Here is a 55934-nt window from a genome sequence, read left to right on the forward strand (position 1 = left end):
CGCGCGATACCCGCTTTCAGCGTTACGTCATCACCCAGCGCCTGCTGCACGTTAAGGCTCGGACTCCAGTTGCTGCCGAAACGATCGCTATAGTCGAAACGCACACCGGGGATCAGCGTCGTGCCGTCGAAGGCATCAATGGTGTCTTCCAGATAAATTGCACTCAGCTCCTGGGTGTTCTTCCCGCTGCGTTGTGAAGGATCGCCCGATACGCCATCGATGCTGGCGCCGCTGGCATCGGTGTCCTGCATCGAGGCCGGGTCGTTCAGTTCTTCACGATTCCACTCTGCGCCAAGCGTTAAGGTGTTATCCACCAGCAGGGTAAACGGGATGGTGAGTTCGTTGCTGACGCGCCAGGCGTAATAACGGCTGGTAGTGTAGGTATCATCATCGATCATCCCTTCCACTTTGCCGGTTGAACCTTCCGCCAGACGGGTATTATTGGTCTTCTCGTAATTCAGGCTGAGTTTTGACTGGCCCCAATCCCAGATGCCGTTATGGGTAATATTCCACGTCTGACGATACATACGGTTGGTTTCATCGCCATATAATCCCGGCACCAGCGAACTGATATTGCTGTTGCTGTATTGGGTATCACCGGCGTAAATATTCCCCTGGCGGCTATAGCCATAACTGAAATCCAGATACTGCTGGGGATTAATTTTCCACTCCATCATGGCATTAATATCGCGGTTGCGAACGCCTTCACGCCCGGCGGCATAAGATCCATTTTCATCGGTATTGATGGAATAAGCATCGGCATCGGTTTTATTGATATTGCCGTACAGCCGCATAGTTAACACATCATCGATCAACGGCCCGCTCAGACTGAAGTTCATGCGTTTGGTCGCGCCTTCCTGCTTATCTTCCGGCTGGTTGGTATAGAAAGTCAGCGAACCGTGCCAGTCGTTGGTCGGGCGTTTGGTCACAATGTTAACCACGCCGCCCATGGCACCAGAACCGTAGTGGGCCGCGGCCGGGCCGCGCAGCACGTCGATGTGATCGACCATCTCCGGCGGCACCCAGTTGGTATCGCCGCGCGTATCACGTTCGCCGGTACGGCTATAGCGCACGGCGTCACGCGAGGTCACGGGATTTCCATCAATCAGAATTAAGGTATTCTCCGGCCCCATGCCGCGAATATCGATCTGGCGGTTATTACCACGGCTACCGGTCGCGCTGTTGCCGGTTAAATTCACTCCCGGCATTTTACGGATAATGTCAGAAAGATCGTTAACCGGTGGATCCTTTTCAATATCTTCTTTGGTGATTAAAGATGCCCCCGGCTGCTGTTTAAGCATCTCTTCCGCTTTCGCGTTTACCACCATCTCCTCTTCATTGGTGGCCTTTTTTTTATTTCCCTCCGGTATCGCGTGGTTATTTTCTCCATCCTGAAGACTCACCACATTATTATCGGCCAATGCAGCGCCGCTCATCACTAAACCAATAACAACCGCCAGGGTAGTTTTCCTGCTACAGACAAATTGAGACATATGATTACACCAGTTTATTATTATCCACACCCAGAAACATGAGTGTTAATAATTATCATAATGATTCTCATTTGTATTAATTTGGAATTAATTTGTAGCAGCTGAACGTAATTGGTTACATCTGGTGTGAAAAATCAGACGGAAAGCAGGGGAGAGTGAAGATTATGGAGGAATTGTGAGGGGAGAGGGGACCTGAGTTAACGGAAGCTTGCGCTTCCGTATGTCAATTCAGACGATTATTTACGTCCCAGCAGGAAACCGATCACCACGCCTACGCTGGCTGCCAGCGCCAGGCCGGTCACCGGATTGTCGCGCACGCTTTTCACGAGGCAATCTGCGGCATCCTGGGCGGCATAGCTGGCTTTCGCTGGATACCGACGCGCCGCGCCCTTCAACTGATGACGACGTGAGCCAGTCACTTCACCCACTTTCTCTTCTACTGCGCCCGCTGCTTCATCGAGTTTTGCTTCCGCTTTTGCAGTCATAATGACTCCCTGATGGTTGTTAATGTCCATTTCAGCGTAGTCAGTGATGGCGCAGCCAGCAACCGTAATACCGGATGGGATGTAACAGGGGTTTGCAGGATGGCGGAATCCTGTCCAGGCTTGGTACTGGCAATGCTGGCAGTAAACCGTTGGAGGAAGCATGAAACGCGACATTTTAAATGAAGACGATTACGACGAAGTTTGCCGCGTCATCGGAGATGCGGTGATTGTGCTGGCGGAGTGCGGTCACGAGACCAAAAGGGAAGAGATCGCCAGCCTGCTGAAACGTACCCGTCAGCATCGCGCTCATGATGAACGCGATGAGCAGCGTATGCTGGAACACGCGATACGACTGGTGAAACCGTAAAAACAGACCGGGCGTCGCCGCGCTCGCCCGGCAGATATTTACTGGAGCAATACGCCCTGAATCAGGCTGGCTTTCACCACCGTGACATCGTTAATTCCCAGCGCACGCATATAGCCTTCCACCAGCAATAAATTGCTGACGTCAGTGGCGCGGTAGTCCCCTTGCAGTTCGCTGTCGCCTTTCCATACCTGCTGTTTTGATGCCTGCTCCAGCGCCGCCAGATCATACTGGCTACCTTGCATTTTCAGCTGATTCTTAAGCGAAAAACCGTGCACGCCACCGATGCCAATCACCCGGCGCGTGGCGAGATCCTGTTTAATCTGCGGCGGCACATCGTTATGGGCGTAAAATTCCACAAAACGCAGCACCGAAGGGCGCCACGAACCAATCGGATTCGGCGAGGCTCCGGCCTCAGGCTGCTGATTTTTCAGCACCTCAAGGATGAAATTCTTCAGCGTCACCGATGCCAGTTTCCCCTGATAGACATCCGACACCGCTTTTCCCTGCTGGTCGCGCCAGGCGGTCATCTGCATCGATCCCCCGCCGATATCCCACACCAGCACATCCTCATCGCGCAGCTGTGGCTGATTGAGCGCCGCTTTAGCGGAACGGAAGCCCAGTTCGGCTTCCTGCTGCTGACTGATCAGGGTTAAGTGCACGCCCGCCTGCTGATTGAAACGATCGAGCACCGCCTGGCCGTTGCTGGCGGAGCGGAATACCGCAGTGGCGACGCCGCTGATACGCTGCGGATGATAGCGCTGCGCCTGAGTGACCAGCTGCTGCAACGCGGTTAATCCCTGCTGCTGAATAGCCTCATCCAGCTGGTTGTGCGGGGAACGCGCCAGCGCATCGTTGTAACCCACCGGCCGCTGATCCTCGAACAGGACTTTACCCAACTGATGCTGACAAACATTCACTTCCGCGACGGCGATTTTGGTGGTGCCCGAACCCATATCAATCCCGGCACGCGTCTGCCAGCAGTTGTCAGCAAAAGCCAGCGAGGGCAGCGAAACGGCAAAAAACAGCAATACAACACGCACAACAAGTCGCATAGCAGCTCCTGTCAGAGGAAAAAAGGGAAGAGGTTAACGTACGCCGCGCCAGGCCGGATACCAGCTCACGAGGAAGTGGCGCAGATGATCAAAGCACCATTCCGCGTCTTCGGCCTGCTGGCAGTAATAGCGGATAGTGACTTTTTCGTAGCGCAGATGGCGCTGATGCAGGGGGGACCAGCTCCAGTCGAGCACCGCGCGGGCGTAATTGACCAGCGCGCCGCTGGCCATGCTGTGCTGCTTCTCCTGGCGGGTCAGATAGAGTTCGAATACCTGATCGAGGCTTAGCGTCTCGTCTTTGCTGTTGGCGGAGAGCGCCGGCCGGAAGGCCACATCGATAAAGCCGCACACGCCGTCGTCGCGCTGCTGCCAGTCACAGGCCAGCGTCATAAACAGCCCTTCCTGGAGATTCACCTCCTCCAGCAGACGCCGCAGATTGGCGGAGTGCTGACACACGGTAATTTCTTCAATACGGCCGGTCTCCAGCGTGAGATCGAAACCGCACGGGTTTACCGAGCCATCCGCATTGCGGGTGGCCGGGAAGGGGAATTCGATATAGCCGTTGTTGTCGAGACTCTTTTCCATGACGCAGACTCGCAGCTTGACGATTCCTGACAATAAACCATCTTGCCGCGCGACGCACGGCTTACGGACATGTCCAGGTGATCATGGTGTTTTGGTAGGGATTGATCAGGCGAAACTGTTTATCGGACAGTCGTTGCGCGTAATAGCCTTCACGCGTCACCGCCGAGGGCACATATTGAAAACGGTCCGTGGAGTGCAATGGGCCGCTCTGGACGGTGACATCGTCTTTGGTGACGGTAAATGCGTTAACCAGGTCGAAAATATGTCCTTCGGTGTTGCCCATCGCCTGGCCATAAATGGTGGCGACTGCGCCGGGACAATCCACGCCTTTGGGGGCGGAACTGCAACCGGCCAGTAACAATAGGGTGAGTACTACGGTGATTCGCAACATGGTCCTGTTCCTGATTCGATCCCTGGTTTGCCGTGGCACGGAAAGTCTGCGCATGACCACGGATATGCTGATCATAGCAGGTCTGGCGCCGCTTCCCATTTGCCATTTGTTTAATCGTTAAGCGGTAAGAATGTAAAAGAGTGACTTTGGTAGCAGATAAACGTTATTCTTGCCAGCGTTGCGCATCAGGTAAGCAAAACAGGGGACGATGAATGAGAGAAGAACAAGCCAGTCTAATGATTCTTCAGCACGCGATTGATAAGCTCGAAGCCGACCAAAAAAAGCAGGTGATGAACTGCGTATCGGCGCTGCGCGAGGTGATGCAGCAGTTCAATGCGGAAGATGCCGGTCTGGCATTGATGTTAGTTGCGGCGGAAGTTGCCGCCGAAGAGTAGTTCGTTCCCGCGCCGTTTATTGTCGGACGGCGCGCGCCTCATCTCAGCGATTCATTTCCCCTACCAGCCAGCGGTGAATAATCCGCACCAGATAGTGCTGTTGCTCTGCCGATAACGGCTGATGCGCGGCGATGCCGTGCCATTTTGCCAGACACCCGCGGCAGCAGGTGGCGGTGGCGTGCTGGGCGATAAACACCGGATGACCCCGCATCGGCGTCTGTTTGCCATCATTGGCCGGTTCAGCATCCGCCAGGCGGCGCGCGATAAAATCCGCCGCGTGCTGGTCAATCACCTCCGGTCCCTTATCCAGGCAATATTGCCGCTCTTTAGGCCCAAGGTGAAAGCGGCGGCGGAAGGGGGATTGCGCCAGGCGCGCAAACAACGTATTTTCATCTCTCATCATATCCTCCTGGCGCGATCATACCGCATTAGGCTGGCGCGTCCCCTGACAATTGTCAGCAGAATATCTGGCTTAGATATTGAAAAAGAAGGTCTGTTTATTCGGCCACATCATGGCTTGTGTTATGTCTGACGCCTCTGCGCCTGCCACTTTTTTAGCTGTATCAGGCAGGGATATCCTGCCTGAACCCGTCATGGATGCCGCGAGGGGAAAGCATATTAATCCTTATCCTGGTCCTGTTTGCTGCCCGCTGTGCTAAACCTGACAGTGAGTCCAAAAGGAGGATGAGATGAAAAAGACACTGTTTCTGATTGGTACTTTTAGCCTGGGCCTGCTGCTGGCAGGTTGTGCATCCGACCACGTTATGCATACCACTGATGGGCAAACCATCGTCACCGAGGACAAACCGGTGGTGGATAAAGATACTGGCATGATTACTTACAAAGATATTTACGGTAAGGAACAGCAGATAAATCAAAACCAAATCAAAGACATGTCTTCTGTCGATAATTGATTTAACCCGCCAGTCACTCTCCGGCCCGCGCTGTGCGGGCCATTATGCGCCTGCCGCCAGAATTTTGTGATACCCTCTGCAAAACCTCAATAAAATCATCATTTAACCTCAGCGGAGAATCCAATGAAGGCGATAGCTATTGTCGTTGGCTTGCTGGCGTGTCAGGTCGCGCCTGCCTGGAGTGAAAGCGAGTTCCAGATCACCTGTCCCGGTCGCCCGACCATGACGGTGTCGCGCGCCGAATATGGCCTCAGCACCCTGATGTGGCCGACGCATCAGTTCCAGATTGCCGCCGGGCAGCAGCGCACCCATTTGCAGGGTGGCGATCAGGTGGCGATCACCCGTTTCCGCAATGGCGATCAGCTGATCGTGAATAAAAACAACGGCGACACCTTTTTCGTTTACGCTGACAGCGATAAGCTGTTGCCCTGCGAGCGCACCGATAAACGCGATATTGATATCCTCTCGCTGGAACGTTACGACGACAGCCAGCATCCGTCTTCATAATTGCCGCCACAAGGAGTCGACTATGCAACTCAGGGTTACGGACAGCGTCACGCATCAGGATCTGGACGACGTGCGCCTCGGACTGAATGCCTTTAACAGCCGCTTCATTAATATTGATGAGATGAAATCGATTGGGGTGTTTGTCACCGATGCTGACGGGAAAAAACTGGCGGGATTGACCGGCTCCACCAGCGGCAACTGGCTGCGTATCGACATGTTATGGGTCAGTGATGCGCTTCGCGGGCAGGGCGTGGGCAGCCAGCTGATGCGGGCGGCGGAAGAGGAAGCCCGCTCGCGAGGCTGCTGTTATGCCCAGGTGGATACCGCCAGCTTCCAGGCGCGGCCGTTTTACGAAAAGCTGGGTTACACGCTGCGCTTCAGCCTCGATAACTACCCGCGCCACCATCAGCGTCACTACCTGAGCAAAACCCTCTGATTACGGCAGGGGTCGCTGGCGTAAATCCAGCGGCGCCTGTTCCGCCTCATCAATCGCCGCCAGCCAGCTTTGCAGCGTCATCTTCTGCCAGGAGAGATGGCCGCGCGTGGTGCTCATCAGCACCACATCCGGGCGCAGCGAACGGTACAGGTCGAGTGACTGTGCCAGCTCTGCCGGATTGCTTTCCGGCACCAGCACGCTAATCCAGTGATTGTGTTCGCGCGTCAGCGTGTCACCCACAAACAGATAGGTCAGACCCAGCGGGGAATGGTAGAGGTAGCTGCTGCTGCCCGGCGTGTGGCCTGGCGTCGGCAGCAGGTGGAAATCGCCGAAATGCAGCTCCTGCTGGCTGAAGGTGTCATCCGGCTCAATCACCCGACTGACCGGCCCGAGCGCACGACTGTGGCAATACAACGCGCTGTTAAAGCGCTGCTGCATGGCCAGCGCGCCGGGCGCGGCCTCATGCCAGTGGGTGAGGTAATGGCGAATGATGCCGCCAGCGTCGGCCAGCACTTCGTGATCGAGCGGATTTTCTACCCGGCCAATCAGCAGGTTGCCGCGCGGATGGCGCAGCATAAACCCGTGCATCATCAAATCACTCTCCGCCTCTTCAGCGGGAAATTCAGGTGTGGAGATCCACAAATCGTCATACAGCGGCTTCAATGTCGGTCTCCTGCGGCAGTGCCGTTAACGCAATGTCGGGTGGCCGGTAAAGGCGAACTGGGCTTCTCCGTTACGAATCTGCAAACTGGCGCTGGCGCCGAGCGGTAAGGTTACGGTATCGGCGGCGTGACCAAAGGCCAGGCAGCTGATAACCGGCAGCTGATACTCGTCACGGATGCGCTGCCAGACGGTGGCAAAATCGAACCCATTGTCGTAATCCGACAGCGAGGTGCTGGTGAAGCTGCCGGTGACGATTGCCCGTTGCCGCGCCAGGATGCCGCTTTGTTGCAGCTGGATCAGCATACGTTCGATGCGGAACGGATGTTCGTTCACATCCTCGATCACCAGAATGCCGTCTTCAATCTGCGGCAGCCACGGCGTGCCAATCAGCGAGCAGATCATCGCCAGATTGCCGCCCCACAAAGTCCCCTGCCAGCGACCTTCATCCGGGCTGGCGCTGCGCCAGTTCAGATTGACTGTAGGCGATGTTAGCGCCTGCCAAAAGTGCGAGACGGTAAATTCAGACAATGTCTCTGCGCCGAAATTGCCTGCCAGCATCGGTCCGCTAAAGGTGATCAGCCCGGTCTGGGCCAGCAGCGCCAGCTGAATGGCGGTGAAATCGCTGTGGCCGCATAACGCCACGGGTTGATTCAGCAGCTGGCGCTGTAAGCCGACGTAATCGAGATGATCGAGCAACCGCGTCGCGCCATAGCCGCCACGAACCGCCAGCACGATATCCGGGAGTGTGCTGAGCGTCGCAAGTTGGTTGATATCATCCAGCCGTTGTTGATCCTCGCCAGCAAAACGCTGAAAACGACGTGCAATGACGGTCTGGTTTTCAATATGATGACCGGCAGCCTGAAAACGCGTCACTGCGCGCTGGGCGGCGTCCTGATTGTGGCAATATCCGGAAGGGGCGATCAGACGTATAGAACGGGGGGCAACCATAACTCGTATCCTGCTGTGGGTTGGCTTGCCGATGATGACGAAATGCGTAACGGAAGTCACGACCTGGCAAGGTTTTTTACGTAATTAGGATAAACGGTAATTTTGCTCTGCGCTGCGCCAGGTATGATAGCTTGCGCCAAACCTATTGCGGAAATAAAAATTCAGTGAAAATCCGACTACTTATGCTCTCTGCGCTGTTGCTGGCGGGTTGTGCCAGCGAACCCCAAAAAGAGGTCGTGCCGGAGAAGAATACGCCTTTAACCCAGGCGCCACCGTCGAAAATCAACGACGCCTGGTCACTGTTTACCGAAGATGCCGCCAGTCATTATGGCGTTGATGAGAAGCTCATTAGCGCCATTATTAGTGTCGAATCCGGGGGCAACCCCACCGTGATCAGCCGCTCCAATGCGGTTGGTCTGATGCAGATCAAGGCCGCCACCGCGGGGCGGGAAGTATATCGCGCCCGTGGACGCCATGGTCAGCCAAGCTCCTCTGAGCTGCGCGATCCGGCAAAGAATATTGATATCGGCACCGCCTATATCCGTATCCTGCAAGACTCCGCCTTAGCGGGCATCCGCGATCCCATTACTCTGCGCTACGCCACCATCGTTTCCTATGCCAATGGGGCCGGCGCCTTGCTGCGCACCTTCTCGCGTGACCGGGATCGCGCCATTGCGATGATCAACGCCATGACGCCGGAAGAATTTTATCAGCACGTTCAGAGCAAACATCCGGCTGCCCAGGCGCCACGTTATTTGTGGAAAGTCACCACCGCCTACCGCACCATTGGTTGATATTCGCACCCACCAATCCCTCTCCTGCCTGCGGGAGAGGGCCGGGATAAGGTCGTGACCGACGCTTACCCCTCCAGCAGCAGCCGTGCTGTGGGATAATCCACAATCAACACCTTCACATAACCGCCGCGTAACGCGCCGCGAATCGCCTGCGCTTTCTCCCTGCCGCCCGCCAGCGCCACCACCTGTGGACAACGCCTCACCTGTGCCAGCTCCATACCAATCACCGGATCTTCGGCGGCGCTCAGCACCGGCTGGCCTGCGGCGTCAAAATAATGCAGGCAGATATCGCCCACCGCGCCGCGCTGCGCCAGGGTACGCAGCATCTCTGCGTCGTAGTAGTTGCCGGAATTCCGCAGCAGCGCCGATGGTTCCAGATCGCCGATGCCGACGATCGCCAGATCCACCAGCTCAAATTTTTCCAGCACCTCAGCGACGTCAGGATTCACCGACAGCCGCTGGCGATCCTGTACCGAATGTTCAATTGACTGCGACGGCAGCAGCCACGCCGGGCAATTCAGCAGCGCCGCGAGGTTCTGCGTCAGAATGGTCGCCTGCACATTGCCGTTGGCGCCGACGCCACCCAGCAGCTGGATCACCCCTCGGCACGGCGCATTCAGCGGATGCAGCGCATCAACCATCGCGCGGATGGTGCCGCTCCACGAGGAGATGCCGATCAGTTCATCCGCGCGCAGACGGGTTTCCAGATAGTGCGCCGCGGCCGAGCCAATCGCCTGCTTAATCTGCAACGCTGACGCCTGCTCGGGCACATCCACCACAATCGCCTGCGGCAGCTGATAGGTCTGCTCGATGGCTTTTTCCAGTTCGGGAAACACGTTCGCAGGGGGTACCACGCTAATCTTCACTACGCCTTCTTTCACGCTGCGGTTCAGAATGCGTGAGACAAAGGATTGCGACAGTTTCAGCAGCTGCGCAATGTCCGACTGCTTCATCCCTTCAAGGTAATAAAGGGTGGCAATTTTCACCATCAGCCGCTGTTCATCCTGTTTTGCCATGGTTTTTTCCCTCTCCAAATCTGCCTGGTATTGTTAATCAGCCGGTCATAAATAACAACGCAGAACAATTTGTGATCGTTTTCGCTTTTTGAAGATCCGGCATTGGACGGCATCCCGTCACGGGCGCATAGTCATTATGCATATAAAATCGCATTTGAATATATATTCAAGCGGAGAAAAAACCAATGAACGCAACCCTCGTCAAAGTCACCCTACTGGCTTCACTCCTGACGTTGTCTGCTGCCTCACCGGCGGCGGATAAGGGCCTGCTGGCCATTATTACCCCGTCACACGATAACCCGTTTTTTAAAGCCGAAGCCGATGGCGCACAGCAAAAGGCCAAAGCCCTCGGATACACCACCCTGGTGGCGTCACACGATGATGACGTCAACAAGCAAAACCAGTTGATCGAAACCGCCATCGCGCGCAAAGCCAAAGCCATCATCCTCGATAACGCCGGGGCGGATGCGACCGTCGGACCGGTGCAGAAAGCCAAAGATGCCGGCATCCCGACCTTTCTGATCGACCGTGAAATCAACAAAACCGGTGTCGCGGTGGCGCAAATCGTCTCCAATAACTATCAGGGCGCCCAGCTCGGCGCGGAGAAGTTCGCCAAACTGCTGGGCAATAAAGGCGAGTACGTGGAGCTGCTGGGGAAAGAGTCCGACACCAACGCGGGCGTCCGTTCCCAGGGCTACCACGATGTGCTGGATGACGACACCGGCCTGAAGATGGTGGCACAGCAAAGCGCCAACTGGAGTCAGACCGAAGCCTTCAGCCGCATGGAAACCATTCTGCAGAAGAACCCGAATATTGTCGGCGTGCTCTCCGGTAACGACACCATGGCGCTGGGTGCCGAAGCGGCGCTGAAAGCGGCCGGGAAAACCAACGTTATCGTGGTCGGTTTTGACGGCAGCGATTACACCCGCGATTCGATCCTCAACAAAGGCAACATCAAAGCCACGGTGCTCCAGCCGGGTTGGGATCAGGCGCAGATGGCGGTGGAGCAGGCGGATTATTACCTGGCGCACGGCAAAGCGCAGAAGGAAGAGAAACAGCTGATGGATTGCGTGTTGATCGACGACAGCAACGCCGCGAAGCTGAAAAACTTCCGTCTGGCGCAGTAACGCGGAGGTCGGCATGAAGGGCAGAGCACTGATCGTTGCGGCACTGGCGCTGATGTTAGCGGCGTGCACCGTGGTGGATCTCGATGCAAACGGCAATCCCATCATGCCGAAAGATCCGTACGCCAAACCCGGTTATACCAACCAGACGCCGCAGCAAATCGCCGAGGAGAGCTGGCAGAGTCGGGTCGAGCAGCCTGCGGAAAAACAGGCGCTGAGCTGGGGCGATATGGAAACCAAAAGTCATACCGTCAAAGCGGGCGGCAGTGAAAGCGTGTTTGTCCGCGCAGGCGGCACGGTCACGGCGCTGGATAGCAGCAACGATCGCGAACGCAGCTTAACCGTCACTATCAACGGCAAACCGGTCAGCGTGCTGATTGGCCCGGTGCTGCGCAGCAATGCGATCCGCGATGCCGCCGGTTTCCGCTTTGAAGAGTTCACCAATCAGGTGCAGTACGCCCAGCTGACCAAAGCGCTCAATCGCCACGCGGTAAAACAGCTGCCGCCGGTGGATAACAACTGGGTGGGTAAACCGGTGCGGATGCTGCTGGCGGTCACCATCGGTGCGGGCACGGTGGACGAGGTGGTGGCGATCCAGCTGCAACAGGGGAATGGATAATGAACGACGAGATTATCTTGCAGGCGAATCATATGTCGATGCTGTTTCCCGGCACGCTGGCGCTGGATCGCGTGGATTATCGCGTGTGGCGCGGCAAGGTCAACGTCATCATCGGCGAGAACGGGGCCGGTAAATCGACGCTGATGAAAATCCTCGCCGGCGTCCAGCAGCCGACCACCGGCGAGATGTTCCTCAACGGTGAGAAAGTGGTCTTCAGCAGTACGCGCGATGCTGCGCGTCACGGTATCGGCATGGTGCATCAGGAGCTGAACCTGTTTGAGAACCTCAGCGTGGCCGAGAATATCTTCCTCGGTCGCGAGATCCAGCGTGGTCTGCGCCCGATTAACGAAGCGGAGCAGGCGCGGCGCACCGCCAGCCTGATGCAGCGCCTCGATCAACCGATCTCCCCTGAGGAGAAAGTCGGCAACCTGAAAGTCGGTCAGCAGCAGCTGGTGGAGATCGCCAAAGCGCTGGCGGAGGACGCCGACATCCTGATCCTCGATGAACCGACCTCGGCGCTGAGTAAAACCGAGGTGGAGATCCTGTTCCGGGTGATCCGCGAACTGACGCGTCAGGGCGTCTCCATCATCTATATCTCGCACCGGCTGGAGGAGCTGATGGCGATTGGCGATGTCATCACCATCCTGCGAGACGGACGTTTCCAGGCTGAAGCCCAGGTCAGCGATATCGACGTGCCCTGGATCGTGCGCGAGATGCTCGGCAGCGAACCGGTCAACACCTTTCTGCCGCCGGAACGCCAGTTCGGCGCGGCGGTGCTGGAAGCGGAACATATCACCTGCGTCAGCCCGAACGGCAACACGCTGGTGGATGACGTCAGCTTCCAGGTGCGCGCCGGGGAGATCGTCGGCATTTATGGCCTGATGGGGGCCGGGCGCACCGAGCTGTTCGAATGTCTGCTCGGCAGCCAGCGTAACTACCTCGGCAAACTGTGGCTCGACAGCAAACCGCTGCCGACCCGCCTGCCGACCGCAGAACGTATCCGCATGGGGATGAGCCTGGTGCCGGAAGATCGCAAACGCGCCGGGATTTTCCCCATCTCCTCGGTCGCCAGCAACCTGACCATCGCCAGCCTGTGGCGACGTCTGTCGCATCGCGTGGTGATCGCCCAGCAGGAGGAGCGCGCAGCGGTTAACAGCACGGTGGGGAATCTGGCGATCAAAGTCTCGTCGCCCGACGTCGCCATCAGCGCGCTGAGCGGCGGTAATCAGCAGAAAGTGGTCATTGGCCGCTCGCTGCTGACCAATCCGCGTCTGCTGCTGCTGGACGAACCCAGCCGCGGCATTGACGTCGGCGCCAAAGCGGAGGTGTTTCGCATGATGGTGCGTCTGTCGGAGCAGGGCATTGCGGTGCTGTTCTCCACCTCCGACCTGAAAGAGATCATGGCCGTCGCCGACCGCATTCTGGTGATGTCCGGCGGCAAACTCACGGCCGATATTCCGCGCGCCGACGCAGAAGAAGCGGCGCTGGTCAAAGCAAGCGCACAGGGGTTCTGAAGATGAAAAACAACGGTGCCGTGGCGCTCGTCGCCCAGCCAGCCAAAGCCTTTAACTCGCGTGAAGGGCTGATCCTGCTGCTGCTAAAACTGCGCACCTTTATCGCGCTGTTCCTGATTGTCGGGTTCTTCGCGGCCACGGTGCCGGATTTTCTCTCGCTCGGCAGCGTGGTGATTATGGTTAAACATATTGCCATCAACGCCTTCCTGGCGCTGGGTATCACCTTTGTCATCATCACCGCCGGGATCGATCTCTCCATCGGCGCCACGCTGGGCCTGTGCGGCATGATCGCGGGCTGGCTGATCACCAAAGGCATTGTGCTGCCGATGTTCGGCATCGCCATTTTCCCCAGCGTCTGGGTGATTGTGCCGCTGGTGCTGCTGGTCGGCGCGCTAATCGGCGCAGCCAATGGCTGGATCATTACGCGTTACAACGTTGCGCCTTTTATCTGCACCCTCGGCACCATGTACATCCTGCGCGGGGCGGCGATGCTCACCTCGGGGGGCGAAACCTTCCCCGGTTTGCAGGGCAATCCGCTGCTTGGTAACACCGGGTTCGACAAAATCGGCGCCGGGTATTTTCTCGGCCTGCCCTGGGCGATCTGGATGATGATCGTGCTGGCGCTGGTGATCGCCTACATCGCCCGGCGGCTGCCGTTTGGCCGCCAGGTGTATGCGATTGGCGATAACGAACGCGCCGCCGAACTCTCCGGGGTGAAGGTGAAACAGGTGAAAATCTGGGTCTATACCCTGTCGGGTTTCTGCGCCGCCATCGCCGGGATTGTGGTGTCGTCGCAGCTGGTTGCCAGCCATCCGGCTAACGGCACCTCATTTGAAATGAACGCCATTGCCGCAGTGGTGCTGGGCGGCACCTCGCTGGCGGGCGGGCGCGGCACCATTCTCGGTACGCTGGTGGGCGCGTTTGTTATCGGCTTTCTGGCCGACGGGTTAATCATGATGGGGGTCAGCGAGTTCTGGCAGATGGTGATCAAAGGCATCGTGATTATCGTGGCGGTGATTATCGACCAGATGCAAAGCCGGATGCAGCAGAAAGCCGCCGTGGTAGCGCAGAAAGCGCTGATCGAAGGGGGAGAGAATAACGCCAAAAGTTAATCGGTTGGGGCGCAGGCGGCCCTTGTCTGCCCCCCTTTTTTTGCTATGCATGAATATATATTCAGTATCGATTTAAAATTCAGAGGTAATCATGAATCCTTTCAAACTCTCTGTGGCCGAGCTGACAGCCAAAGCGCGAGCGGTGCGTCGTCGCATCATCCAGCTGAATGCGGGTAGTCCGGCGGGCGGGCACACCGGTGCCGATCTGTCGCAGGTGGAAATCCTGACGGCACTCTATTTCCGCATCCTGAACTGCGCCCCGGACCGGATCAGCGATCCGCAGCGCGATATTTATATCCAGTCCAAAGGCCATGCGGTGGGCGGTTACTACTGCGTACTGGCCGAGGCGGGCTATTTTCCCACCGACTGGCTGCCAACCTATCAGTATGCGGATTCGCACCTGCCGGGCCATCCGGTACGGCAGAAAACCCCCGGCGTGGAGCTGAACACCGGCGCGCTTGGCCACGGTTTGCCGGTGGCGGTGGGCATTGCGCTGGCGGCGAAAAAGGACGGCAGCAATCGTATGGTCTACGCGGTGACCGGCGACGGTGAACTGGCGGAAGGCAGCAACTGGGAGGCGGCGCTGGTGGCGGCGCATTACGGCCTCGATAACCTGGTGATCATCAACGATAAAAACAAGCTACAGCTGGCGGGCCATACGCGCGACATCATGAATACCGATCCGCTGCCGGAAAAATGGCGCGCCTTCGGCCTGGAGGTCACCGAATGCAATGGCAACGATATGGCGGCGGTGGTGGAGACGCTGGAAAAGCTGCCGCGGAACGGTAAACCGCAGGTGGTGGTGGCGCATACCGAGAAGGGCTTCGGCATCTCCTTTATTCAGAGCAAGGCCGAGTGGCATCACCGGGTGCCGAAGGGCGAAGAGATCGCACTGGCGCTGGAGGAGCTGAAAGATGAGTAACGCAAAACATCTGGCCAGTGTGATGGTCGAGGCTTTTATCGACGCGGTAAATCGCGGTATCGATCTGGTGCCGGTGGTAGCGGATTCGACCTCCACCGCCAAAATCGCGCCCTTTATTAAGGCGTTTCCGGACCGGTTAATCAACGTCGGCATCGCCGAGCAGACGCTGGTCGGCACTGCCGCCGGGCTGGCGATTGGCGGCAAAGTGGCGGCGACCTGCAACGCTGCCCCTTTTCTGATTTCACGCGCCAATGAGCAGGTGAAAGTCGATGTCTGCTACAACAACACCAACGTCAAACTGTTTGGTCTCAACGCCGGAGCCAGCTACGGCCCGCTCGCCAGCACCCATCACAGCATTGACGATATCGCCATTATGCGCGGCTTTGGCAACATCGAGATCTACGCGCCATCCTGCCCGCTGGAGTGCCGTCAGATTATTGATTACGCGCTGGATCACGTCGGCCCGGTCTATATCCGTCTCGACGGCAAAGATCTGCCGCAGTTGCACGATGAAAACTATCAGTTCCGGCCGGGCAAGATCGATGTCCTGACGGTCGGTAAAGACATCGCGCTGGTGGCGATGGGATCCACGGTGCACGAGATCGTCGATGCGGCCGTGCAACTGGCGGCGCAGGGTATCGACGCCGGTGTGATCGCCATTCCATCGATTCGCCCTTGTGATACCCAACAGCTGTGCGAACTGTTAAATCACTATCCAGCGGTGATCACCGTGGAAGAACATAACGTCAACGGCGGCGTCGGCAGCCTGGTGGCGGAAGTGCTGGCCGAAGGGGGCTGCGGCATTCCGCTGTTGCGGCTCGGTATCCCGGATGGGCAATACGCCATTGCTGGCGATCGCGCGTCAACCCGCGCCCATCACGGCATTGATGCCGCCAGCGTGGTGAAAAATGCAGTGCGCATCTGCGCGGGAGCGTGAACATGGCAGGTCCGTTGATACTGGCGATTGATGAAGGCACCACCAACGCCAAAGCGATTGCCGTGGACCGCGACGGGCAGGTGGTGGCGCGCGGCAGCCAGCCGCTGACGCTGATCCATCCCCAACCCGGACTGGCGGAGCAGGACCCGCTGGCGATCTGGCAGGCGGTGAAACAGGCGGTGCGCGACTGCCTGGCGCAGTGCGCGGGCGCGCCGGTGGCGGCCGTGGCGATCAGCAATCAGCGCGAATCGGTGCTGATCTGGCAACGACGCGACGGGCAGCCGTTAACCCCGCTGGTGAGCTGGCAGGATCGGCGCTCCGAAGCCTTCTGCCGCGATCTGCGTCAGGCGGGCAAAGCGCCGCGCATCACCGGCCTGACCGGGCTGGCGGTCGACCCGATGTTTCCCGCCGCCAAACTGACCGGAATGCTGGCGATGCTGCCTGAGGGGCTGGCGCGGGCGCAGGCCGGTGAACTCTGTATCGGCACCGTCGACAGCTGGCTGAGCTGGCAGCTCACGGCGGGTGACTGTTTTGTCACCGACCACGCCAATGCGGCGCGCACCCAACTTTATAGCCTGCACAGTGGCGACTGGGATGATGAGCTGCTGGCGCTGTTCCATATTCCGCGCGCGGCGCTGCCGCAGATCGTGCCCTCGGCCAGTGCGCAGGGGAGAGTGGCGATCGACGATATTCCCGGATTAGCGCCCGGCACGCCGCTGCTGGCGCGCATTGGCGACTCTCATGCGGCGTTGCAGGCACAGCGCAGCGGCAGCGAAGAAGTGGTGAAAGCCACCTATGGCACCGGTTCCTCGCTGATGATGTCGATGGCGACGCCGTTGCTGACCGAAAACGGCCTCAGCACCACGGTGGCGTGGCATGACGGCAGCCTGCGTTTCGCTTTCGAAGGCAACATTACCCACACCGGTTCCGGCGCGGCCTGGCTCGGACGTATGCTCGGCATCAGCGATCCGCGCGTCCTGACGGAACTGGCGCAGGAGTGTCCGCACAACCAGGGCATCTATTTTGTGCCGGCGCTCTCCGGCCTCGGCGCACCCTGGTGGGATCTGAAGGCGCGCGGCATGGTGTGCGGCCTGACCGATGCGGCCACCCCCGCCGTGCTGGCGCGCGTGGCGCTGGAGTCGATCATCTTCCAGATCGCCGATGTGTTTTTTGCCATGGAGCAGGCGAGCGGGGTGCGGCTTCCGGCGCTGTGCGTGGATGGCAGCGCCACCGAAAACGGCTGGCTGATGCAACTTCAGGCGGATGTGCTGCAACGTCCGCTGCGACGCGCGCCAACGCCGGAAGTCTCGGCGCTGGGGGCGGCGCTGCTGGCCGGACGTACGCTGGGCTGGTGGCAGCAGGGCAGTGAAATGGCGGCGTTGCAGGGCGGCAGCGTGATTTATCCGCGCGAGGAGCAGGCGCAGCGTATGCACGAAAACTATAAAGGCTGGCTGGACGCAGTGTCACGCTGCCGTTATCAGCCCCACTAACAGGTTTGTGGAGCAGAGCAATGTCAAAACTTCCTCAGCAGTTAACCTTTGGCGTCATCATCGGCAACCGTGGTTTTTTCCCCAGCTATCTGGTGGGGGAAGCGCGGCAGCAGGCGGTGACACTGTTCAACCAACTCAATATCAATACCGTGATGCTGGATGAAACCCAGACCAACCTCGGCGGGGTGGAGACCCGTGCGGAGGCGAAGATTTGCGCCGACCTGTTTCGCCAGCAGCGCGATGCGATTCACGGCGTGGTGGTGCTGTTGCCCAACTTCGGCGATGAAAAAGCGGTGGCGGAAGCGATTCGTCTTTCCGGCCTGAATGTGCCGGTACTGGTGCAGGCGGAAGAGGACAACCTCGATAAAATGGGGCTGGCGACGCGGCGCGACAGCTTCTGCGGCAAGATCTCGCTGTGCAACAACCTGCGTCAATACGGTATCCCTTTCACCCTGACCACCCAGCACGTCTGCGCGCTCAGCAGCGATCTCTTTATGCAGGATCTGCAACGCTTCAGCCAGCTGTGCCGCGTGGTGCACGCCATGCGGCGGGTACGCGTTGGCGCGATTGGCGCGCGTCCGGCGGGCTTTAATACCGTGCGCTACAGCGAAAAATTGCTGGAGCGGATGGGGATTGCGGTGGAGACCCTCGACCTGTCGGAGATTTTCAGCCGCATCAAACTGCTGCGCGATGACGATCTGCGCGTGGCGGAAAAACGTCAGATTCTGGAAGCCAACGCCGATGCGCGCGGGATCCCGTCAGAGAAGCTCGACACCATGGCGAAGCTGTTTGTGGTGATCAGCGAGTGGGTCAACGCTAATGACATCGATACCACGGCGATTCAGTGCTGGACCTCGTTGCAGGAAAACCTCGGCATTAACGTCTGCTCGATCATGAGCGTGATGTCGGGCCAGCTGATGCCCAGCGCCTGTGAAGTGGATGTGATGGGGGCGCTGTCGATGTATGCGCTGGCGAGTTGTTCGCTCAATCCCGCGTCACTCGCCGACTGGAATAATAACTTCGGCGACGATCGCAACAAATGCGTGCTGTTTCACTGCGGTAACTTTGCCAGTGCCAGCCTCGACTCCCCGACCATGGGCACCGCCGATATTATCGGCACCACCGTGGGGAAAGAGAACACCTGCGGCGCGGTGCACGGTCGGATGAAAAGCGGGCCGTTAACCTATTTTCGCCTCTCCACCGACGATTTTACCGGTGAAATCAAAGCCTATGTCGGCGAGGGGCGATCGGTGGATGATCCGCTGGAGACCGTCGGCTGTCGTGCGGTAATCGAGGTGCCGCAGCTGGAGTCTCTGCTGGCGTGGATTTGCCGTAACGGCTTTGAACATCACGTCGCGATGAACCATTCGGCCACCGCTCGTGTGCTGGAAGAGGCGTTCAGCAACTATTTGCAGGTTAGCTGCTATCGGCATCAGGGTTAAGCGCCTGCACTGATGCAGGGTCGGCAGGGATGCCGACCGGGCTTACTGGAATCGATTGGCTTTATCGCGCGCCAGACGCTCAAGGGCAAAAATCACCTGTTGCAGCTGGCGTTCCTGAATTGGCTCAATGGCGGTGAAACGGAAGCTCAGGCGCGGCGTGACGCGGGTTTCATTTTTGCTGGTCACGGTGCTGCGTTCGCCGATATGCAGCAGCTGGGCGGTGACTTCAAACTGGCCATATTCGCCCAGTTCCACCCGCAATTTTTTAAAGGTATCACCACGGTTAAGACCTTCCGGCAACGCCTCATCTACCAGCACACCAATGCCGCCCAGCGACAGATCCTGCAAGCGGAAGCGCGCTTTGTTGCCGTCCGGCCATTCGCTGTGGCACCAGAACACCGGCTCCAGCGGGGCGCTGACGCGGAAAAATTCACGGCGCTGAATCTGCCACACCAGCTCAGGCAACGGCGCGGCGAAGGCGGGCAGGCCCTCATAATCCACTTTCTGCAAACCGTTCAGGCTGAATTCAACCTTGGCGCCTGCGGTTTCGGCGGCGATATTCAGCGCACCACTTTGCAGCGCCAGCTCGTTATCCTGCGTATTGCTGCCGAGATCGAAGATCACCTGATCCTCATCGGCCGCCAGCATCCGGCTGATAAACTGTCCGCGCGAGAAGCTCACCATTAGCGGGGTCTGAAAACGTAACAGGTCCTTCATCACATTCAGAACGGCCAACGTGCCTCGTTTGAGATACTGCTCTTTATCGGCTTCTTTCACGTCCTGCTCCACTCTCCGCTCGTTATCATCACGAATGCCATTGCTTCCCGTCCGTTATCGGCAGGAGGGGTAAAAGCTTTAGCGTGCTAACTAATTTTCCCCGCTACGTTTGTGCAGCAGATCAAAAAACTCAGACTATACTTATCGCGGTGAACACCTTGATTAATAAAGTAAGGAGCAACAAATGGGTATTCTTTCATGGATTATTTTTGGTCTGATTGCCGGGATTATTGCTAAATGGATCATGCCAGGCAGGGACGGTGGCGGCTTCATCATGACCGTGGTTCTCGGTGTGGTGGGTGCGGTCGTCGGCGGCTGGATCAGTACCCTGTTTGGATTCGGTAAGGTGGATGGATTTAACTTCGGCAGCTTCGTGGTGGCGGTGATTGGCGCCATCGTGGTGCTGTGGATTTATCGCAAAGTTCGCAGTTAACGCACCCAAAACAGTTTCTGACTGAAATCCGTGATCCCGCAAAGGATCACGGATTTTTTGTTTATGGCTTAGAAATCATAGCCAATGGTCGCCGTGACCGTACGCTCCGCACCGCGATAGCAGTAGCCGGTGCCGTAGCACGCTGCCAGATATTTACGATCCGTCAGGTTATTCGCCGCCACCTGCAACCATGCGCCTTTCAGCTGCGTGTCCCATGCGCCTAAATCCGCACGTACCGAAGCATCAAACAGCGTCACCGACGGTAAACGCGTGGTGTTCTCGTTATCCGCCCACTGCTTGCCAATGTAACGCACGCCCGCGCCCGCGCTCATACCGTAATCGAACTGATAATGACCCCAGAACGACGCCATGCTGTTCGGCGTGACATACGGCGTATGGCCGTCATTGCCATCCACGGAATCCTTAAAGCGCAGATGGTTGAGGGTGTAGTTGGCGATGGTGCTGAAGCGTGGCGTCAGCTGGTTGCGCGCTTCCAGTTCGATGCCCTGCGAGTGCACCTTGCCCGATGGCGTATAGGTGCCGGAAATCACGTCACGGTTGGCAACGTCGTTCTGCGTCAGATCATACACCGCGATGGAGTACATATCGCGCGTGCCCACCGGCTGGTATTTCACGCCGCCCTCATATTGTTGCGAGGTGGTCGGCTTGAGCTGGTTGCCTTCAGGATCGGTCAGCGAGGCCGGGGTGATCGCCTGGCTCCAGCTGACATACGGGGAGATGCCATTGTTGAAGGCATACAGCAGGGCGGCACGGCCGCTGACGTGGTCATCCTGACGACGGCTGGTGCCGTTATCCGACACGATGCGGTCGTAACGACCAGAAAGGTCCATATGCCAGCGATCCAGTTGCAGCTCATCCTGCAGGTAGAGGCCGGTCTGGTAGTAACTGCGCGTCTCCGCCGTCCAGTCGTAATCCGGCATGGTGCCCACCGCCTTGCCGCTCCACGCATTGAGCGAGCTGGCATAGCCGCTGGCTTCCTGGAGATCGTCGCGGTAGCGATGGTATTCGGCGCCCAGCGTCACGCGATGCTGCACCGCACCGGTGGCGAAATCCGCCTGCAGGCGGTTATCGTTGGCCCATGAGGTAAGGGAGGAACGCTCGCCGGAGTAATAACGCGTCAGCAGATCCGGGTTAGTGGCATCCCAGCCTATCTGGTAAACCTGATCGAGATCGACATTCGAATGGCTGTAGCTGCCGGTGGAATAGACCGACCACACATCATTGAAGCGATGGGAAAAGTCATAGCTGTAGATCTGCTCATGACGCTTGAACTGATCGAGCGCGCTGTCGCCGTCGTAGAAACCGTCGCTCAGCTTGCGGCCATTGTGGCTGTAGAGCGTCCCTTCGGCTGGCACCGAACCGTGATAACCACCCGACGGATCTTTTTGCAGATAGGCGCGCAGCACCAGATTGGTGTCTTCATTCGGCTGCCACATCAGCTGCGGCGAAATGGCGTACTTCTCCGCGCGGGTGTGATCGTACTGGGTGTCGCTATTACGGGTGATGCCGGTGAGGCGGAACGCCCACTGATCGTTAATCGCGTTGGTGTAGTCGAAGGCCGCGCTGTTGGTGGCATTGGTGCCGGTCGACAGGCGGAAATGCCCCTCTTCGGCGAACTGCGGTCGCTTGCTCACCATATTCACCAGGCCGCCGGGCACCGTCTGTCCATAGAGCGCAGAGGAGGGGCCTTTGATCACATCGATACGGTCAAGGAACCAGTTATCCACCTGCAAAATATTGTAGCTGCCGCCGTCGCTCATCACGCGCAGGCCGTCGAGGAAGGTGTTATCCACATCGCCGCCGTGGAAGCCGCGCAGTGAGATGGTGTCGTAACGGGTGGCGGCACCGCCAAAGTTGGTAAACACGCCGGAGGTGTAGTTCAGCGCCTGGTTAAGGTCGGTCGCCCCCTGGTCTTCCATCTGCTGACGCGTCACCACCGAGATGGATTGCGGCGTGGTAATCAGCGGCCGGTCGGTTTTGCTCGCGCCGCTGCTGCGGGTGGCGAGATAGCCCTGAGTGGGGGAGGTCGCGGTTTCCTGGGGTTGTGCGGTGACGACCAGGGATTCTTCGGCAAAGCTGGCACCAGGCAGAGCAAGCGCCAGCGCGCACAGCACGCGGCCACGGTTAAGGGTAAAAAGCGTGGGCATCACAGTTCCTTCGACTAAAAGCAGGTAAATGGCAGCAGCGCTGCGGTAATTTTTAGTAATACAAATAAAATTAAGACTGAGAATTATTATCTTTTAGATAAGGACGTATCAAGATGTAAATTAAATGGAGAGAGGCTGTGAGATAAACTAACAGCCGGATCGGGCGATCCGGCCAGGCTTGCGGTTACTGTTGCGTTGTGGTCAGTGCGGGCATGTTGGGGATATCGCGGGCGCTGTCGCAGGTTTTATCCTTCGGACAATATTTGTCGAGCAGCATCAGCGTCACGCCGTTGGTCCAGCCGAAGCCGTCCTGCAACGGATATTCGCCACCGCCGCCGCCGCCGAGCTGCGCGCCTTCCACCACGTACTTCTCAACCAGCTTGTGCTGTTTGTCGTAGGTCATCTGCACGTTTTGCAGGAAGCGCTGACCAATCTGCTGCGCCAGCTGCGGCTGCTTATAGTGCTCCAGACCGGTTACCGCCACCCATTGCAACGGCGCCCAGCCATTTGGCGCATCCCACTGCTGGCCGTTATTCACCGTGGTGGTGACCAGGCCGCCCGGTTTCAGCAGCTGTTTCTCCACCGCCGACGCGGTGCGTTGCGCCTGCTTATCGCTGGCGAGCTGCATATAGAGCGGGAACAGCGTGGCCGCCGTCAGCTGCGGATGAACCTGTTTTTTCTGCCAGTCGTAATCGGCGTACCAGCCCTGCTGATCATTCCACAGATAACGGTTGATCGCCGCCTGACGTTTTTCGGCATCAGCGGCGAACTGCTGCGCCTGCGCGTTGTTATTCGCCAGCTTCTCGGCTTTTGCCAGCGTCTGCTCCAGATGGAACAGCAAACTGTTGAGATCGACCGGCGCCAGCTGGGTGGTGCGGATCGAGGCCAGATTGTGCGCATCGCTAAACCAGCGCGAACTGAAATCCCAGCCTGATGCCGCCCCGGCACGCAGATCGCGGTACACCTGATGCTTATCACGCTGCGGCGCTTTTTTCGCCGTGTTGACGTCATCCAGCCAGGATTCGGTGCGGGGCGCATCGCGCTCATCCCAGTAGCGGTTGAGCAGGGTGCCGTCGCTGAGCTTGATCACCCGCTTGCTGGCCTGACCGGCGGGCACCTTGTCGCTGTCCGCCATCCAGTAGGCGTACTCTTTTTGCAGCTGCGGCAGGTATTTGGTGTAGACGCTGTCGCCATCGTGCGTCGCCAGCAGATCGATCATCAGGCTGAAGAACGGCGGCTGCGAACGGCTGAGATAGTAGCTGCGGTTGCCGTTAGGAATATGGCCGTAGTGATCCAGTTCCCAGGCGAAGTTATCCACCATGTCCTGCACCCGGTCCCAGTGGCCGCTTTCGGCCAGGCCGAGCAGGGTGAAATAGCTGTCCCAGTAATAAACCTCACGGAAACGGCCGCCCGGCACCACATAAGGTTTTGGCAGCGGCAGCAGTGAATCGTACTGACCGGCCTGCTGGGCGGTGCGCGTCAGCACCGGCCACAGGCCATCAATATGCGCGCGCAGGCTCTGACCGGCAGGCGGCACGTATTTGTCCTGATCGTTCGGCAGGGTAAAGTTGGCCGCCACGAAATGTTTCAGATCGAAGTTGCGCTGGCCTTTCTGCATCTGCCAGTCGGCGAGAATCGACGAGGGATTATATTTCGGCACCGCGTCGGCAAAGGTTTTCTGGTCCGGATAAAATTTGGCCTGCTGCACCGCATTAAATAATGGCCCCAGACGCACGTCCGGTGGCTGCGGCTGGCTGCTGAGCATACGATCGTTATCTGCGGCATAGGCGACAGCAGACCCCATCATCAGGGCGGCGCTGAGCAACAGGCTAAGACGCCCTGGTGTGAATACGACATTTTTTATCATCGGTTTTTCTCCTTGTCCGAAAAAGTGGCGCGCTAACACATTGACCACACAACCAACTTTAGTCGCTATCGCGGGGCTTATCCGCTTGCGGCAAAGGAAATGTGAAGCACCCTGAATTAATCACGGCAGAAATTGCATTAACGCTAAGGTTTTTACTTGCCCTGCGCGGCTATTTCCCTGAGGCTGAAAGAAAAAAAAGGAGAGAAGTATGGAGATCATCTGGTATCACCCGTCGATGGAGCCGTCCGGCTGGCTCAACGGCTTACGTCAGCGTCTGCCGCAGGCGACGGTGCGTCGCTGGCAGCCCGGCGATACTGCCCCGGCGGATTATGCGGTGGTACGTTCGCCGCCGGTGGAGATGCTGAGCGGCCGCGCGCTAAAAGGCGTTTTCGCGATGGGCGCGGGCGTTGACGAAATTCTCCGGCAGATGCAGCAAAACCCGCACATGCTGGCGGCGGAGGTGCCGCTGTTTCGGCTGGAAGACACCGGCATGGCGCGACAGATGCAGGAGTATGCCACCTGGTGCGTACTCGGCTGGTTCCGTCGCTTCGCCGATTATCAACGCCAGCAGCAACAGGCGCACTGGCAGCAGCTGAAAGCCAACACGCGGGAAAACTTTACCATCGGTATCCTCGGCGCTGGCGTGCTGGGCAGCAGTGTGGCGCAGAGCCTGAGCCAGTGGGGCTTCCCGATACGCTGCTGGAGCCGTTCGCCAAAACAGATCGCCGGTGTGCGTACCTTCCACGGCCGCGACCAGCTCTCCGCCTTCCTGGATGGCACCCAGGTGCTGATTGACCTGCTGCCCACCACGGCGGAAACCACCAATCTGATCGACAGCCAGCTGTTCAGCGGGCTGCCGCGCGGCGCCTGTTTCCTCAACATCGCGCGTGGGGCGCATGTGGTGGAAGCCGATCTGCTGGCGGCGCTCAATAGTGGACAGCTGGCCGCCGCCGCGCTGGATGTGTTCCAGACCGAGCCGTTACCGGCAGAGAATCCGCTGTGGTCTCATCCGCATGTCACAATCACGCCACATAATGCCGCCATTACCTTGCCGCATGAGGCGATGGATTACATTGCCGGTGCCATACTTGCTCTGGAACAGGGGCAACAGCCGCCGGGTCTGGTGGATCGTCAGCGCGGTTATTAACTCATTTTGCCGCTTCCGCGTGTGGGAGTGGCCTGTCAGGAGAACACGATGTATCCCGTTGATTTACATATGCATACCGTGGCCAGCACCCACGCCTACAGCACGCTGCATGATTATGTCGCCCAGGCGAAACAAAACGGCCTGAAGCTGTTTGCCATTACCGATCACGGCCCGGATATGGCCGATGCTCCGCACTACTGGCATTTCGTTAATATGCGCATCTGGCCGCGCGTGATTGACGGTGTCGGCGTGTTGCGCGGCATTGAAGCCAATATCAAAAATCAGCAGGGCGAGATTGATTGCAGCGGCCCGATGCTGGATGCGCTGGATTTGATCGTGGCGGGTTTCCATGAGCCGGTCTATGCGCCGCGCGACAAAGCCCATCACACCGAAGCGATGATCGCCACAATGGCGGGCGGGCTGGTGCATATCATCAGCCATCCGGGCAACCCGAAATTCCCGGTAGATATTCGCGCCATCGCCGAAGCCGCCGCGCACTACGACGTGGCGCTGGAGATTAACAACTCCTCCTTCACCCATTCACGTCCGGGCAGCGAGCCGAATTGCCGCGCCATCGCCGAAGCGGTGCGTGATGCCGGTGGCCGTCTGGCCTTTGGTTCCGATTCCCATACCGCCTTCACCCTTGGCAACTTCGAACATTGCCTGCGTATCACGCGGGAAGTGGATTTCCCCGAGGATCGCATATTAAATGTCACGCCGCGCCGCCTGCTCGATTTTCTCGAACAGCGCACCGGCAAGCACATTGCTGAACTGGCGGACTTTTAACTTTTTTGCCAGCGCTGCGGGAAAATACAGCGCTGGCAAAACGCCCTGCCCGGAACCATTGCTGCCTGCCGCTAGCGGATTACTAATTCTGGTAGTAGATAAAAATCCAGCTTAAGCGTATTAAATGGCTTTTTAGGGATAAAATAATGAAATCAAGATCAGGAATAATTTCTATTATTGCCTTTGGGTTATGCTGCCAGTTTGCACATGCATTATCTCTGAAAGAGTATTTTGAGGATATTTCCGGGCGTGCACAACCGGCGACCGAGCTGGGTGCAAAGGCTTATCTGAACGGCGCTGCTCAGGGGATGATTGCACTCAATGAAGTGACTTACGCTAAATTTGGCAAGCGGGTTTTTTGTCCGCCAAGGAATTTAGGGTTTGGCTATCAGGAATTAACCTCTGCAATTACCAGCCTGTTAAATGCAAATCCCAATTCAAAAGAAAAATATGCTGATTACCCCGTCGAAACCGTCGGATTATTCAGTTTACAGTACGTCTATCCCTGCAATGAGTGAAAAGGCCACGCCTCTCTGATTTGCCAGCCGTTTTCCCTATTGACGGCGCGGTCAATTACGCCGCGACCTTATCTGTCGGTGAACGGCTGCGGCAACGCGCGCGCTCCTCGCCGATTGGCTGAACCGACGCGCATGACATATGATTCTGGCAGTCTGGCATTGCCTGTCTGTCACGCGTGAAGTGGATTTCCCGGCAGATCGCGTGTTAAATGTCACGCCGCGCCGCCACACTGGCGGACTTTTAACTTTTTTGCCTCAAGGAATTCTGTTGCATGAATGAGTTTTCCATTCTCTGCCGCGTTATCGGCTCGCTGTTCAATCGTCAGCCGCAGGACCCGCTGCTGGTGCCGCTGTTCACCCTGTTGCGTGAAGGCAAATTACAGGCGCAGTGGCCGCTGGAGCAGGATGAGCTGCTGACCCGGTTGCAGCAGAACAGCGATCCGCAGGCGCTGGCCGCCGATTACAACGCGCTGTTTGTCGGCAGCGATTGCAGCGTACCGCCGTATGCGTCGCAGTGGCCGAATGGTGCGACGGAAGCTGCGGTGCGCGCGTTTCTCAGTTCGCGCGGGATGCCGCTGACCGACGCCCCGGCCGATCACTTCGGCGTGCTGCTGCTGGCGGCATCGTGGCTGGAAGATCAGTCGGCGGAAGATGAGTCTGCCGCGCAGATCGAACTGTTTGATGACTATCTGCTGCCGTGGTGCGGCGCGTTCCTCGGCAAAGTGGAAGCCCACGCCAGCACGGCGTTTTACCGTACGCTGGCGATGCTGAGCCGTGAAGCCATTCAGGCGATGCGCGACGAGCTGGCGGAAGGCGAGAGCGACGCGGAATAAGCTACCAGCGGGGTGCGCTGCTGCCGAGCGGGACGCCTGGCGTGGCGCACAGCTGTGGCGTGCCGGGCAGATACGCGGCGGCGCGCAAGCGCTCACCAATGCCCCAGTGGGTGATTTCCAGCGTCGGCAGCGCGTCATCCCGCTGTGCCACAATGCCGCGCTGCGCGCTCTCCGGCGCCACACCGTGTTGCTGCAACAGCAGGGCGGTGCGTGCCAGCGACAGCCGCGCCTGCCAGCCAGCGCCGTGGTGAAGACGCTGGCGTAATCCCTCCAGCACCGCGGCGGCCAGCATATAACCGGTGGCGTGATCCAGCGCCTGCACCGGTAACGGCGTCGGTTTGCTGTTGCCACTCCACGTCATGCCCTGCTGCGCGATGCCGCAGGCCATCTGCACCAGGCTGTCGAAGCCGCGTCGGTTGCGCCACGGCCCGCTCCAGCCCCAGGCATTCAGGCTGACATCCACCAGTCCCGGCGACAGTTGTTGACGCGTGTCGGCATCCAGCCCCAGTTTCTCCAGCGCATCGGCGCGATAGCCGTGTACCAGCACATCGGCCTGACGCAACAGATGGCGCAGCTGCGCCAGCCCGGCGGCGCTTTTCATATCCAGCCGCGCGCAGCGTTTGCCGCTGGTGATCTCCTCTTCCAGCGTCGGTTCCTGCCAGTCGGGAGGATCGATGCGCAGCACCTCAGCTCCGAGGCTGGCGAGAAAACGCGTGGCGACCGGCCCGGCAATGATGCGTGTCAGGTCCAGCACGCGGATACCGCGCAGGGGACGCGCCGCGCTCAGCGGCCAGTCAACAGCCGGCGCTGGCCCTCCGGCGCAGCGGGCGAATAGCGGCTCCTGGCTGACGGCGATCCCCTGTGGATGCTGTTGCCACTGCGATACGCTGCGCATCTGCGCCGCACAACCACCGGCATCCACCACCGCCTGCTCCAGCGACAGTGCTGACCAGCCCGCGACGGTGGCCGCCAGCGCAGCGCGATCGGCATGAACGCCAAGCACGCGCTCCATCGCCTGACGATGATGGGCGGCGTTGGTATGCAGGCGGATCCAGCCATCGGCCGTGGCGTAGTCACCGGCGAACGGGTCCCACAATGCGGCAGGCGGGCGGTTGAGCGGGGTGAAACTTTGCTGGAACCAGCGCGAGGCCAGCCGCACATTGACGCTGACCGGTGCCGGGCGACCCAGCAGGTCGCTCAGCGCCTGCGTCGCAAGGCCGATGCTGGTGGCCGCCAGTTCGCTGACGGCATAGGCGGAGGAGAAGGTGTCGGGTTGAGAAAAGGCGAGTGCGGGCGCCGGTTCATTGACGCCACGCAATCCCTGCCACAGCTGCTGCCAGAGCGCGGCAGCGAGTTGGTCATCCATCTGGAGCCTCCAGGTAAATCGCGAGCCTCAAGCATAGCAAAAGGTGCGGCTATCGGCGTCGCAGCCGCAGGCGGGGGAAGCGCGCATGCATACGCAGGTTGCGCAGGTTGATCACCGCAATCGCCGTACCCAGCACCACCAGCGACGCGCCGAGGATTTTAAAGCTGTTCAGGCTATCGCCCAACACCACGATGCCCATTAATACCGCCAGCACCGGGGTCAGCAGCGAGTAGGGCATAATCAGGTTTACGTTGTACTTTTTCAGCAACGCGTACCACAGGGTATAGGCGACGATAGACGAGGCGAGGGCGCTGTAGAGAATGCCGAACCAGCCGCGCCAGCCGGCATGTGCCAGGGCATAAAATTGCTGGGATTCGGTGAGCCATGAGGCGACGCCGACAATCGGCACCGCCAGAAATGAAATCCAGCCGGTGAGGGTCAGCGGTTTAATCGGCGGCGACTTTTTCACGATCATATTGCTCACCGCCCAGCCGGTAGCACTGCACAGCAGAATACACAGCACCCACCAGGAAGGAATGGTCGGGCTGCCGGAGAGCACCACCACGCCGCTCAGCGAGATGGCGATACCGATCAGCTGCACCAGCCGCAGCTTCTCTTTCAGCACCACCATTGCCAGCAGCATGGCAATCGGCGTGCCGAGCTGCACCACGATCGCGCCGGTCCCGGCATCGGTGTAGCGCATCCCGACAAACAGCAGCGAGAAGTGCATAAAGCCAAAGGTGAAGGCCAGCACCAGCAGCCAGGGCAGCTGCTGACGGTTGATGCGGCAGAACGGGATCAGCACAATCGCCACCACCACAAAGCGCATCCAGGTAAGAAACAGCGGCGGAAGTTCCAGCAATCCCCACTTCACCGCGACGTTATTGAAGGCCCAGATGGAGACCACCATCAGAACCATAAAGAAATGCCGTACTGCCACAATGTCATCCTTCACGGAAATTCAGCGTTCACCGGCTAATGATGGCATGAAGCGCAACAATTGGTGCACCGCGGGCAAAAATATTTTCCGGATTACGTTACCCACGAAAAATATAAGACATTGCAGACAATTACTGTCAGACTGGTTTTCCGAAACGTGACCTTGCAGAGGACAGTCTTCGGAATGACACAGACCCGCGCTTTACCCCTTGCCCTGATTCAACTGGAAGTTCCGCCACCGCAGGTTGTGGCGCAGATTGGTGAACAACCCACCTGGTTTATCGATGCGCTGGCGCTTCAGCCAACCGATTATGTGATTGTGCGGCCGCACCTCGGTGATGCCTTGCCCGCCTTTGACAGCGTCAGCGGGGCGATTCTCAGCGGCTCCTGGGCGATGGTCACCGATCATGCCGAGTGGAGCGAACGCACCGCCGCGTGGATCCGTGCCGCGCTGGAGGCGGCGCTGCCGCTGCTGGGCGTCTGTTATGGACATCAGCTGATGGCCTATGCGCTGGGTGGCAAAGTGGCGGATAACCCCCATGGCTGGGAGCGTGGCTTAAAAGCGCTGACGCGCACCCCGCAGGCGGCGCATGATCCCTGGCTGGCGACGCTGCCGGGGAGATTTGAGGCGTGGCTGTCACACCGTCAGTCGGTGATCGTCCCGCCCGCGCAGGCGCAGGTGCTGGCCTCATCCGAACTCGATGGTTGCCAGATTCTGCGCTACTCCGCACAGGCGTTATCGGTGCAGTTCCATCCCGAGTTTACCCGCGACATTATGCTCGCCTGCTTGCCGGCGGGTGTCGCCGATGACGGCAGCGCGCTGACGGGGGAAGACTGGTCGCGTGAACTGTTACGCCGCTTCCTGCAACAAACGCGGCCGCAGCCGCGTGTGCAGGCTCAGGGCGCGTAATGGCGGGTGCAGCGATAAACCCAGGCGGGTGGCACGTTTTTCAGCACCCGCTGGCGCTGCCAGGTGAAATAACGTGACAGGCTGGGCTGCGTGAGCGAGGTGTACTGAAACTGTACAAAGACGCCGCGCGGCCCCAGCGCATCATGCACCGCCTGAAGAATGGCTTCGCGGGTGGCGGGCGGCAGCGACAGCAGCGGCAGGCCAGAGAAAATCGCATCATATTCCCCGGACAAATACTCCGCAGAACAGGCGCGCACCTGCATCCGGTTATCCGGCAGCGCGCGCAGCGTCTTCACCAGTTCCGGGCTGATTTCAAACACATCCAGCTGCGCCTGCGGCGACATGCGTTGCAGAATTTGCCGTGTCAGCACGCCATCGCCAGCGCCCAGCTCGGCAATACGCAGGCTGCTGCCCCAGTTAACGGCATCCGTCATGGTGCGGCATAGCGCGGCGGAGGAGGGCGTAATACTGCCCATCTTGCGGGGATTGCGGATGAACTGCTGCACAAAGTTTGCTTTGGCACGCATTAACGTCAGGGCTGAAGCCAACATCTCTTTCTCCTGGTTAGTATCCTGCTTCATATTGACCGCAATATTTTGTCTTGTTTCGCTTTTTACGCCCTGACGGGCAAAACTCAGAATTATCCGTAGGTCACAACGGCACGATAAACCTGTGAATTTTCCCTCAGCATAAATCAACCCGCGCGTGGCTTTATCCGCACCGCCGCGCGCGACGCACTTTTTTCCTTCGTCGACGTCACAGTTTCCCATCGGCAGATCTGACAGGCTGACATTGTTCGATCAATGTTAATAACAGGTTTCATGATTGTTGCATCTCACCTCTGTCCGCAAGGAGAAACACCATGCGTTACGCCGCTCCTGGAGAACAAGGTTCTCTGATCACACTACAACCGCGTTATGGCAACTTTATCAACGGCGAGTTCGTCGCGCCGGTTAACGGTAACTACTTTGTCAACACCTCGCCGATCAACGCCTCGACCATTGGCGAATTCCCGCGCTCCGATCGTGCCGATGTCGATAACGCCGTGGCGGCTGCTCATGCGGCGGCGGAGGCCTGGGGTAAAACGTCACCGCAGGCGCGTTCGCTGGTGTTGCTGAAAATCGCCGACCGGCTGGAGGAAAACCTCGAATATCTGGCGGTAAACGAAACCTGGGATAACGGCAAGCCGGTGCGTGAAACCCTCGCCGCCGATATGCCGCTGGCCGTTGACCACTTCCGCTATTTTGCGGGCTGCGTGCGCGCCCAGGAAGGTACCGCGTCGGAAATCGATGAGTTCACCGCCTCCTACCATTTCCATGAACCGCTGGGCGTGGTGGGACAAATTATTCCGTGGAACTTCCCGCTGCTGATGGCGGCGTGGAAACTGGCACCGGCGCTTGGAGCGGGAAACTGCGTGGTGCTGAAACCGGCGGAACAGACGCCATTGTCGATCACGCTGTTTCTCGATCTGATCAAAGATCTGCTGCCGCCAGGGGTGGTCAACGTGGTGCACGGCTACGGTAAAGAGGCCGGTGAAGCGCTGGCATCGCATCCGGGCATCGCCAAAATTGCCTTTACCGGTTCAACCGCCACCGGCGGCCATATCCTGGAGCTGGCGGCGAAAAGCCTGATCCCTTCCACCGTCGAACTGGGCGGCAAGTCACCCAATATCTTCTTCGAAGATATTATGCAGGCCGAGGAGAGCTTTATTGAGAAAGCGGCGGAAGGGGTGGTGCTGGGCTTCCTCAATCAGGGCGAAGTCTGTACCTGTCCGTCACGCGCGCTGGTGCAGGAGTCGATCTTCGAGCCGTTTATGGCCGCGGTGATGAAACGCATCAAAACCATTAAACGCGGCCACCCGCTGGATACCGAAACCATGATCGGTGCGCAGGCGTCGCAGCAGCAGTTCGACAAGATTCTGTCCTATCTGGAGATTGCCCAGCAGGAAGGCGCTCAGGTGCTGCACGGCGGCGGTGTGGAAAGCCTCGGGGAAGAGTTTGCCAGCGGCTATTACATCCAGCCGACGCTGCTGAAGGGCAGCAACAGTATGCGCGTGTTCCAGGAGGAAATTTTTGGACCGGTGGTCGGCGTGCTGACTTTTAAAGATGAAGCGGAAGCCATCGCGCTGGCGAATGACTCGATCTACGGTCTCGGCGCCGGTGTCTGGACGCGCGATATCAACCGCGCATACCGCATGGGCCGCGCCATCAAAGCGGGGCGCGTCTGGACCAACTGCTACCATCTCTACCCGGCGCACGCGGCGTTTGGCGGCTACAAAAAATCCGGTATCGGGCGCGAAACCCACAAAATGATGCTCGATCATTATCAGCAAACCAAAAACCTGCTGGTGAGCTACAGCACCCAACCGCTCGGCTTCTTCTGAGTCACCCGGCAGCGGCGCGGGCCGCTGCCTTTTCTCCCGCGACATGCCCCATTCGGACTAATCCTGACACCATTCGCATCTACCCTATAAGGGCTTTTTCTCTTCTCTTATACAGGATGGTGAACCATGCGTTACGCGGCAACGTTGTCTGGCGGCCTGCTACTGGCCGCCAGTTTTACCGCTTCAGCAATCCCGAGCGCCTTTCCCACGGGGGTGACCCGCTACGATCCGGCGCGTGCCTGGAATGGTTTTGTGCTGTTTCCCGGCAATGATAACCAGACCCACCTGATCGACATGACCGGCAAAGAGGTGCAGCGCTGGCATTACGAAGGTTTTCCCAGCTGGCCGATTCCTGTCGATCGTGCCGGGGGAGCGCCGGGCCATCTGCTGGTGCAGCTGGCACGTCAGCAGCAGCTGGACGATGTCGCCAGTCCCGGTAATGGCATGGTGAACGCCAGCGTGGCGGAGGTGGACTGGAACGGCAAGGTGCAATGGCGCTACGGCAGCCAGCAGCAGCCGGTGCATCAGCATCATGAAATCCAGCGTCTGCCGAACGGCAACACCCTGGTGCTGGCGGCGACGCTGCGCCAGCTGCCGGGCTACCGCTACCGCATCATCGATAACAGCATTGATGAGATCTCGCCGCAGGGGAAAAAGGTGTGGAGCTGGTCGGTGGCCGACCATCTGGATGAGCTGGGATTCTCAGCGGCGCAGCGGGCGCTGATCCGCGACAGCAACGACCCTGATTTTCTGCATATGAACACCGCCGCGCCGCTCGGCCCGAACCATTGGTTCGATCAGGGCGATACGCGTTTTGCCCCGGACAATATCCTGTTTAACTCGCGCAACGGCAATGTGGCGGTGATTGTTGATCGCCACAGCGGCAGGGTGGTGTGGCGCATCGGGCCAGACTATCCGGCGCTGAAGCTGGATACGCCGTTGCCGCGCCCGCTCGATCAGCTGATTGGTGAACACGATGTGCATATGATCGGACCGGGTCTGCCAGGGGCGGGCAATCTGCTGATTTTTGATAATCAGGGCAACGCCGGTTTCCCGCCATCGCGCCAGGGATTCTTCTCGGCATCGCGCGTGATTGAGGTCAATCCGCAGACCCGGCAGATCGTCTGGGAATATAGCGGCGAGAAATCGGGGCAGGCGATCTCCACCTTCTACAGCGCCTATATCAGCAATGCGCAGCGGCTGCCGAATGGCAACACGCTGATCAATGAAGGGCAGGATGGGCGGCTGTTTCAGGTGACGCCGCAGGGGCAGATTGTCTGGGAGTATGTCAGCCCGTTCTACGGCAAAGCCATGCCACGCGATCACTATGTGGCGAACACCGTGTATCGCGCGTATATGGTCGATTATCGCTGGGCGCCGGCCGGTACGCCGCACAGCGAGCAGGCGGTCGCCGCCGATTGCCCGCGCTATCCGGCATTGCCCGGTTGTGAGTTATCCGGCACAACCCCTACCCGCCATTGATGCATTTTTGCACCATTAGCTCACTTTCTGCACTCCGTTGGTGATTCTCTGCACAGCACGCCAGGCCGCTTCCCACGCCGCCTGGCGTGCCATCCCTTGTGCGTCCTGCGCTCGCGATTAATTAATCAGTTATTTAAAAACTGGCATAACGCTTGCAATTCTTCCTGCGCACCATCTTCGTTTTTTGCTTTTTTAAGTCATCAGGGTCTTCGGCATAGTGCCTTTCTACTGGAGTTAAAAGCATGAGAATGAAAAGTCTGGTTGTTGCTGCTTCATTGCTGGTTTCCGCACTTACGCAATATTCCGTCCAGGCTGCTGATGCGCCGCTGAAAATGCATGCCGACCTGCATGCACAGCTGCCAGAAAAAATCCGCAGCAGTAAAACCCTCAATCTGGTCACCGATGCCCACTACCCGCCGTGCGAATCCTTCGCCGAAGATAATAAAACCATGGTGGGCTTTGAGCCGGATCTGTGGGATGCGCTCGGCCAGGTGCTGGGGGTGAAGGTTAAACCGGTATCGATTGATTTCGCCGGTCTGATCCCCGGCGTGAAAAGTGGCCGTTACGACGTGGCGATGGAGTGCATCTCTGACAGCGACGAGCGTGAAAAGCAGGTCTCATTTGTTAACTATGCCTACGCCACCAGCGAGGTGTATACGCTGGCGACGGAAAAATCGATCACCAACGATCCGCTGACCCTGTGTGGCCTGAAAGTCGGGGTGCAGACCGGTACTGACTTCGAAAAAGCCATCAGCGATATCTATACCCCGAACTGCACCAAAAACGGCAAACCGGCGATCCAGCAGGTGACGCTGCCGTCGGCGGATGCGGTGCTGCTGGGCCTCTACTCGGGCCGCGTGGACTTTGTGCTTAACGATGCCGCCTCGGTGGATGATATTAAGAAAAAAGCGCCCCATCCGATCCGTACCGTGCAGATGCCGCTGATGCCGAAATACTACCTCGGCATTGTGGTGGCGAAAGAGAACACCCAACTGGCGAACGTGCTGCTGAAGGCGCTCAACGTGCTGCACGAAACCGGCACCTACAACAGGATCATGGAGAAGTGGGATCTTGAGGCGATGAAGCTGGATAAACCCGGCGTCAACCTCACCAGCACGCAGCCGTTATGAGTGCGCAGGCAGTGAGCCAGCGCCAGTGTGATGTGCTGGTGATCGGCTCCGGCGGGGCGGCACTCAGTGCCGCACTGCGGGCGGCGGTGGGGGGACTCTCGGTGCTGGTGCTGGAGAAAAGCGCCTGGCTGGGCGGCACCACGGCGATGTCCGGCGGGGCCACCTGGGTGCCCGCCAGCCACCATGCGCAGGCTGCCGGGCTGATGGATTCGCCGCAGCAGGCGCTGGAGTATCTGCGCGCCGCGGCCCCCGACGGCTGGCAGGCGACGGAAGATACGCTGTGGCAGGCGCTGGCACAGCAGGCGCCGCAGATGCTGGCATTTATTGAACAGCACAGCGCGCTGCGTTTTGCCCTGACGCCGGAAAGCGATCCGCTGTGGCCGCTGCCGGGCGCGAAGCAGCAGGGACGGATGCTGGCGCCGTTGGCGCTCAGGCCGCGTCGGCGCTGGCGCTTACGACCCACGCCGTTGCCGCGGCTGTTCAGCTATCACGAACTGCTGGCCAGCGATCTCTGGCATCACCCATTACGTAGCTGGCTGCGCCATCTGCCCCAGCTGCTGCGACGGCAGCTGCGTGGCGAGCTGACCAAAGGGGCCGCGCTGGTGGCGGGTTTGCTGGATGCCTGCCAGGCGGCAGGCTGCGAGTTTGTCACCGGCGCGGCGGCGCAGCAGCTGCTGATGTGCGGCAGCCATCAGGTAACGGGCGCTGCGTATCAGCGGCACGGCCAACGGGTGGCGGTGACGGCGCGTTGTGGCGTGGTCATCGCCAGCGGCGGCTTTGAGTGGGATGAACAGCGCCGCAGCCAGCATTTCCCCGGCCCGTATGATTTTATCGCCAGTCCGCGTGATAACAGCGGCGATGGGCAGCGCATGGCCGAGGCGGCAGGCGCCCGGCTGGCGCATATGGATCAGGCCACGATCAGCGGCGGCATTCCGGCGGCGGCCGGTCAGCCGTGGAGCGGGCTGTCGATCTTCTTCCATTACGAACCCAACGCGATTCTGGTCGATCGCCACGGCCAGCGTTTTACCAATGAATTTGTGTTTAACCTCGGCGCTGAGCTGGATGCGCGTGATGCGCAGGGCCAGCCACGCCATCTCCCGGTGTGGCTGATCAGCGATGCGCGTTTGCTGCGCCGTGCGCCGCTGCTGCGTTATTACCGCTGGCGATCGCCCGGCTGGCTCCGGCAGGCCGCCACGCTGGCGCAGCTGGAGCAGCAGCTGGCGCTGCCCGCGGGATCGCTCCAGCGCAGCGTGGCGCGTTTTAATCAGGGGTGCGAGCTGGGGATCGATGCGGATTTTTCCCGCCACCGCAGCGCGGCGCACGCCAAAGCCGATCGCCGTTTTCATGGCGGGCTGGCGGCGATCCGCCATGCGCCCTTTATCGCCATCCCGTTTAACCGCACCTTTCTCGCCACCAAAGGCGGCCCGCGGACGGATGCCAGCGGCAACGTGCTGCATACAGACGGCCAGCCGCTGGCCGGGTTGTACTGTGCCGGGGCGGCGATGGCCAATCCGATTGGCAGCCGCGCGGTCGGTGCCGGTACCACGCTCGGGCCGAATCTGACCTGGGGCTATATCTGCGGCTCGGCGCTGCTGGCGCGGCATCGGCTGTTAACGGAGGAGGCAAGTTTATGTCGCGCATAACAGCGGTGATCACCGGCGGTTCACGCGGCGTTGGCCTGCATATCGCCCGCGAACTGGCGCGGCAGGGCTACGCCATTGCGCTGCTGGTGCGCAGCGATCGCGATACGGCGCAACGTGCCGTGGCCCAGCTGGCGGCGCAGGGCGCCCGTGCGGCGTTCTGGCAGGTAGATATCACCGATCGCCACGCGGTGCAGCAGGTGCTGGATGAGGTGGAGACCACCCTCGGCGCGCTGCGGCTGCTGGTGAATAACGCCGGGGCCAGCGCCGCCGCGCCGCTGCTGGATCTCAGTGACAGCCAGTGGCAGCAGGTGCTGCACACCCAGCTGACCGGCACCTTTGTGATGAGTGTCGAGACGGTGCGGCGCATGGCACCCGGTGGCGTGATCATCAATATCGCCGGTGCGTCGGCGCATCGATGTTATCCCAACGCCGGGGCATTCGGCCCGTCAAAGGCGGGGGTGGTAAACCTGACGGCGCAGATGTCGATTGAGTGGGCCGCGCGCGGCATCCGCGTGTGCGGCATCAGTCCCGGTCCGATCCGCGATGCGGACAGCAACTGGGCCGCAGCGGAGCCGCTGCTGGCGCAGGAGGTGGCGCGGCTGCCGCTGGCGCGTCCGGTCAGCGGTAGCGAAGTGGCGCGCAGCGTGGCGTTTCTCGCGTCGGATGCTGCCGCCGCCTTTACCGGCCAGATGCTGATCCTCGACAGCGGCGGCCTGAATACCTGGTATATGACCCAACAGGAGGCGCGATGAACAACACGCTTATGGTCGATGCGCAGCAGGTGACCAAATCGTTTCACGGTGTCGAGATCCTCAAAGGGGTCGATCTCAGCGTCAGCAAGGGGGAGGTGGTATGCCTGATTGGCCCCTCCGGGTCGGGAAAATCCACCTTTTTGCGCTGTATCAATCACCTGGAAAAAATCGACGGCGGCGAGCTGTGGGTGAACGGCGGCATGGTGGGCTATCGCCTGCAGGGGGACAAACTGCATGAATTGAAGGAGGCCGAGGTGGCGCGCAATCGCGTCAATATTGGCATGGTGTTCCAGCGCTTCAATTTGTTCGGTCATATGACGGCGCTGGAAAACGTGATGGAAGCGCCGATGACGGTAAAGAAAGTGCCGCGCGCCCAGGCGATGGCCGAGGCGCAGGCGCTGCTGGATCGCGTCGGCCTGAGCCATCGTTACCATTCGCGACCGGCGGCGCTCTCCGGTGGTCAGCAGCAGCGGGTGGCGATTGCCCGCGCCATGGCGATGAAACCCTCGCTGATGCTGTTTGATGAACCGACCAGCGCGCTCGATCCCGAACTGGTGGGGGAGGTGCTGGCGGTGATGCGTGATTTGGCGCGTGAAGGTATGACGATGGTGATTGTCACCCATGAGATGGGTTTTGCCCGCGATGTGGCCAATCGTGTCGCCTTTATGGACAACGGCGCGATCATCGAAGTCGCGGAAGCGAAACACTTTTTCGCCGCGCCACGCCATCCACGCACCCGCGATTTCCTGGCGCGGGTGCAGGCGGCCAGCGCGGAGTGATTGACAGATGCTGCCGCAAAAGGTAGATCTTAATTAATCAGTTAATTAAATTTGTTTGGTTGAAACAATGAAGAGAACGCTGATGACGGATAAGACTCTGACTTCCCCGCTGCGCGCGCCAGCGGACCCGGCCCGCCAGGTGGTGGCGCAGCGCTACCCTGGCCGCTGGATCTCGGCGCTGGTGCTGGCGGTCCTGTTCGCGCTGGTGATGCATTCGGTGATCACCAACCCCAATTTCGCCTGGGCCACGGTGGGTAAATACCTGTTCTCGCCCACCATCCTGCTGGGGCTGTGGACCACCTTCTGGCTGACGCTGGTGATTATGGTGCTGGCGATTGTGCTCAGCGTGCTGCTGGCGGTGATGCGCCTGTCCAGCAATCCGCTACTGGTGGGATTCAGCCGTGGCTGGATCTGGTTCTTCCGTGGCACGCCGGTGCTGGTGCAGCTGATTTTCTGGTACAACCTCGCCGCGCTCTATCCGCAGGTCAGTCTCGGCATCCCCGGCCTGTTTACCCTGTGGAGCGGCAGCACCAATGATCTGATTACTCCGCTGGCGGCGGCGATCCTCGGCCTCGGGCTGAATGAGTCGGCCTATATGGCGGAGATTATCCGCGCGGGCATCTCCTCGGTGGATGACGGCCAGCAGGAGGCGGCACGCGCGCTGGGCATGACGCGCGGCCAGTATCTGAAGCGGGTGATCCTGCCACAGGCGATCCCGTTCATCATTCCGCCCACCGGCAACCAGGTGATCGGGATGCTGAAAACCACCTCGCTGGTGAGCGTGATTTCGCTCTCCGATCTGCTCTATTCGGCACAGGCGATCTACTCACGCACCTATGAAAACATTCCGCTGCTGATCGTCGCCTGTATCTGGTATCTGGCCGCCACCACCGTGCTCAGTCTGGTGCAGGCGCGTGTTGAACATCACTATCGCTGGACGCGGGGCTAATTATGCAACTCGGTCTGTTTAATCTGATGTCCTACAAGGACAACCCACGCGGCGTGCAGGGCGTGATTGACGATATGCGCAGCATGGTACTGCTGGCGGAAGAGATCGGTTTCGACACCGCCTGGTTTGCCGAGCATCACTTCACTAACTACTCGCTGAGCGTTTCGCCGCTGATGCTGGTGGCGCATATGGCGGGTTACGCGCGGCGCATTCGTCTCGGCACGGCAGTGGTGGTGCTGCCGCTGTATCAGCCGATGCGTATTGCCCAGGAGATCGCGCTGGTGGATCGCCTGACGGAAGGGCGTCTGGTGCTGGGTATCGGCAGCGGTTATCAGGCGTGGGAGTTTGATCGTTATGGACTGGATGTGGAGACCCGTGGCGAGCAGCTGCTGGCGCATTGGCAGTTTATCAGCGCGGCCCTGACCGAGGGCCACACGCAATCGCCGGATCGTTTCGGCCAGCCGCTGCGTACCGACTTTCTGCTCGATACCTTGCAGCAGCCGCTGCCGCCGCTGTATCTCACCTCGTCCAATCCGCAGTTGATCGCGCAGTTTCAGCGCTGGCAGGCGACGCCGTTTTTTACCGCCGGCTATCGCGGCACCCACAAGCTGCAACAGATGGTGGTCGATGCGCGTCTTGGCTGGCAGCAGGCCGGGCTGGATGCCGCGCTGCCGGTGGCGGTGCAGCAGTACATCCATGTCTGCGAAAACCGTCAGCAGGCACATGCGGCGGCGGAGCGCGCGCTGTTTGTCGCCCGCATGATCGCCGCATTGCGCCAGAACACCAGCGTCAGCGAACAGGCGTTTATCCATGCGCCGCCGCTGGCGGATGAACCGTCGCTGGAGACGGTGAGCAATAACCTGATGATTGGCGATGCTGAGACGGTCGCCGAACGTATGCTGGCGGAGATCCGTGCCATCCGTCCCCGCCACTACAACTGTTTCTTCCAGTTTGGCGATATGCCGATTGCCGATGCGCGCCGTTCGCTGACGCTGTTTGGCGCGCGCGTGCTGCCGCTGCTGGAAAAAGAGCTTGGTCCATTGACCCTTCGCACCGCCAGAGGAGAGTGAGATGTATCGCGAGAAAATTGATGTGGTGTTTGATGACGGCGACAGCATCCTGAAACGTATGCTGGAGCAGCAACGTCTTGACGCCAGCCGCGCAGAAACCCTGCCGCCAGAAGCCTATAACAGCGACAGCTTTTTTCGCCTCGAAGAGGACAAAGTGTTCCGTCAGGACTGGCTGTTTGTCGGCCATGAGTCGCAGATTGCCAACCTGAATGACTTCTTCACGCTGGATGTGGTGGGCGAGCCGCTGTTGATCCTGCGTAACGATGCGGGTATTGCGGTGTTCTCCAACGTCTGTCTGCATCGCTGGGCGCCGATTGCCCAGGGCAGCGGCAACAGCCGTTCGTTTATCTGTCCGTTTCACAACTGGACTTACAACACCCACGGCAAGCTGAGCGGTGCGCCCTCCATGAATCAGGCGCAGGACTTTGATCGCCAGCAGTGCAGCCTGCCGGAGATCCGTCATGAGGTGGTGTTTGGCATGATTTTCGTCACCTTCAATGCCGATGCGCCGCCGCTGGCACCCCGTCTGGCTACGCTGACCGAACGTTTCCAGCGTTACCACTTTGCCGATCTGGTGACGGCCTACACGCTGGATTATGACTGCCCGTACAACTGGAAAATGGCGATTGAGACCTTTATGGAGTGCTACCACCATGCGGCGGTGCATCGCACCACGCTGGAGGACAGCTTCCCCGGCCGTCTAAGCTCGACGGGCGAAGACGGTCCCGGCTGGACCCTGTGCCATCAGCCGCTGCGTAAAAACGGTGAGCTGAGCGAGATCCTGACCGCAGGGCTGGAGCCGTTTAGCGGGCTGAGCGACGAACAGATGCGTTTCAGCGAGCTGGTGCTGCTCTATCCCAACTGCCTGCTGTCGCTGAATCCGGACCGCATCTCCATCAGCGCCATTCTGCCGATCTCTCCCACCGCCACCAAATGGCATCGCGTGGTGCTGGTGTCGCGCGCGTCGGCGGAACGTGAGGATTTCCCGCAAACCGCCGAGCGTATGCAGCAGGGCAGCCTGGCGATTATCGATGAAGACCAGTGGATCAACGCCGAGCAGCAGCGCGGCAGCCGCTCACGGCTGGCACGGCCGGGGCGGCTCAGCCATCTGGAAACCACCGTCTGGCATCTGGCCAATTACCTGAAAACCCGCATGGCGGAGTAAGGAGCAGGCAATGCGTTATCTGAAGCTGGGACGCTCTGGCCTTGAGGTCTCTGCGCTCTGTCTGGGCACCGTGACCTATGCGCCACCGGCGCGCAGCGGCCGTAGCTGGACCCTGGATGAGCCAGCCAGCCGTGAGCTGATCCGTGCCGCGCTGGATCTGGGTATCAACTTTTTCGACAGCGCCAATATCTACGCCAAAGGGGCGAGTGAAGAGATCCTCGGCCGGGCGCTGCGTGATTTCGCCTCGCGCGATGAGGTGGTGATCACCAGCAAACTGTATAACCCGATGCGCAGCGGCCCGAACAGCCAGGGGCTGTCACGTAAGGCGATCATGCAGGAGTGCGATCACAGCCTGCGCCGTCTCGGCACCGACTACATCGATCTGTACGAGATCCATCGCTGGGATAACCACACGCCGATTGAAGAGACGCTGGAGGCGCTGCATGACCTGGTGAAGGCGGGCAAGGTGCGTTACCTCGGCGCGTCCTCGATGTTTGCCTGGCAGTTCAGCAAAGCGCTGCAAATCCAGCAGTACGAACGCTGGAGCCGCTTTATCGCCATGCAGAACCATCTCAACCTGATCTACCGCGAAGAAGAACGCGAAATGCTGGCGCTGTGCCAGGCCGAAGGGGTGGCGGTCACGCCCTGGAGTCCGCTGGCGCGCGGGCGTCTGGCGCGTCCGGCGGATGCGGCCAGGGCCAGCACGCGCGGCGCGGATGACAGCTACACCGATTTTCTCTACGCCGCCAGCGCTCAGGCCGACAGCGCGGTGATCCGCGTGGTGGAGCAGGTCGCGCAGGCACGCGGCGTTCCGATGGCGCAGGTGGCGCTGGCGTGGCTCTACAGCCGCCCGGCGGTGGCCGCCGCGGTGATTGGCGCCACGCGACATACGCATCTGACCGATGCCCTGGCGGCACTGGATCTGACGCTGAGCGCTGAAGAGATTGCCGCGCTGGATGCGCCCTATATTCCCCATTCTATTGTTGAACATGACTAAGGCAGGGCAATGATGAAAACCGCGCAACAGATCGCTGAGATTAAACAGGCCCTGATGGCGAAAGGGGTGGAGTACTGCATGGGCGCCTATGTGGATATTCACGGCGTGCCAAAAGGGAAAGTGGTGCCGATTGGCCACCTCGACCAGATGGCGCAAGGTTCAGAACGTTACACCGGCTATGCGCTGGATGGCCTCGGCCAGTCGCCGCACGAAGATGAACTGACGTCGGTGCCGGATCTCGACCATATTATCCAGCTGCCGTGGGAGCCAAAAATCGCCTGGATGCCCGCCGATAACCATTTCCAGGGCCAGCCCTACGCGCTCAGCACCCGCGTGGCGTTGCAGAATGTCATCAAACAGGCCAACGCCATGGGCTTTGGTTTTAACCTCGGCATCGAGTGTGAAATCTACCTGCTGAAGCGCGAAGAGGATGGGCGGCTGGTGGTGCCGGAGCCGGATAACAAGCTGAATAAACCCTGTTATGACCTGCAAGGCTTTGTCGATCAGTTTGGCTGGCTGGATGAAGTCTCCTCCACCATCAATGCGCTGGGCTGGGATCTCTACTCACTCGATCATGAAGATGGCAACTCGCAATATGAGTTCGACTTCAACTATGCCGATGCGCTGACCACCTGCGATCGTTTTATCTTCTTCCGCTTTATGGCGAAGCATTACGCCAGACAGCGCGGGCTGGTTGCCACCACCATGCCGAAGCCGTTCGCCGATAAAACCGGCACCGGCGCGCACTTCAATATGTCGCTGTATGACATCAACAGCGGCGCCAACCTGTTTAAGCGTGATTCCAGCAGCGCGGATGATCCCTGGGGACTGGGGCTGAGCGACACCGGTTATTACTTTATCGGCGGCCTGCTGAAACATGGCCGCGCGCTCTGTGCCGCCTTTGCGCCGACGGTGAACAGTTATAAGCGTCTGGTTCGGCAGGGGGCGATGAGCTACTTCTCGTGGGCGCCGGTGTTTAACTCCTGGGGATCGAATAACCGTACCAACGCGGTACGCGTCCCGGCGGGCGGTGGACGTTGCGAGTCACGTAACGCCGATGGCGCGGTCAATCCGTATCTGGCGGCGACGCTGGCGCTGGCTGCCGGGCTGGAAGGTATTCGTGAGAAAATCGATCCGCGTCAGCCCAATGAAGACAACCTGTACGCCATCAGCGAGGCGGAGCGCCGCGCACGGGGGATCGATTTCCTGCCGCAAAACCTGCTGGAGGCGGTGGAAGCCTTCGATGCCGATCCTTTTGTCGCCGCCACGCTGGGCGAAGCGCTGAAGAAAGAGTTTATCCACTACAAATTGCAGGAGTGGAACAGCTATCACCTGCACGTCAGCCAGTGGGAAATTGATCGCTACAGCACTATTTTTTGATGAATCGGCCTGGTCAGCATTAATGCTGACCCTCCAGGCTAAGACGTAGGGTGCGAATTCATTCGCACCACCACGCTATTGCGGCTGGGCATCAAGCTTTTCAAACACAAAGTTACGCATCACGTTGATCGCCTGTTTGTATTTGAAGTTGGGGAACATCACGTTGCGGAACAGCACGCCATCGAGATAGGTGGAGATCAGCATCGCCATATCGGTGGGATTGACCTCGCGGAACAACCCGCTGGCGATGCCCTCTTTGATGGTGTTCTTCAGAATCACCGATTCCTTCTCGTAGAACTTTTTGATGGCTTTATCGATGCTGGCGATGCGGCCATTGGTGCTGGAGTAATCAAGGCTGATTTTCGCCAGCTTCTGCAACAGATGGAACTGCAAAATATGAATTTCGATCCACAGGAAGATCAAATCACGTGGGCCATTGGCGCTGGCTTTGATGTCATCAAACTGCACAAAAGCGCGCTCCACCGCCGATTCAATCACCTTGATAAACAGGTCTTCTTTGGAGCCAAAATAGTAGTAGATCAGCGCCGAATTCAGCCCGGTGGCGGTGGCGATATCTTTGATGCGCACCGACGAATAATTCTGCGTAGCAAACAGGTCAAACGCCGACGACTGCAACAACTCAGCCACGTCGCGCTGGGTTTTGCGGGGTTTCTTGCTGCCGGTTTCCGGGCGGGGGGCTTCCTTCATAGTGGCGTCCTTCCTGTGGCAAAATTAAGTTAATTGATTAATTAACTGTATCATATTGATAAGGTGAAACAGCATGGGTTTATGCGCTTTTTATACCCTGGGAGAGTTGCCGCTGATAAGCGGTGAAACGCTGCGTAACACCACCCTTGGCTACCAGACTTTTGGTGCGCTGAATGCGGCCCGCGACAATGCGGTGGTGATATTCAGCTACTACAGCGGCACCCATGTGCGCTATCTGCCGCTGATTGGCGCGGGCAAAACCCTTGACCCGGCACGCTGGTTTATCGTGCTGGTGAATAAGCTGGGCAACGGCGTCTCGACATCGCCTTCCAACTCGCCGCACCAGCCGGGCGCGGCGTTCCCGGCGGTGACGCTGGTGGATAATCTGCGGGCGCAGGCGCAGCTGTTGTTTGATCATCTCGGCATCGCCCGTATCGCGCTGGCGTATGGCTGGTCAATGGGGGCGATGCAGGCGTGGCATCTGGCGGTGGCGTGGCCAGAGCAGGTACGCACGCTGCTGGCGGTGTGCGGCTCGGCGCGTTGCTGGCCGAATAATCAGGTATTTCTCGACGGCGTGGCGGCGGCGCTTCGCTGTGATGCGCACTTTGCCGACGGTCGCTATGTCGAACCCCCCTTACGCGGGCTGGCGGCGTTTGGCCGCGTCTATGCGGGCTGGGCCTATTCTGCCGCCTTCTTCCGTGAAGCGCGCTGGCGCGATCTGGGTTTTGCTTCGCTGGAGGCGCTGCTGCTGGACTGGGAACGGGATCATCAGGCGCTGGATGCTAACGATCTGTTATGCGCGCTGCACAGCTGGTATCACGCCGATGTTGGCACGCTGACGGGGGGAGACTGGCGGGCGGCGCTGGCGCAGATCCGTGCGCGTTGTATCGTGATGCCGTGCGACAGCGATCGTTACTTTACCGCCGACGAAGCGGCGCTGGAGGTGGCGGAACTGGCAGATGGCGAGCTGCGCATTATCGTCTCGCCCTATGGACACTGCGCCGGCGCGCCCGCCCGATTTGCCGGGCCGTCGGCACAGATAGACAGCGCCATGCAGACGCTGCTTTATCCTTAATCGATGATGCTGAGTTCGACGGTGCGGCCCTGATCGAACCAGGTTTCCAGCCCGGTGACGCGCAGTTCCAGTTTGCCTTCGATCACCTGGCCGATATAGGAGATCGGCAGCGGCTCGTCAGCGGTATCATCGCCATACACCACGCACATCTGCTGGCGCGGGCTGTAGTAGCACACCGCGCCGGTGACTTCGCCGTACTGCTCGCGGCGCAACTTACCGACATCCTGCGTCAGATATTTGTTTTCCCAGGGGGCGACGATCGGCAGGGTGAAAAACACCATATCGCCAATCAGTTTGCCGTGTTGCAGCACGCTTTTTAGCGGCAGCTTGTCGCGCAGCACTTTTGCCAGGTTGGGCACTTTGTCTTCCCACACCTCGATGACGCAGATCTTTTTATCGGCAACATGCATAGCCAGTTTCATTATTTGCTCTCTCCCAATCAGGCGCTGACGCGACGAAAACCGTCCCCGAGACCCCAGGGAAGAATGAAATCGACCCACATATGCAGGCGGTTGGCCCATGACAGCGCGCTGTGCGACAGACGCACCAGGTCGCTCAGGGTTTCGCACTCACCGGCAACGGTCACGTAGGTGTGCAACATGCTGGCGGCATCCGGCAGACTGACGAAATCAAAGAAGTTGGCTTTGTAACCCATGATCTCTTTGATCAGCAGTTGCAGGGTTTTCAGATCGGCGTCGGGGTTGTCTTCGCCGACACGGATCAGGCCCCACAACATCTCATCCGCCAGCGTGCGGGTTTCCCCTTCGGCAAAGATGATGGTGCTGAGGTACTGCCCACGGGAACCGGTGCCGCGTGGCACTTCGCCCCTGCCGAGCGCGGCAATTTCTGCCGGTTGTTCAAACCAGATCTTTTCGCGTTGCGCGTCAAACAGCGCTATCGCTTCATCGACCGTCATAACGTTCTCCTGGTGTTGGCGTGTAGGTGGCGATTGCCACGAATTTAATTAATCAGATAATTAAATTGAGCAAAATATGTGCCATGCGGTGTGGAAAAATTAATCAGTTAATTAATAATGATTTAGCAACAGCGAGGGGATTCTGCACCTTCATCTGACCGTCATCCTGCTATGTCACAGTGCAATCTGCACCATGTTGAGGAGAAGCCATGAATACGCGCTATGACTATCTGGAACAGCACGACGACGTGCTGGATGGCATTGAATACAACATCATTGCGGTGAATTTGCCAGGGAGCCAGGCGGGGAAGGATATTGAACCGCTCGGCATCGAGGCTACGTCCGGTCATTAGGTCGGCATAAATGCCGTCAGGACGTAATGTGCGGTGATGAACCAGGTCGGCATAGATGCCGTCAGGACGTAATGTGCGCTGATGAACCAGGTCGGCATAGATGCCGTCAGGACGTAATGTGCGGTGATGAACCAGGTCGGCATAAATGCCGACCCTACAGTCATGGTGGGTGCGCATTGCTGCGCACCGCGGGGTTGAGGCTTATTTCACGCAGGCCGCGCACTGGTTGTGAATCTGCTGGAAGAAATCGTTGCCTTTATCATCCACCAGAATAAACGCCGGGAAGTTTTCCACTTCAATCTTCCAGATCGCTTCCATACCCAGTTCGGCATACTCGACGCACTCCAGGCTCTTGATGCTCTGCTGCGCCAGCACCGCGGCCGGGCCGCCGATGCTGCCGAGGTAGAAACCGCCATGCTTGTGGCAGGCATCGGTCACCTGCTGGCTACGGTTGCCTTTGGCCAGCATCACCATGCTGCCGCCGTTGGCCTGCAACAGGTCAACGTAGGAGTCCATACGACCCGCCGTAGTGGGGCCGAGTGAACCAGACGCATGACCTTCCGGCGTCTTGGCCGGACCGGCGTAATACACCGGATGATCCTTGATGTATTGCGGCAGACCTTCGCCGTTATCAATACGCTCTTTCAGCTTGGCATGGGCAATGTCACGCGCCACGATGATGGTGCCGTTAAGTGACAGACGGGTCGAAACCGGATATGACGACAGCTGGGCCAGAATCTCTGGCATCGGGCGATTGAGATCGACGCTGACCACTTCACCTTCACCCTGCTCACGCAGCGCTTCCGGGATAAAGCGGCCTGGATTGTGCTCCAGCTGCTCGATCCAGATACCTTCACGGTTAATCTTCGCCTTGATATTACGGTCCGCCGAGCAGGAAACCCCCATGCCCACCGGGCAGGAAGCGCCATGGCGCGGCAGACGCACGACGCGGATGTCGTGCGCGAAGTATTTACCGCCAAACTGCGCGCCAAGGCCCAGTTTCTGTGAGGCTTCCAGCAGTTCCTGCTCCAGCTGCACGTCACGGAAGGCCTGGCCGTGCTCGTTACCTTCGGTCGGCAGCGTGTCGTAGTAGTGGGTTGACGCCAGTTTCACCGTCTTCAGCGTGCTCTCAGCCGAGGTGCCACCGATCACAAAGGCGATATGGTAAGGCGGGCAGGCAGCGGTGCCGAGCGACATCATTTTGTCGACCAGGTAGTTCTTCAGTTTCGCCGGGGTGATCAGCGCTTTGGTTTCCTGGTAGAGGTAGGTTTTGTTGGCTGATCCGCCGCCCTTGGCGATACACAGGAACTTGTACTCGTCGCCATCCACGCTGTAGAGGTCGATCTGCGCGGGCAGGTTGGTGCCGGTGTTCACCTCTTTGTACATATCCAGCGCGGCGTTCTGCGAGTAGCGCAGGTTATCTTCGATAAAGGTGTTGTACACGCCCTGTGACAGCGCGGCTTCATCGCCACCGCCGGTCCAGACGCGCTGGCCTTTCTTGCCCATGATGATGGCGGTGCCGGTGTCCTGACAGGTCGGCAGCACGCCTTTGGCGGCAATCTCGGAGTTACGCAGAAATTGCAGCGCCACGTATTTGTCGTTCTGGCTGGCTTCTTCATCATCGAGGATGGCCGCCACCTGCTGCTGATGGGCCGCACGCAGCATAAATGAGGCATCATGGAATGCCTGCTGGGCCAGCAGGGTCAGCGCTTTCGGATCGACCTTAAGCACCTCTTCGCCATCGAAATTGGCCACGGAGACATAATCGCGGCTGAGCAGGTAATACTCAGTATCATCTTTGGCGAGAGGAAAAGGGTTTTGATAGTAGAAGGGTTTGTTCGACATGTTGGCTCACTCAGTTATGTGAAGCCCGTCTGGTACAGAGAAGACGGGCTTCATCATTAGCGATTCGTTATAGGTTTTTTCTCTCGCCAGCCCAGCACGGGGCTGGCTGGCGAGTATCTTATCATTTTACCATTTATTGCGTGGCTGCGATTTTAACATCGAAGCAACATCATCAGAACATCAGCACCATCCACGGATAGGCAATAACCATCAGCAGCACCAGGAACAGCGCACCGAAGATGGTGCCCAGACGCCAGTAGTCTTTGGTTGGCAGATAGCCGCTACCGTAGTAAATCGGGCTGGGGCCGGTGCCATACGGTGTGATGATGCCCATTACGCCCAGTGAGGTACACAGCATCAGACAGAACACCGGCATATTGATGCCTGGGATTGCCGCCGCAATGGTCAGCATGGCAGGCAGCAGGGCGGTGGTGTGCGCCGTGGTGCTGGCGAACAGATAGTGCAGCACGTAGAAGGCAATCAGTAATATCACCGCTGAAACCTGTGGGTCATAACCGTGCAGCAGCTGCCCACCTTCTTTACCCAGCCAGGCGATAAAGCCGACTTTCGCCAGGCCATCGGCCAGCGCGACCAGGGTGGCGAACCAGGCGAAGGTGTTCCAGGCGGGTTTGTTGCTGGTGATATCATTCCAGTTAAGTACGCCGGTCCACAGCATCAGCACAATCACCAGCAGGGCGGCCATCGCCGGTTCAATCCAGTCGGTGGCGAAAATCCACATCAGCAGCGCGGAAACCACGAACAGCAGCAGCAGGATCTCATTGCGTGACAGCTTGCCCAGTTTTGCCAGCTCGGCAGTCGCCCAGCGCGGCACTTCATCGTTTAACTTCACTTCAGGTGGGTAGAGCCAGTAAGCCAGCAGCGGCATGGTGAGGATCAGCAGGACACCGAGCGGCAGGAAGGCGAGGAACCACATGCCCCACGAGATATCGAAGCCGATGACGCTTTTGACCAGCGCCAGCGCCAGCAGGTTAGGTGCCAGCGCCGACAGGAACATCGAGCTGGTGATACAGGTGGCGGTGATGGCAACCCACATCAGGTATGAACCAATTTTACGCGCGCTGGGGTCATTCGGTTTGGAACCGTACAGCGGCGGCAGGTTGGCGATAATCGGGTAGATGGTGCCACCGCTGCGCGCGGTGTTGGACGGCGTAAACGGAGCCAGCAGCAGGTCAGCGAAGGTAATCGCGTAACCCAGCGTCAGGCTGCGACGGCCAAGATATTTCACCAGAATCAGCGCCAGACGGCGACCAAACTGGGTTTTATCGTAGCCGGCGGCAAACATAAAGGCACCGAAGATCAGCCACACGGTGGAGTTACCGAAACCGCTCACCGCCCATTTGAACGATTGGGTAGCGACTTTAAACTTCGGATCCGCCAGTTCGGCCGGACTGAACAGCAAAAACTGACTGAACAGCGCAATCACCACCACGCCGGTCAGGCCGATAACGGCACCCGGCAGCGGTTCGAAGATCAGGCCGACAATCACCCCGACAAAGATGGCAAAGAAGTGCCAGGCGTAGGGTTCCAGCCCTGCGGGTGTTGGCACCAGGAGTAGCAAAATAGCGATGACAACCGGCAGAAACAGCATGATCAGCCGGTTCCTTTTCCCCGGCGCGGCAGGCGGCGCTTTTGGGGGTTCACTCTGGATTGTTTGTGTATTCATAGTTTTGGTCTGCAAGTTATGGAGAATGCGATTAACGTTCCGGGACAACAGATGTAACTTTCTTCACTGACTCAGATGATACTTTTTTTATGCTGCCGTTACGTCTTTAATGCTTCTTTAATTGCAATGTTAAGGAGAGAAGATTGCGTAATGTAAATATGATGCGATTTATTAAAAACTGCATTTTGATCCAGATCAAAAAATCGATTCAGTATTAATTCATTTTTCTATTTAGCGCTTATTTTTTCTGTTGCTAAATTTTTTTCTGACGCGATCAAAACGGCCTGAGGCTAAACGGGAAACGGTTTTTGGCCTGCGATATGTCTTATAAAGCTATGATTTATCATAATTAAATTTCCATGTAAATGGGAAATTTGATTTTTGACAACTATTCGCTAACATTTTAAGTGGCGCATGTTTCAGCTTTCGTGATTTATTCCTCTGAATGATTTAAAAGTTAAATAACTAAACTTATTGTTTATGTAACTAAAGAAATTGGTATATTAAGCGCATGAAATCGGACCACTTTAATTAATTTGAAATAAAAGGCGTCTGTTACTGAATTCGAGACTTTTAAATTCTGGAGTTGTTATCATGAATACGCTCACCCCGATTCTTAATCCGTTGACTCTGCCGAAAGGCGCTGTTTTGAAAAATCGCCTGGTGATGGCCCCGATGACCACCTGTACCGGCTACTTTGACGGCGGCGTGACCAGCGACCTGGTGGATTATTACCGCGTGCGTGCGGGCAGTATCGGCACCGTGATTGTCGAGTGCTGCTTCATTGATAACCGTGGTCCGGCGTTCCCCGGCGCCATTGCTATCGACAGCGACAACAAAATCCCCGGTCTCGCCAAAATTGCTGACGCCATCAAATCCCAGGGGTCCAAAGCGATTTTGCAGATCTACCACGGTGGCCGCATGGTGGAACCGGCGCTGATTGGCGGTAAAACGCCGGTAGCGCCCAGTGCCATTGCCGCGCCGCGCGAAGGGGCCACCACGCCGCAGGCGCTGACCGCTGAAGAAGTGGATGTGATGATCACGAAGTTTGGTGATGCGGTGAACCGTGCCATCAAAGCGGGTTTCGACGGCGTAGAGATCCACGGCGCTAACACCTACCTGATTCAGCAGTTCTACTCACCCAACTCCAACCAGCGTGATGACAAATGGGGCGGCAGCCGCGACAACCGCGCGCGCTTCCCGCTGGAAGTGCTGGAAATCACCCATAAAATGGCTGACCGTTTTGCGGCGGCAGACTTCATTATCGGTTATCGCTTCTCGCCGGAAGAGCTTGAAGTGCCAGGCATCCGTTTTGACGACACCATGTACCTGCTGGAAAAACTGGCGGCGCGCGGTCTGGATTATGTGCACTTCTCGGTGGGGCAGCTGCTGCGTCCGTCGATTGTCGATACCAAAGATCCTACCCCGCTGATCACCAAATACCGCGCGCTGCGTTCGCCGACGCTGGCGAAAGTGCCGGTGATTGGCGTCGGTGGCGTAGTCAATAAAGAGGATGCGGAGAGCGCGCTGGAGCACGGTTTTGATCTGGTGGCGGTAGGTAAAGCCTGCATCGCGTATCCGGACTGGGCCGATCGCATCATCAAAAACGAACATCTGGAGCTGTTTATCGACAGCACCAAACGCGTGGATCTGACCATCCCGGAACCGCTGTGGCGCTTCTCGCTGGTGGACGCGATGATCCGCGATATGAGCGATACCGGCCGTAAATACAAAGCGGGCGTGTTCCAGGAGAAAGTGGAAGCCGAAGCGCTGAAGCTGAAAATCAACGTTACGCTGGATACCGACCGTATCACCGATATCTCGCTGGTGCCGGATGCGACCCTCGATGTCGATTTCACCAGCACCTTCGAAAGCCTGCGTTCACGCATCCTGGTGGCGAACAGCCCGCACGTCGATGCCATTACCGGTGCCACCACCCAGAGCGAGGCGCTGAAAAAAGCCGTCTCCCGTGCGCTGGCTACCTCCAGCAAAGAGCATGTGATTGACGAGGGCGGGAACCCGAATGCGCCGGTGAATTACGATGTGGTGGTGGTGGGTAGCGGCGGTGCCGGTCTGGCGGCGGCGATTCAGGCGCATGACGATGGCGCGCGCGTGGTGATTATCGAAAAAATGCCGACCATCGGCGGCAACACCATGAAAGCCTCGGTGGGAATGAACGCGGCAGAAACCCGCTACCAGCGCCTGAAAGGTATCGAAGACAGCAAAGAGTTGTTCTACGACGAAACGCTGAAAGGCGGAAAATTCAAAAACAACCCGGTTCTGCTGCGTGAATTCGTGGAGCAGGCGCCCGGCGCTATCGACTGGCTGACCGATAAAGGCATCGAGCTGTGCGACATCACCATCACCGGCGGCATGAGCATTGATCGTACTCACCGCCCGGAAGATCGTTCAGCTGTCGGTGGCTTCCTGATCAGTGGCCTGCTGAAAAACGTCACCCAGCGCAACATTGAGGTGCTGCTGGAAACCTCCGTGGCGGAAATCCTGTTTGAAAACGGTGCGGTAAGCGGCGTCAACGTGGTGGATGAGTACAACGACAGCCGTATCCTCAACGCTAAAAGCGTGATCGTCGCTACCGGTGGCTTCAGCGCCAACCGCGAGATGGTGGTGAAATACCGTCCTGAGCTGGATGGCTTTGTTACCACCAACCACAAGGGCGCCACCGGCAGCGGTATCGCCATGTTGCAGAAAATTGGCGCGGATACCGTCGATATGGGCGAAATCCAGATTCACCCGACGGTGGAACAAACCACCTCTTATCTGATCTCCGAAGCGATTCGTGGCGGCGGGGCGATTCTGGTGAGCCAGGCGGGCAAACGCTTCTACAACGAAATGGAAACCCGTGACAAAGTGTCGGCCGAAATTATCGCGCTGCCGGAGAAAAGCGCGTGGATCCTCTTCGACGAGCAGGTACGTCTGAATAACAAAGCCGCCGATGAATATATCGCCAAAGGTTTTGTTATCAGCGGTGCGACGCCGCATGACCTGGCGGTGAAGCTGAATATGGATCAGGAAACCCTGCAAACCACCCTGGGCCGTTACAACCAGTTTGTTGAGCAGCAGAATGACGAAGATTTCGGTCGTAAAACCGCGCTGCGTCATCCGCTCAATCAGGGACCGTACTACGCCATCCGTATCGCCCCAGGGGTGCACCACACCATGGGCGGCGTCACCATCAATACCGACACCGCGGTGCTGGATGCGCAGAAACAGGTGATTCCCGGCGCCTGGGCGGCAGGTGAAGTGGTGGGCGGCATTCACGGTGCCAACCGTATCGGCGGTAACGCCGTTGCTGATATCATCATCTTCGGTATCAAAGCTGGACGTAACGCCGCAGCGCGGGCTTTAGGCTAAGCAAGCCGGTTCGCGCAAATCCGTGGCGGCGCGATAATCGCGCCGCTACCACTGAACGAGGCGATAATGACAACAGACGCAGGCGTCTATGCGTATTCCGCCGTTCTGATGGGTTCGCCCATTCTGCTTAAACTCTTCGAAGACAATTCAACGCTGGCGGCGCAGGTATTCCGGCTGATCAAACAGCAGGAGAACCTGTTCACCGTCAATCGTGCCGAATCTGAAGTGATGGCGATCAACCAGGCCGCCGGCCGCCATCCGGTGGTGGTCAGTGCGCCGGTGTTTGCCCTGATCAGCGTGGCGCACGCGGTAAGTTTGCTGCCGGATAGCGCGTTCAATTTCACCATCGGACCGGTGGTGAAGCGCTGGAAAATTGGTTTTCAGGGCCATGAAGTGCCCCCGGCGGCGGAGATCGCTGCGCTGCTGCAACTGACCGATCCGCATCAGGTGGTGCTGAACGAGGCGGAACGTTCGGTATTTCTGCAACAGCCGGGCATGGAGATCGATCTCGGCGCCATCGCCAAAGGCTACATCGCCGATCGCGTGCAGGCGTATTTACGCCAGCAGGGGGTAGAGCAGGCGCTGATTAACCTCGGCGGTAACGTGCAGACGCTGGGCTGCCCGCCTCATGATGCCGCTGGCTGGGGCATCGGCCTGAAAAAACCGTTTGGCCGCGACGATGAGCTGCTGGGCGTGCTGAAGGTGCAGGGTAAATCGGTGGTGACATCGGGGATCTACGAACGTTACTTCGAGCGCGATGGCCGCTGCTGGCACCATATCTTCGATCCGCGCAGCGGGTATCCGCTCGATAATGAATTGCTCAGCATCACGGTGATTTCCGACCGCTCCATCGATGGCGATATCTACACCACGCTGCTGTATGGCATGGGGGTGGAGCAGGGGCTGGCCTGGCTTGCCGACCAGCCCGCACTCGAGGCAATCTTTGTCACCCGCGACCGTCAGATCATCTGCTCCTCAGCGCGCCAGTTCCGCTTCGAACCGCTGGATACGGCATGGCGGCTGCGTTACTGACAATATTGTTGCAGCAGCGAATGGTATTCCGGTTGCAGACGATAGCGGTACACCGGGCGACCCGTGGCGCCGTAATGAATGCTGGTGAACAGGATATTAATCTGCGCCAGCCAGATCAGATATTTACGGCAGGAGACGCGGGAGATATTCACCTCTGCCGCCAGTTCATCGGTGGAGAATTCAATGCCAGGATGGGCGTCGATCCACTGACACAGGGTGCGCAGCGTTTGCGGCGTCAGCCCTTTCGGCAGGCGTTTGCTGTCATGCTG

General features: G+C 58.7%; 56 protein-coding genes (2 of these 56 running past the window's edge). 35 read left to right on the forward strand and 21 right to left on the reverse strand.

The window, feature by feature from the left end; translation table 11 throughout:
* Together AC6I8V_RS08345 and AC6I8V_RS08350 are read right to left on the reverse strand one after the other, a co-directional pair.
* Positions 1 to 1493, reverse strand: partial view of a TonB-dependent siderophore receptor gene (locus AC6I8V_RS08345; protein WP_497845403.1) — the 5' portion only. Its footprint begins 760 nt before the window's first position; only the first 1493 of its 2253 coding nucleotides appear in the window; its start codon is at positions 1491 to 1493; its stop codon lies beyond the left edge, outside the window.
* A gap of 236 nt (positions 1494 to 1729) precedes the next feature.
* Positions 1730 to 1978, reverse strand: coding sequence for a CsbD family protein (locus AC6I8V_RS08350; RefSeq protein WP_497845404.1), 249 nt, complete (start codon positions 1976 to 1978; stop codon positions 1730 to 1732).
* A gap of 160 nt (positions 1979 to 2138) precedes the next feature.
* Between AC6I8V_RS08350 and AC6I8V_RS08355 the strand changes: the two genes are divergently transcribed.
* Positions 2139 to 2345, forward strand: coding sequence for a DUF2767 family protein (locus tag AC6I8V_RS08355; RefSeq protein WP_497845405.1), 207 nt, complete (start codon positions 2139 to 2141; stop codon positions 2343 to 2345).
* Between the two features lie 38 nt (positions 2346 to 2383).
* On the opposite strand, the gene AC6I8V_RS08360 is transcribed toward AC6I8V_RS08355, so the two are convergent.
* The 3 genes from AC6I8V_RS08360 to AC6I8V_RS08370 form a co-directional block, all read right to left on the reverse strand.
* Positions 2384 to 3397: a Ppx/GppA phosphatase family protein gene (locus AC6I8V_RS08360; protein ID WP_497845406.1), complete on the reverse strand. Its 1014-nt coding sequence runs from the start codon at positions 3395 to 3397 to the stop codon at positions 2384 to 2386.
* 33 nt (positions 3398 to 3430) lie between these two features.
* Complete coding sequence (locus AC6I8V_RS08365) at positions 3431 to 3982, reverse strand: hypothetical protein (RefSeq protein WP_497845792.1); 552 nt, start codon at positions 3980 to 3982, stop codon at positions 3431 to 3433.
* A gap of 61 nt (positions 3983 to 4043) precedes the next feature.
* On the reverse strand, positions 4044 to 4373 hold the full coding sequence (locus AC6I8V_RS08370) for a hypothetical protein (protein WP_497845407.1): 330 nt from the start codon (positions 4371 to 4373) through the stop codon (positions 4044 to 4046).
* 212 nt (positions 4374 to 4585) lie between these two features.
* On the opposite strand from AC6I8V_RS08370, the gene AC6I8V_RS08375 reads away from it, so the two are divergent.
* Entirely contained in the window at positions 4586 to 4768 is a 183-nt protein-coding gene (locus AC6I8V_RS08375) for a hypothetical protein (protein WP_497845408.1), read from the forward strand.
* A 43-nt stretch (positions 4769 to 4811) separates the two neighbouring features.
* Here AC6I8V_RS08375 and AC6I8V_RS08380 read toward each other — a convergent pair whose 3' ends face one another.
* Positions 4812 to 5168, reverse strand: coding sequence for a DUF4186 domain-containing protein (locus AC6I8V_RS08380; RefSeq protein WP_497845793.1), 357 nt, complete (start codon positions 5166 to 5168; stop codon positions 4812 to 4814).
* 289 nt (positions 5169 to 5457) lie between these two features.
* Between AC6I8V_RS08380 and AC6I8V_RS08385 the strand changes: the two genes are divergently transcribed.
* The 3 genes from AC6I8V_RS08385 (at position 5458) to AC6I8V_RS08395 (ending at position 6625) form a co-directional block, all read left to right on the forward strand.
* A complete protein-coding gene (locus AC6I8V_RS08385; RefSeq protein WP_497845409.1) occupies positions 5458 to 5682 on the forward strand; it encodes a YgdI/YgdR family lipoprotein in 225 nt (74 codons plus the stop codon).
* A 123-nt stretch (positions 5683 to 5805) separates the two neighbouring features.
* Positions 5806 to 6189: a hypothetical protein gene (locus AC6I8V_RS08390; protein WP_497845410.1), complete on the forward strand. Its 384-nt coding sequence runs from the start codon at positions 5806 to 5808 to the stop codon at positions 6187 to 6189.
* A 22-nt stretch (positions 6190 to 6211) separates the two neighbouring features.
* On the forward strand, positions 6212 to 6625 hold the full coding sequence (locus AC6I8V_RS08395; RefSeq protein WP_497845411.1) for a GNAT family N-acetyltransferase: 414 nt from the start codon (positions 6212 to 6214) through the stop codon (positions 6623 to 6625).
* On the opposite strand, the gene AC6I8V_RS08400 is transcribed toward AC6I8V_RS08395, so the two are convergent.
* Both AC6I8V_RS08400 and ldcA read right to left on the reverse strand, forming a co-directional pair.
* Positions 6626 to 7288, reverse strand: coding sequence for an MBL fold metallo-hydrolase (locus tag AC6I8V_RS08400; protein WP_497845412.1), 663 nt, complete (start codon positions 7286 to 7288; stop codon positions 6626 to 6628). It abuts the gene before it with no gap.
* Between the two features lie 24 nt (positions 7289 to 7312).
* Positions 7313 to 8236, reverse strand: a complete 924-nt coding sequence (ldcA, locus tag AC6I8V_RS08405) for a muramoyltetrapeptide carboxypeptidase (protein WP_497845413.1) — start codon at positions 8234 to 8236, stop codon at positions 7313 to 7315.
* Between the two features lie 164 nt (positions 8237 to 8400).
* Here ldcA and emtA point away from each other — a divergent pair, with 164 nt between their 5' ends.
* Positions 8401 to 9030 (forward strand): membrane-bound lytic murein transglycosylase EmtA, encoded by a 630-nt coding sequence (gene emtA, locus AC6I8V_RS08410; RefSeq protein ID WP_497845414.1) that lies wholly within the window; start codon positions 8401 to 8403, stop codon positions 9028 to 9030.
* 65 nt (positions 9031 to 9095) lie between these two features.
* On the opposite strand, the gene AC6I8V_RS08415 is transcribed toward emtA, so the two are convergent.
* Positions 9096 to 10046: a sugar-binding transcriptional regulator gene (locus tag AC6I8V_RS08415; protein ID WP_497845415.1), complete on the reverse strand. Its 951-nt coding sequence runs from the start codon at positions 10044 to 10046 to the stop codon at positions 9096 to 9098.
* A 185-nt stretch (positions 10047 to 10231) separates the two neighbouring features.
* Here AC6I8V_RS08415 and AC6I8V_RS08420 point away from each other — a divergent pair, with 185 nt between their 5' ends.
* From AC6I8V_RS08420 to AC6I8V_RS08455, 8 genes are all read left to right on the forward strand, one after another.
* A complete protein-coding gene (locus AC6I8V_RS08420) occupies positions 10232 to 11173 on the forward strand; it encodes a D-ribose ABC transporter substrate-binding protein (RefSeq protein WP_497845416.1) in 942 nt (313 codons plus the stop codon).
* Positions 11174 to 11186: 13 nt separating this feature from the next.
* Positions 11187 to 11789: a DUF2291 family protein gene (locus AC6I8V_RS08425; protein WP_497845417.1), complete on the forward strand. Its 603-nt coding sequence runs from the start codon at positions 11187 to 11189 to the stop codon at positions 11787 to 11789.
* Positions 11789 to 13303, forward strand: a complete 1515-nt coding sequence (locus tag AC6I8V_RS08430; protein ID WP_497845418.1) for a sugar ABC transporter ATP-binding protein — start codon at positions 11789 to 11791, stop codon at positions 13301 to 13303. The genes AC6I8V_RS08425 and AC6I8V_RS08430 overlap by 1 nt, the downstream gene beginning before the upstream one ends.
* Positions 13304 to 13305: 2 nt before the next feature.
* Positions 13306 to 14415 carry an ABC transporter permease gene (locus AC6I8V_RS08435; RefSeq protein WP_497845419.1) on the forward strand — a complete coding sequence of 370 codons (1110 nt, stop codon included), beginning with the start codon at positions 13306 to 13308 and terminating at the stop codon, positions 14413 to 14415.
* A gap of 91 nt (positions 14416 to 14506) precedes the next feature.
* Positions 14507 to 15337, forward strand: a complete 831-nt coding sequence (locus AC6I8V_RS08440) for a transketolase (RefSeq protein WP_497845420.1) — start codon at positions 14507 to 14509, stop codon at positions 15335 to 15337.
* On the forward strand, positions 15330 to 16274 hold the full coding sequence (locus AC6I8V_RS08445; RefSeq protein ID WP_497845421.1) for a transketolase family protein: 945 nt from the start codon (positions 15330 to 15332) through the stop codon (positions 16272 to 16274). Before AC6I8V_RS08440 ends, AC6I8V_RS08445 begins: the two co-directional genes overlap by 8 nt.
* 2 nt (positions 16275 to 16276) lie before the next feature.
* Positions 16277 to 17764: an FGGY family carbohydrate kinase gene (locus AC6I8V_RS08450; protein WP_497845422.1), complete on the forward strand. Its 1488-nt coding sequence runs from the start codon at positions 16277 to 16279 to the stop codon at positions 17762 to 17764.
* A 20-nt stretch (positions 17765 to 17784) separates the two neighbouring features.
* Positions 17785 to 19206 carry an L-fucose/L-arabinose isomerase family protein gene (locus AC6I8V_RS08455; protein WP_497845423.1) on the forward strand — a complete coding sequence of 474 codons (1422 nt, stop codon included), beginning with the start codon at positions 17785 to 17787 and terminating at the stop codon, positions 19204 to 19206.
* A 42-nt stretch (positions 19207 to 19248) separates the two neighbouring features.
* Here the strand turns inward: AC6I8V_RS08455 and AC6I8V_RS08460 are convergent, their stop codons facing one another.
* Entirely contained in the window at positions 19249 to 19983 is a 735-nt protein-coding gene (locus AC6I8V_RS08460) for a flagellar brake protein (RefSeq protein WP_497845424.1), read from the reverse strand.
* Between the two features lie 184 nt (positions 19984 to 20167).
* Between AC6I8V_RS08460 and AC6I8V_RS08465 the strand changes: the two genes are divergently transcribed.
* Positions 20168 to 20416 carry a GlsB/YeaQ/YmgE family stress response membrane protein gene (locus AC6I8V_RS08465; protein ID WP_497845425.1) on the forward strand — a complete coding sequence of 83 codons (249 nt, stop codon included), beginning with the start codon at positions 20168 to 20170 and terminating at the stop codon, positions 20414 to 20416.
* Positions 20417 to 20484: 68 nt separating this feature from the next.
* On the opposite strand, the gene AC6I8V_RS08470 is transcribed toward AC6I8V_RS08465, so the two are convergent.
* Positions 20485 to 22584, reverse strand: a complete 2100-nt coding sequence (locus AC6I8V_RS08470; protein ID WP_497845426.1) for a TonB-dependent siderophore receptor — start codon at positions 22582 to 22584, stop codon at positions 20485 to 20487.
* A 184-nt stretch (positions 22585 to 22768) separates the two neighbouring features.
* Positions 22769 to 24451, reverse strand: coding sequence for an alpha,alpha-trehalase TreA (gene treA / locus AC6I8V_RS08475; protein ID WP_497845427.1), 1683 nt, complete (start codon positions 24449 to 24451; stop codon positions 22769 to 22771).
* Positions 24452 to 24659: 208 nt separating this feature from the next.
* Between treA and ghrA the strand changes: the two genes are divergently transcribed.
* The 4 genes from ghrA (at position 24660) to AC6I8V_RS08495 (ending at position 27735) form a co-directional block, all read left to right on the forward strand.
* Positions 24660 to 25598 carry a glyoxylate/hydroxypyruvate reductase GhrA gene (gene ghrA / locus AC6I8V_RS08480; protein WP_497845428.1) on the forward strand — a complete coding sequence of 313 codons (939 nt, stop codon included), beginning with the start codon at positions 24660 to 24662 and terminating at the stop codon, positions 25596 to 25598.
* 48 nt (positions 25599 to 25646) lie between these two features.
* Positions 25647 to 26384: a phosphatase gene (locus tag AC6I8V_RS08485; RefSeq protein ID WP_497845429.1), complete on the forward strand. Its 738-nt coding sequence runs from the start codon at positions 25647 to 25649 to the stop codon at positions 26382 to 26384.
* A gap of 146 nt (positions 26385 to 26530) precedes the next feature.
* A complete protein-coding gene (locus AC6I8V_RS08490) occupies positions 26531 to 26902 on the forward strand; it encodes a hypothetical protein (RefSeq protein ID WP_497845430.1) in 372 nt (123 codons plus the stop codon).
* A 272-nt stretch (positions 26903 to 27174) separates the two neighbouring features.
* Entirely contained in the window at positions 27175 to 27735 is a 561-nt protein-coding gene (locus AC6I8V_RS08495; RefSeq protein WP_497845431.1) for a TorD/DmsD family molecular chaperone, read from the forward strand.
* Position 27736: 1 nt separating this feature from the next.
* On the opposite strand, the gene AC6I8V_RS08500 is transcribed toward AC6I8V_RS08495, so the two are convergent.
* Together AC6I8V_RS08500 and AC6I8V_RS08505 are read right to left on the reverse strand one after the other, a co-directional pair.
* Entirely contained in the window at positions 27737 to 29101 is a 1365-nt protein-coding gene (locus AC6I8V_RS08500; RefSeq protein ID WP_497845432.1) for a CoA transferase, read from the reverse strand.
* Between the two features lie 49 nt (positions 29102 to 29150).
* Positions 29151 to 30041, reverse strand: coding sequence for a DMT family transporter (locus AC6I8V_RS08505; RefSeq protein ID WP_497845433.1), 891 nt, complete (start codon positions 30039 to 30041; stop codon positions 29151 to 29153).
* A 183-nt stretch (positions 30042 to 30224) separates the two neighbouring features.
* Between AC6I8V_RS08505 and AC6I8V_RS08510 the strand changes: the two genes are divergently transcribed.
* Positions 30225 to 30950, forward strand: coding sequence for a glutamine amidotransferase (locus AC6I8V_RS08510; RefSeq protein ID WP_497845434.1), 726 nt, complete (start codon positions 30225 to 30227; stop codon positions 30948 to 30950).
* On the opposite strand, the gene AC6I8V_RS08515 is transcribed toward AC6I8V_RS08510, so the two are convergent.
* The gene (locus AC6I8V_RS08515) at positions 30938 to 31501 is read right to left on the reverse strand and encodes a class I SAM-dependent methyltransferase (protein ID WP_497845435.1); all 564 of its coding nucleotides are present in this window, start codon (positions 31499 to 31501) and stop codon (positions 30938 to 30940) included. The two genes, AC6I8V_RS08510 and AC6I8V_RS08515, sit on opposite strands and share 13 nt — an antisense overlap.
* Before the next feature lie 311 nt (positions 31502 to 31812).
* On the opposite strand from AC6I8V_RS08515, the gene exaC reads away from it, so the two are divergent.
* The 11 genes from exaC (at position 31813) to glnT (ending at position 44680) form a co-directional block, all read left to right on the forward strand.
* Positions 31813 to 33333: an acetaldehyde dehydrogenase ExaC gene (gene exaC / locus AC6I8V_RS08520; protein ID WP_497845436.1), complete on the forward strand. Its 1521-nt coding sequence runs from the start codon at positions 31813 to 31815 to the stop codon at positions 33331 to 33333.
* Between the two features lie 126 nt (positions 33334 to 33459).
* Positions 33460 to 34815, forward strand: a complete 1356-nt coding sequence (locus AC6I8V_RS08525) for an aryl-sulfate sulfotransferase (RefSeq protein WP_497845437.1) — start codon at positions 33460 to 33462, stop codon at positions 34813 to 34815.
* Between the two features lie 242 nt (positions 34816 to 35057).
* Positions 35058 to 35945, forward strand: a complete 888-nt coding sequence (locus tag AC6I8V_RS08530) for an ABC transporter substrate-binding protein (RefSeq protein WP_497845438.1) — start codon at positions 35058 to 35060, stop codon at positions 35943 to 35945.
* The gene (locus AC6I8V_RS08535; RefSeq protein WP_497845439.1) at positions 35942 to 37588 is read left to right on the forward strand and encodes an FAD-dependent oxidoreductase; all 1647 of its coding nucleotides are present in this window, start codon (positions 35942 to 35944) and stop codon (positions 37586 to 37588) included. Before AC6I8V_RS08530 ends, AC6I8V_RS08535 begins: the two co-directional genes overlap by 4 nt.
* Positions 37576 to 38340, forward strand: coding sequence for an SDR family NAD(P)-dependent oxidoreductase (locus tag AC6I8V_RS08540; RefSeq protein WP_497845440.1), 765 nt, complete (start codon positions 37576 to 37578; stop codon positions 38338 to 38340). Before AC6I8V_RS08535 ends, AC6I8V_RS08540 begins: the two co-directional genes overlap by 13 nt.
* Positions 38337 to 39119 carry an amino acid ABC transporter ATP-binding protein gene (locus AC6I8V_RS08545; RefSeq protein ID WP_497845441.1) on the forward strand — a complete coding sequence of 261 codons (783 nt, stop codon included), beginning with the start codon at positions 38337 to 38339 and terminating at the stop codon, positions 39117 to 39119. Before AC6I8V_RS08540 ends, AC6I8V_RS08545 begins: the two co-directional genes overlap by 4 nt.
* Positions 39120 to 39201: 82 nt before the next feature.
* Complete coding sequence (locus AC6I8V_RS08550) at positions 39202 to 40068, forward strand: amino acid ABC transporter permease (protein ID WP_497845442.1); 867 nt, start codon at positions 39202 to 39204, stop codon at positions 40066 to 40068.
* A gap of 2 nt (positions 40069 to 40070) precedes the next feature.
* A complete protein-coding gene (locus AC6I8V_RS08555) occupies positions 40071 to 41138 on the forward strand; it encodes an LLM class flavin-dependent oxidoreductase (RefSeq protein ID WP_497845443.1) in 1068 nt (355 codons plus the stop codon).
* A gap of 1 nt (position 41139) precedes the next feature.
* Positions 41140 to 42303, forward strand: coding sequence for an aromatic ring-hydroxylating oxygenase subunit alpha (locus AC6I8V_RS08560; RefSeq protein WP_497845444.1), 1164 nt, complete (start codon positions 41140 to 41142; stop codon positions 42301 to 42303).
* Positions 42304 to 42313: 10 nt separating this feature from the next.
* Positions 42314 to 43300 carry an aldo/keto reductase gene (locus AC6I8V_RS08565; protein WP_497845445.1) on the forward strand — a complete coding sequence of 329 codons (987 nt, stop codon included), beginning with the start codon at positions 42314 to 42316 and terminating at the stop codon, positions 43298 to 43300.
* Between the two features lie 9 nt (positions 43301 to 43309).
* A complete protein-coding gene (gene glnT / locus AC6I8V_RS08570; RefSeq protein WP_497845446.1) occupies positions 43310 to 44680 on the forward strand; it encodes a type III glutamate--ammonia ligase in 1371 nt (456 codons plus the stop codon).
* 75 nt (positions 44681 to 44755) lie between these two features.
* Here glnT and AC6I8V_RS08575 read toward each other — a convergent pair whose 3' ends face one another.
* The gene (locus AC6I8V_RS08575; protein WP_497845447.1) at positions 44756 to 45388 is read right to left on the reverse strand and encodes a TetR/AcrR family transcriptional regulator; all 633 of its coding nucleotides are present in this window, start codon (positions 45386 to 45388) and stop codon (positions 44756 to 44758) included.
* 73 nt (positions 45389 to 45461) lie between these two features.
* Between AC6I8V_RS08575 and AC6I8V_RS08580 the strand changes: the two genes are divergently transcribed.
* Complete coding sequence (locus AC6I8V_RS08580; protein ID WP_497845448.1) at positions 45462 to 46463, forward strand: alpha/beta fold hydrolase; 1002 nt, start codon at positions 45462 to 45464, stop codon at positions 46461 to 46463.
* Here AC6I8V_RS08580 and AC6I8V_RS08585 read toward each other — a convergent pair.
* Together AC6I8V_RS08585 and AC6I8V_RS08590 are read right to left on the reverse strand one after the other, a co-directional pair.
* A complete protein-coding gene (locus AC6I8V_RS08585) occupies positions 46460 to 46885 on the reverse strand; it encodes a hypothetical protein (protein WP_497845449.1) in 426 nt (141 codons plus the stop codon). The two genes, AC6I8V_RS08580 and AC6I8V_RS08585, sit on opposite strands and share 4 nt — an antisense overlap.
* A 17-nt stretch (positions 46886 to 46902) precedes the next feature.
* Entirely contained in the window at positions 46903 to 47379 is a 477-nt protein-coding gene (locus tag AC6I8V_RS08590; RefSeq protein ID WP_497845450.1) for a cucumopine synthase-related protein, read from the reverse strand.
* A gap of 209 nt (positions 47380 to 47588) precedes the next feature.
* On the opposite strand from AC6I8V_RS08590, the gene AC6I8V_RS08595 reads away from it, so the two are divergent.
* Positions 47589 to 47732, forward strand: coding sequence for a hypothetical protein (locus AC6I8V_RS08595; RefSeq protein WP_497845451.1), 144 nt, complete (start codon positions 47589 to 47591; stop codon positions 47730 to 47732).
* Between the two features lie 201 nt (positions 47733 to 47933).
* Here AC6I8V_RS08595 and fumA read toward each other — a convergent pair whose 3' ends face one another.
* Positions 47934 to 49577 carry a class I fumarate hydratase FumA gene (fumA, locus tag AC6I8V_RS08600; protein ID WP_497845452.1) on the reverse strand — a complete coding sequence of 548 codons (1644 nt, stop codon included), beginning with the start codon at positions 49575 to 49577 and terminating at the stop codon, positions 47934 to 47936.
* A gap of 172 nt (positions 49578 to 49749) precedes the next feature.
* Positions 49750 to 51261, reverse strand: coding sequence for an anion permease (locus AC6I8V_RS08605; RefSeq protein ID WP_497845453.1), 1512 nt, complete (start codon positions 51259 to 51261; stop codon positions 49750 to 49752).
* A 594-nt stretch (positions 51262 to 51855) separates the two neighbouring features.
* Here AC6I8V_RS08605 and AC6I8V_RS08610 point away from each other — a divergent pair.
* Positions 51856 to 54633 (forward strand): flavocytochrome c, encoded by a 2778-nt coding sequence (locus tag AC6I8V_RS08610; RefSeq protein ID WP_497845454.1) that lies wholly within the window; start codon positions 51856 to 51858, stop codon positions 54631 to 54633.
* A 66-nt stretch (positions 54634 to 54699) separates the two neighbouring features.
* A complete protein-coding gene (locus AC6I8V_RS08615; RefSeq protein WP_497845455.1) occupies positions 54700 to 55665 on the forward strand; it encodes an FAD:protein FMN transferase in 966 nt (321 codons plus the stop codon).
* Here the strand turns inward: AC6I8V_RS08615 and dcuR are convergent.
* Positions 55659 to 55934, reverse strand: the end of a protein-coding gene (gene dcuR / locus AC6I8V_RS08620; protein WP_497845456.1) for a two-component system response regulator DcuR. Its footprint extends 444 nt past the window's final position; only the last 276 of its 720 coding nucleotides appear in the window; the start codon falls outside the window, past its right edge; the stop codon is at positions 55659 to 55661. The two genes, AC6I8V_RS08615 and dcuR, sit on opposite strands and share 7 nt — an antisense overlap.

This window comes from Pantoea sp. X-Soil-TKNS-1207 (assembly GCF_059730485.1).

Coding starts and splice junctions, on each gene's coding strand:
- AC6I8V_RS08350 (WP_497845404.1), bottom strand. CDS start 1,978: ATGACTGCAAAAGCGGAAGCAAAACTCGATGAAGCAGCGGGCGCAGTA.
- AC6I8V_RS08355 (WP_497845405.1), top strand. CDS start 2,139: ATGAAACGCGACATTTTAAATGAAGACGATTACGACGAAGTTTGCCGC.
- AC6I8V_RS08360 (WP_497845406.1), bottom strand. CDS start 3,397: ATGCGACTTGTTGTGCGTGTTGTATTGCTGTTTTTTGCCGTTTCGCTG.
- AC6I8V_RS08365 (WP_497845792.1), bottom strand. CDS start 3,982: ATGGAAAAGAGTCTCGACAACAACGGCTATATCGAATTCCCCTTCCCG.
- AC6I8V_RS08370 (WP_497845407.1), bottom strand. CDS start 4,373: ATGTTGCGAATCACCGTAGTACTCACCCTATTGTTACTGGCCGGTTGC.
- AC6I8V_RS08375 (WP_497845408.1), top strand. CDS start 4,586: ATGAGAGAAGAACAAGCCAGTCTAATGATTCTTCAGCACGCGATTGAT.
- AC6I8V_RS08380 (WP_497845793.1), bottom strand. CDS start 5,168: ATGAGAGATGAAAATACGTTGTTTGCGCGCCTGGCGCAATCCCCCTTC.
- AC6I8V_RS08385 (WP_497845409.1), top strand. CDS start 5,458: ATGAAAAAGACACTGTTTCTGATTGGTACTTTTAGCCTGGGCCTGCTG.
- AC6I8V_RS08390 (WP_497845410.1), top strand. CDS start 5,806: ATGAAGGCGATAGCTATTGTCGTTGGCTTGCTGGCGTGTCAGGTCGCG.
- AC6I8V_RS08395 (WP_497845411.1), top strand. CDS start 6,212: ATGCAACTCAGGGTTACGGACAGCGTCACGCATCAGGATCTGGACGAC.
- ldcA (WP_497845413.1), bottom strand. CDS start 8,236: ATGGTTGCCCCCCGTTCTATACGTCTGATCGCCCCTTCCGGATATTGC.
- AC6I8V_RS08415 (WP_497845415.1), bottom strand. CDS start 10,046: ATGGCAAAACAGGATGAACAGCGGCTGATGGTGAAAATTGCCACCCTT.
- AC6I8V_RS08420 (WP_497845416.1), top strand. CDS start 10,232: ATGAACGCAACCCTCGTCAAAGTCACCCTACTGGCTTCACTCCTGACG.
- AC6I8V_RS08425 (WP_497845417.1), top strand. CDS start 11,187: ATGAAGGGCAGAGCACTGATCGTTGCGGCACTGGCGCTGATGTTAGCG.
- AC6I8V_RS08430 (WP_497845418.1), top strand. CDS start 11,789: ATGAACGACGAGATTATCTTGCAGGCGAATCATATGTCGATGCTGTTT.
- AC6I8V_RS08435 (WP_497845419.1), top strand. CDS start 13,306: ATGAAAAACAACGGTGCCGTGGCGCTCGTCGCCCAGCCAGCCAAAGCC.
- AC6I8V_RS08440 (WP_497845420.1), top strand. CDS start 14,507: ATGAATCCTTTCAAACTCTCTGTGGCCGAGCTGACAGCCAAAGCGCGA.
- AC6I8V_RS08445 (WP_497845421.1), top strand. CDS start 15,330: ATGAGTAACGCAAAACATCTGGCCAGTGTGATGGTCGAGGCTTTTATC.
- AC6I8V_RS08450 (WP_497845422.1), top strand. CDS start 16,277: ATGGCAGGTCCGTTGATACTGGCGATTGATGAAGGCACCACCAACGCC.
- AC6I8V_RS08455 (WP_497845423.1), top strand. CDS start 17,785: ATGTCAAAACTTCCTCAGCAGTTAACCTTTGGCGTCATCATCGGCAAC.
- AC6I8V_RS08465 (WP_497845425.1), top strand. CDS start 20,168: ATGGGTATTCTTTCATGGATTATTTTTGGTCTGATTGCCGGGATTATT.
- AC6I8V_RS08470 (WP_497845426.1), bottom strand. CDS start 22,584: ATGCCCACGCTTTTTACCCTTAACCGTGGCCGCGTGCTGTGCGCGCTG.
- treA (WP_497845427.1), bottom strand. CDS start 24,451: ATGATAAAAAATGTCGTATTCACACCAGGGCGTCTTAGCCTGTTGCTC.
- ghrA (WP_497845428.1), top strand. CDS start 24,660: ATGGAGATCATCTGGTATCACCCGTCGATGGAGCCGTCCGGCTGGCTC.
- AC6I8V_RS08485 (WP_497845429.1), top strand. CDS start 25,647: ATGTATCCCGTTGATTTACATATGCATACCGTGGCCAGCACCCACGCC.
- AC6I8V_RS08490 (WP_497845430.1), top strand. CDS start 26,531: ATGAAATCAAGATCAGGAATAATTTCTATTATTGCCTTTGGGTTATGC.
- AC6I8V_RS08495 (WP_497845431.1), top strand. CDS start 27,175: ATGAATGAGTTTTCCATTCTCTGCCGCGTTATCGGCTCGCTGTTCAAT.
- AC6I8V_RS08500 (WP_497845432.1), bottom strand. CDS start 29,101: ATGGATGACCAACTCGCTGCCGCGCTCTGGCAGCAGCTGTGGCAGGGA.
- AC6I8V_RS08510 (WP_497845434.1), top strand. CDS start 30,225: ATGACACAGACCCGCGCTTTACCCCTTGCCCTGATTCAACTGGAAGTT.
- AC6I8V_RS08515 (WP_497845435.1), bottom strand. CDS start 31,501: ATGTTGGCTTCAGCCCTGACGTTAATGCGTGCCAAAGCAAACTTTGTG.
- exaC (WP_497845436.1), top strand. CDS start 31,813: ATGCGTTACGCCGCTCCTGGAGAACAAGGTTCTCTGATCACACTACAA.
- AC6I8V_RS08525 (WP_497845437.1), top strand. CDS start 33,460: ATGCGTTACGCGGCAACGTTGTCTGGCGGCCTGCTACTGGCCGCCAGT.
- AC6I8V_RS08530 (WP_497845438.1), top strand. CDS start 35,058: ATGAGAATGAAAAGTCTGGTTGTTGCTGCTTCATTGCTGGTTTCCGCA.
- AC6I8V_RS08535 (WP_497845439.1), top strand. CDS start 35,942: ATGAGTGCGCAGGCAGTGAGCCAGCGCCAGTGTGATGTGCTGGTGATC.
- AC6I8V_RS08540 (WP_497845440.1), top strand. CDS start 37,576: ATGTCGCGCATAACAGCGGTGATCACCGGCGGTTCACGCGGCGTTGGC.
- AC6I8V_RS08545 (WP_497845441.1), top strand. CDS start 38,337: ATGAACAACACGCTTATGGTCGATGCGCAGCAGGTGACCAAATCGTTT.
- AC6I8V_RS08550 (WP_497845442.1), top strand. CDS start 39,202: ATGACGGATAAGACTCTGACTTCCCCGCTGCGCGCGCCAGCGGACCCG.
- AC6I8V_RS08555 (WP_497845443.1), top strand. CDS start 40,071: ATGCAACTCGGTCTGTTTAATCTGATGTCCTACAAGGACAACCCACGC.
- AC6I8V_RS08560 (WP_497845444.1), top strand. CDS start 41,140: ATGTATCGCGAGAAAATTGATGTGGTGTTTGATGACGGCGACAGCATC.
- AC6I8V_RS08565 (WP_497845445.1), top strand. CDS start 42,314: ATGCGTTATCTGAAGCTGGGACGCTCTGGCCTTGAGGTCTCTGCGCTC.
- glnT (WP_497845446.1), top strand. CDS start 43,310: ATGATGAAAACCGCGCAACAGATCGCTGAGATTAAACAGGCCCTGATG.
- AC6I8V_RS08575 (WP_497845447.1), bottom strand. CDS start 45,388: ATGAAGGAAGCCCCCCGCCCGGAAACCGGCAGCAAGAAACCCCGCAAA.
- AC6I8V_RS08580 (WP_497845448.1), top strand. CDS start 45,462: ATGGGTTTATGCGCTTTTTATACCCTGGGAGAGTTGCCGCTGATAAGC.
- AC6I8V_RS08585 (WP_497845449.1), bottom strand. CDS start 46,885: ATGAAACTGGCTATGCATGTTGCCGATAAAAAGATCTGCGTCATCGAG.
- AC6I8V_RS08590 (WP_497845450.1), bottom strand. CDS start 47,379: ATGACGGTCGATGAAGCGATAGCGCTGTTTGACGCGCAACGCGAAAAG.
- AC6I8V_RS08595 (WP_497845451.1), top strand. CDS start 47,589: ATGAATACGCGCTATGACTATCTGGAACAGCACGACGACGTGCTGGAT.
- fumA (WP_497845452.1), bottom strand. CDS start 49,577: ATGTCGAACAAACCCTTCTACTATCAAAACCCTTTTCCTCTCGCCAAA.
- AC6I8V_RS08605 (WP_497845453.1), bottom strand. CDS start 51,261: ATGAATACACAAACAATCCAGAGTGAACCCCCAAAAGCGCCGCCTGCC.
- AC6I8V_RS08610 (WP_497845454.1), top strand. CDS start 51,856: ATGAATACGCTCACCCCGATTCTTAATCCGTTGACTCTGCCGAAAGGC.
- AC6I8V_RS08615 (WP_497845455.1), top strand. CDS start 54,700: ATGACAACAGACGCAGGCGTCTATGCGTATTCCGCCGTTCTGATGGGT.